The organism is Mesorhizobium sp. B1-1-1, assembly GCF_006442955.1.
Classification (GTDB): domain Bacteria; phylum Pseudomonadota; class Alphaproteobacteria; order Rhizobiales; family Rhizobiaceae; genus Mesorhizobium.
This window is the reverse complement of record NZ_VFWW01000014.1, coordinates 1-56,234: the sequence shown is the minus strand read 5'-3', so window position 1 is coordinate 56,234 and position 56,234 is coordinate 1. Positions and strand designations below refer to the sequence as shown.

General features: G+C 64.0%; 55 protein-coding genes and 1 tRNA gene (1 of these 56 running past the window's edge). 31 read left to right on the top strand and 25 right to left on the bottom strand.

The annotated features are described in order from the left end of the window. Positions 1–410: the beginning of an iron ABC transporter substrate-binding protein gene (locus tag FJ986_RS26165; protein WP_140676321.1), read on the bottom strand. It extends 598 nt beyond the left edge of the window; the window shows 410 of its 1,008 coding nt (coding positions 1–410); its start codon is at positions 408–410; its stop codon lies off the left edge, out of view. Positions 411–707: 297 nt separating this feature from the next. Here FJ986_RS26165 and FJ986_RS26160 point away from each other — a divergent pair, with 297 nt between their 5' ends. The 3 genes from FJ986_RS26160 (at position 708) to FJ986_RS26150 (ending at position 4,033) form a co-directional block, all read left to right on the top strand. Further along, positions 708–1,259 (top strand): sigma-70 family RNA polymerase sigma factor, encoded by a 552-nt coding sequence (locus FJ986_RS26160; RefSeq protein WP_140525438.1) that lies wholly within the window; start codon positions 708–710, stop codon positions 1,257–1,259. Position 1,260: 1 nt separating this feature from the next. After that, the gene (locus FJ986_RS26155) at positions 1,261–1,899 is read left to right on the top strand and encodes an NrsF family protein (RefSeq protein WP_140525439.1); all 639 of its coding nucleotides are present in this window, start codon (positions 1,261–1,263) and stop codon (positions 1,897–1,899) included. A gap of 238 nt (positions 1,900–2,137) precedes the next feature. Then, positions 2,138–4,033 carry a PAS domain S-box protein gene (locus tag FJ986_RS26150; protein ID WP_246681838.1) on the top strand — a complete coding sequence of 632 codons (1,896 nt, stop codon included), beginning with the start codon at positions 2,138–2,140 and terminating at the stop codon, positions 4,031–4,033. A gap of 22 nt (positions 4,034–4,055) precedes the next feature. On the opposite strand, the gene FJ986_RS26145 is transcribed toward FJ986_RS26150, so the two are convergent. From FJ986_RS26145 to FJ986_RS26115, 7 genes are all read right to left on the bottom strand, one after another. Beyond that, entirely contained in the window at positions 4,056–4,934 is an 879-nt protein-coding gene (locus FJ986_RS26145; RefSeq protein WP_140500869.1) for a 3-hydroxybutyryl-CoA dehydrogenase, read from the bottom strand. A 119-nt stretch (positions 4,935–5,053) separates the two neighbouring features. Further along, positions 5,054–5,983: an electron transfer flavoprotein subunit alpha/FixB family protein gene (locus tag FJ986_RS26140; protein ID WP_140558136.1), complete on the bottom strand. Its 930-nt coding sequence runs from the start codon at positions 5,981–5,983 to the stop codon at positions 5,054–5,056. A gap of 20 nt (positions 5,984–6,003) precedes the next feature. Beyond that, the gene (locus FJ986_RS26135; RefSeq protein WP_140500871.1) at positions 6,004–6,753 is read right to left on the bottom strand and encodes an electron transfer flavoprotein subunit beta/FixA family protein; all 750 of its coding nucleotides are present in this window, start codon (positions 6,751–6,753) and stop codon (positions 6,004–6,006) included. Between the two features lie 190 nt (positions 6,754–6,943). Next, positions 6,944–7,744, bottom strand: a complete 801-nt coding sequence (locus tag FJ986_RS26130) for a rhomboid family intramembrane serine protease (RefSeq protein ID WP_140500872.1) — start codon at positions 7,742–7,744, stop codon at positions 6,944–6,946. A 31-nt stretch (positions 7,745–7,775) separates the two neighbouring features. Then, positions 7,776–8,357, bottom strand: a complete 582-nt coding sequence (locus FJ986_RS26125) for a cob(I)yrinic acid a,c-diamide adenosyltransferase (RefSeq protein WP_140500873.1) — start codon at positions 8,355–8,357, stop codon at positions 7,776–7,778. Between the two features lie 25 nt (positions 8,358–8,382). Beyond that, complete coding sequence (locus tag FJ986_RS26120) at positions 8,383–8,574, bottom strand: twin transmembrane helix small protein (RefSeq protein WP_140500874.1); 192 nt, start codon at positions 8,572–8,574, stop codon at positions 8,383–8,385. A 25-nt stretch (positions 8,575–8,599) separates the two neighbouring features. Next, entirely contained in the window at positions 8,600–9,466 is an 867-nt protein-coding gene (locus tag FJ986_RS26115; RefSeq protein WP_140558138.1) for an SDR family oxidoreductase, read from the bottom strand. 58 nt (positions 9,467–9,524) lie between these two features. Here FJ986_RS26115 and FJ986_RS26110 point away from each other — a divergent pair, with 58 nt between their 5' ends. After that, positions 9,525–10,376, top strand: coding sequence for a YihY/virulence factor BrkB family protein (locus FJ986_RS26110; protein WP_140500876.1), 852 nt, complete (start codon positions 9,525–9,527; stop codon positions 10,374–10,376). 97 nt (positions 10,377–10,473) lie between these two features. Here FJ986_RS26110 and FJ986_RS26105 read toward each other — a convergent pair whose 3' ends face one another. After that, complete coding sequence (locus tag FJ986_RS26105; RefSeq protein WP_140676318.1) at positions 10,474–11,370, bottom strand: DMT family transporter; 897 nt, start codon at positions 11,368–11,370, stop codon at positions 10,474–10,476. A 150-nt stretch (positions 11,371–11,520) separates the two neighbouring features. Further along, positions 11,521–12,390: a tRNA glutamyl-Q(34) synthetase GluQRS gene (gene gluQRS, locus FJ986_RS26100; RefSeq protein ID WP_140676315.1), complete on the bottom strand. Its 870-nt coding sequence runs from the start codon at positions 12,388–12,390 to the stop codon at positions 11,521–11,523. Positions 12,391–12,464: 74 nt separating this feature from the next. Between gluQRS and FJ986_RS26095 the strand changes: the two genes are divergently transcribed. Together FJ986_RS26095 and FJ986_RS26090 are read left to right on the top strand one after the other, a co-directional pair. After that, positions 12,465–13,106 (top strand): DNA-3-methyladenine glycosylase, encoded by a 642-nt coding sequence (locus tag FJ986_RS26095; protein ID WP_140676312.1) that lies wholly within the window; start codon positions 12,465–12,467, stop codon positions 13,104–13,106. A 130-nt stretch (positions 13,107–13,236) separates the two neighbouring features. Continuing rightward, on the top strand, positions 13,237–13,794 hold the full coding sequence (locus FJ986_RS26090) for an HNH endonuclease (protein ID WP_023677956.1): 558 nt from the start codon (positions 13,237–13,239) through the stop codon (positions 13,792–13,794). Between the two features lie 159 nt (positions 13,795–13,953). On the opposite strand, the gene FJ986_RS26085 is transcribed toward FJ986_RS26090, so the two are convergent. Beyond that, complete coding sequence (locus FJ986_RS26085; RefSeq protein ID WP_140513858.1) at positions 13,954–14,472, bottom strand: disulfide bond formation protein B; 519 nt, start codon at positions 14,470–14,472, stop codon at positions 13,954–13,956. Between the two features lie 84 nt (positions 14,473–14,556). Beyond that, positions 14,557–15,144: a YqaA family protein gene (locus FJ986_RS26080; RefSeq protein ID WP_140500881.1), complete on the bottom strand. Its 588-nt coding sequence runs from the start codon at positions 15,142–15,144 to the stop codon at positions 14,557–14,559. Between the two features lie 327 nt (positions 15,145–15,471). Here FJ986_RS26080 and FJ986_RS26075 point away from each other — a divergent pair. Next, positions 15,472–15,556, top strand: a tRNA-Leu gene (locus FJ986_RS26075). 283 nt (positions 15,557–15,839) lie between these two features. Further along, positions 15,840–16,049 (top strand): hypothetical protein, encoded by a 210-nt coding sequence (locus FJ986_RS26070; protein ID WP_140500898.1) that lies wholly within the window; start codon positions 15,840–15,842, stop codon positions 16,047–16,049. 185 nt (positions 16,050–16,234) lie between these two features. On the opposite strand, the gene FJ986_RS26065 is transcribed toward FJ986_RS26070, so the two are convergent. Then, entirely contained in the window at positions 16,235–16,438 is a 204-nt protein-coding gene (locus tag FJ986_RS26065; RefSeq protein WP_140500899.1) for a hypothetical protein, read from the bottom strand. Positions 16,439–16,773: 335 nt separating this feature from the next. On the opposite strand from FJ986_RS26065, the gene FJ986_RS26060 reads away from it, so the two are divergent. Further along, on the top strand, positions 16,774–17,007 hold the full coding sequence (locus tag FJ986_RS26060; RefSeq protein ID WP_140560191.1) for a polymerase: 234 nt from the start codon (positions 16,774–16,776) through the stop codon (positions 17,005–17,007). Between the two features lie 577 nt (positions 17,008–17,584). On the opposite strand, the gene FJ986_RS26055 is transcribed toward FJ986_RS26060, so the two are convergent. The 5 genes from FJ986_RS26055 to FJ986_RS26030 all read right to left on the bottom strand — a co-directional run bounded on the left by FJ986_RS26055 (position 17,585) and on the right by FJ986_RS26030 (position 21,894). Further along, positions 17,585–18,865, bottom strand: coding sequence for a GNAT family N-acetyltransferase (locus tag FJ986_RS26055; protein ID WP_140676309.1), 1,281 nt, complete (start codon positions 18,863–18,865; stop codon positions 17,585–17,587). Beyond that, positions 18,865–20,265, bottom strand: coding sequence for a lipopolysaccharide biosynthesis protein (locus FJ986_RS26050; protein WP_140513849.1), 1,401 nt, complete (start codon positions 20,263–20,265; stop codon positions 18,865–18,867). The genes FJ986_RS26055 and FJ986_RS26050 overlap by 1 nt, the downstream gene beginning before the upstream one ends. Before the next feature lie 176 nt (positions 20,266–20,441). Beyond that, complete coding sequence (locus FJ986_RS26045; RefSeq protein WP_210239610.1) at positions 20,442–20,648, bottom strand: DUF1127 domain-containing protein; 207 nt, start codon at positions 20,646–20,648, stop codon at positions 20,442–20,444. Between the two features lie 57 nt (positions 20,649–20,705). Next, complete coding sequence (locus FJ986_RS26040) at positions 20,706–21,203, bottom strand: hypothetical protein (RefSeq protein ID WP_140500907.1); 498 nt, start codon at positions 21,201–21,203, stop codon at positions 20,706–20,708. Positions 21,204–21,621: 418 nt separating this feature from the next. Next, positions 21,622–21,894: a DUF4242 domain-containing protein gene (locus tag FJ986_RS26030; protein WP_140500909.1), complete on the bottom strand. Its 273-nt coding sequence runs from the start codon at positions 21,892–21,894 to the stop codon at positions 21,622–21,624. A 215-nt stretch (positions 21,895–22,109) separates the two neighbouring features. Between FJ986_RS26030 and FJ986_RS26025 the strand changes: the two genes are divergently transcribed. After that, on the top strand, positions 22,110–24,695 hold the full coding sequence (locus tag FJ986_RS26025) for an AAA family ATPase (protein ID WP_140676393.1): 2,586 nt from the start codon (positions 22,110–22,112) through the stop codon (positions 24,693–24,695). A gap of 58 nt (positions 24,696–24,753) precedes the next feature. Here FJ986_RS26025 and secA read toward each other — a convergent pair whose 3' ends face one another. Then, positions 24,754–27,486 (bottom strand): preprotein translocase subunit SecA, encoded by a 2,733-nt coding sequence (gene secA, locus FJ986_RS26020; RefSeq protein ID WP_140500910.1) that lies wholly within the window; start codon positions 27,484–27,486, stop codon positions 24,754–24,756. 259 nt (positions 27,487–27,745) lie between these two features. Here secA and FJ986_RS26015 point away from each other — a divergent pair, with 259 nt between their 5' ends. Beyond that, a complete protein-coding gene (locus FJ986_RS26015) occupies positions 27,746–28,663 on the top strand; it encodes a peptidylprolyl isomerase (RefSeq protein WP_140500911.1) in 918 nt (305 codons plus the stop codon). A gap of 63 nt (positions 28,664–28,726) precedes the next feature. Here the strand turns inward: FJ986_RS26015 and FJ986_RS26010 are convergent, their stop codons facing one another. Continuing rightward, positions 28,727–29,326 carry a TetR/AcrR family transcriptional regulator gene (locus FJ986_RS26010; protein WP_140513847.1) on the bottom strand — a complete coding sequence of 200 codons (600 nt, stop codon included), beginning with the start codon at positions 29,324–29,326 and terminating at the stop codon, positions 28,727–28,729. A gap of 392 nt (positions 29,327–29,718) precedes the next feature. Between FJ986_RS26010 and argJ the strand changes: the two genes are divergently transcribed. The 5 genes from argJ to FJ986_RS25985 all read left to right on the top strand — a co-directional run bounded on the left by argJ (position 29,719) and on the right by FJ986_RS25985 (position 32,922). Then, positions 29,719–30,960 (top strand): bifunctional glutamate N-acetyltransferase/amino-acid acetyltransferase ArgJ, encoded by a 1,242-nt coding sequence (gene argJ, locus FJ986_RS26005; RefSeq protein ID WP_140500913.1) that lies wholly within the window; start codon positions 29,719–29,721, stop codon positions 30,958–30,960. Between the two features lie 29 nt (positions 30,961–30,989). After that, positions 30,990–31,742, top strand: a complete 753-nt coding sequence (locus FJ986_RS26000) for a GNAT family N-acetyltransferase (protein WP_140500961.1) — start codon at positions 30,990–30,992, stop codon at positions 31,740–31,742. Between the two features lie 8 nt (positions 31,743–31,750). After that, positions 31,751–32,173 (top strand): (deoxy)nucleoside triphosphate pyrophosphohydrolase, encoded by a 423-nt coding sequence (locus tag FJ986_RS25995; RefSeq protein ID WP_140625586.1) that lies wholly within the window; start codon positions 31,751–31,753, stop codon positions 32,171–32,173. Between the two features lie 145 nt (positions 32,174–32,318). Further along, complete coding sequence (locus FJ986_RS25990; RefSeq protein WP_140658244.1) at positions 32,319–32,633, top strand: hypothetical protein; 315 nt, start codon at positions 32,319–32,321, stop codon at positions 32,631–32,633. 109 nt (positions 32,634–32,742) lie between these two features. Continuing rightward, a complete protein-coding gene (locus tag FJ986_RS25985; protein ID WP_140500916.1) occupies positions 32,743–32,922 on the top strand; it encodes a Flp family type IVb pilin in 180 nt (59 codons plus the stop codon). A gap of 27 nt (positions 32,923–32,949) precedes the next feature. On the opposite strand, the gene FJ986_RS25980 is transcribed toward FJ986_RS25985, so the two are convergent. After that, entirely contained in the window at positions 32,950–33,822 is an 873-nt protein-coding gene (locus FJ986_RS25980) for a methyltransferase domain-containing protein (RefSeq protein WP_140558160.1), read from the bottom strand. Between the two features lie 65 nt (positions 33,823–33,887). On the opposite strand from FJ986_RS25980, the gene FJ986_RS25975 reads away from it, so the two are divergent. From FJ986_RS25975 to FJ986_RS25960, 4 genes are read left to right on the top strand one after another with little or no spacing between them, the layout of a single operon-like run. Further along, positions 33,888–34,688: a ComF family protein gene (locus tag FJ986_RS25975; protein WP_140500963.1), complete on the top strand. Its 801-nt coding sequence runs from the start codon at positions 33,888–33,890 to the stop codon at positions 34,686–34,688. A gap of 27 nt (positions 34,689–34,715) precedes the next feature. Beyond that, positions 34,716–34,985: a glutaredoxin 3 gene (gene grxC, locus FJ986_RS25970; protein WP_140513844.1), complete on the top strand. Its 270-nt coding sequence runs from the start codon at positions 34,716–34,718 to the stop codon at positions 34,983–34,985. A 10-nt stretch (positions 34,986–34,995) separates the two neighbouring features. After that, positions 34,996–35,856, top strand: a complete 861-nt coding sequence (locus FJ986_RS25965; RefSeq protein ID WP_140500919.1) for a carbon-nitrogen hydrolase family protein — start codon at positions 34,996–34,998, stop codon at positions 35,854–35,856. Next, positions 35,853–36,278, top strand: coding sequence for a DUF1178 family protein (locus FJ986_RS25960; protein WP_140500920.1), 426 nt, complete (start codon positions 35,853–35,855; stop codon positions 36,276–36,278). The genes FJ986_RS25965 and FJ986_RS25960 overlap by 4 nt, the downstream gene beginning before the upstream one ends. Before the next feature lie 4 nt (positions 36,279–36,282). Here the strand turns inward: FJ986_RS25960 and FJ986_RS25955 are convergent, their stop codons facing one another. Further along, positions 36,283–36,768 carry a MarR family transcriptional regulator gene (locus FJ986_RS25955; protein ID WP_140558165.1) on the bottom strand — a complete coding sequence of 162 codons (486 nt, stop codon included), beginning with the start codon at positions 36,766–36,768 and terminating at the stop codon, positions 36,283–36,285. Between the two features lie 98 nt (positions 36,769–36,866). Between FJ986_RS25955 and FJ986_RS25950 the strand changes: the two genes are divergently transcribed. Further along, the gene (locus FJ986_RS25950; RefSeq protein ID WP_140676306.1) at positions 36,867–37,781 is read left to right on the top strand and encodes a DMT family transporter; all 915 of its coding nucleotides are present in this window, start codon (positions 36,867–36,869) and stop codon (positions 37,779–37,781) included. A gap of 6 nt (positions 37,782–37,787) precedes the next feature. On the opposite strand, the gene ubiG is transcribed toward FJ986_RS25950, so the two are convergent. Next, entirely contained in the window at positions 37,788–38,537 is a 750-nt protein-coding gene (gene ubiG / locus FJ986_RS25945; protein WP_140513840.1) for a bifunctional 2-polyprenyl-6-hydroxyphenol methylase/3-demethylubiquinol 3-O-methyltransferase UbiG, read from the bottom strand. A gap of 213 nt (positions 38,538–38,750) precedes the next feature. Between ubiG and FJ986_RS25940 the strand changes: the two genes are divergently transcribed. The 9 genes from FJ986_RS25940 (at position 38,751) to FJ986_RS25900 (ending at position 51,313) form a co-directional block, all read left to right on the top strand. Beyond that, on the top strand, positions 38,751–39,323 hold the full coding sequence (locus FJ986_RS25940; protein WP_140676303.1) for a putative glycolipid-binding domain-containing protein: 573 nt from the start codon (positions 38,751–38,753) through the stop codon (positions 39,321–39,323). Between the two features lie 210 nt (positions 39,324–39,533). Continuing rightward, positions 39,534–40,787, top strand: coding sequence for an aspartate kinase (locus FJ986_RS25935; RefSeq protein WP_140525454.1), 1,254 nt, complete (start codon positions 39,534–39,536; stop codon positions 40,785–40,787). A gap of 80 nt (positions 40,788–40,867) precedes the next feature. Then, positions 40,868–43,138 (top strand): phosphoenolpyruvate--protein phosphotransferase, encoded by a 2,271-nt coding sequence (gene ptsP / locus FJ986_RS25930; protein WP_140525455.1) that lies wholly within the window; start codon positions 40,868–40,870, stop codon positions 43,136–43,138. A 10-nt stretch (positions 43,139–43,148) separates the two neighbouring features. Next, the gene (gene prfA / locus FJ986_RS25925) at positions 43,149–44,228 is read left to right on the top strand and encodes a peptide chain release factor 1 (RefSeq protein ID WP_140500926.1); all 1,080 of its coding nucleotides are present in this window, start codon (positions 43,149–43,151) and stop codon (positions 44,226–44,228) included. Continuing rightward, on the top strand, positions 44,221–45,093 hold the full coding sequence (prmC, locus tag FJ986_RS25920; RefSeq protein ID WP_140676300.1) for a peptide chain release factor N(5)-glutamine methyltransferase: 873 nt from the start codon (positions 44,221–44,223) through the stop codon (positions 45,091–45,093). Before prfA ends, prmC begins: the two co-directional genes overlap by 8 nt. Positions 45,094–45,397: 304 nt before the next feature. Then, on the top strand, positions 45,398–46,324 hold the full coding sequence (locus tag FJ986_RS25915; protein WP_140525457.1) for a DUF4167 domain-containing protein: 927 nt from the start codon (positions 45,398–45,400) through the stop codon (positions 46,322–46,324). Between the two features lie 218 nt (positions 46,325–46,542). Further along, positions 46,543–49,149, top strand: a complete 2,607-nt coding sequence (gene clpB, locus FJ986_RS25910) for an ATP-dependent chaperone ClpB (protein WP_140500939.1) — start codon at positions 46,543–46,545, stop codon at positions 49,147–49,149. A 61-nt stretch (positions 49,150–49,210) separates the two neighbouring features. After that, a complete protein-coding gene (locus FJ986_RS25905; protein WP_140500941.1) occupies positions 49,211–49,570 on the top strand; it encodes an MmcQ/YjbR family DNA-binding protein in 360 nt (119 codons plus the stop codon). 255 nt (positions 49,571–49,825) lie between these two features. After that, the gene (locus tag FJ986_RS25900) at positions 49,826–51,313 is read left to right on the top strand and encodes a L,D-transpeptidase family protein (RefSeq protein ID WP_140676297.1); all 1,488 of its coding nucleotides are present in this window, start codon (positions 49,826–49,828) and stop codon (positions 51,311–51,313) included. 113 nt (positions 51,314–51,426) lie between these two features. On the opposite strand, the gene FJ986_RS25895 is transcribed toward FJ986_RS25900, so the two are convergent. Further along, complete coding sequence (locus FJ986_RS25895; protein WP_140513832.1) at positions 51,427–52,059, bottom strand: TMEM175 family protein; 633 nt, start codon at positions 52,057–52,059, stop codon at positions 51,427–51,429. Between the two features lie 184 nt (positions 52,060–52,243). Here FJ986_RS25895 and FJ986_RS25890 point away from each other — a divergent pair, with 184 nt between their 5' ends. Beyond that, positions 52,244–53,797, top strand: a complete 1,554-nt coding sequence (locus FJ986_RS25890) for an MFS transporter (RefSeq protein WP_140676294.1) — start codon at positions 52,244–52,246, stop codon at positions 53,795–53,797. Between the two features lie 17 nt (positions 53,798–53,814). On the opposite strand, the gene FJ986_RS25885 is transcribed toward FJ986_RS25890, so the two are convergent. Further along, positions 53,815–55,785, bottom strand: a complete 1,971-nt coding sequence (locus FJ986_RS25885) for a M23 family metallopeptidase (RefSeq protein WP_181181924.1) — start codon at positions 55,783–55,785, stop codon at positions 53,815–53,817. Between the last annotated feature and the right edge of the window lie 449 nt (positions 55,786–56,234).

The window sequence follows — 56,234 nt, the reverse complement described above, 5'->3', positions numbered from 1 at the left end:
TTGGTGGTATTGTAGGCAAAGACGGTGCTGCGGGCGGCAACGCCGACCCATTTGCCGCTCGCTGCCTGATAATCCTGCGGAACCTGCGCCAGTGTGTCGGCGTCGACCGGCGCGAACAGGCCGGCATTCTCGACCAGCACCATGGCCGGCGAATTCTCGGTCAGGAACACGTCGGCGGGCGAGGCGGTGCCCTCCGCAACGATCTGGTTGGAGAAATCGCTGTCGCCGCCATTGCGCAGCGTGACCTTGATGCCGGTTTCCTTGGTGAAGCCGTCGGCCCATTCCTTGGCGAGGCTCTCGTGCTGGGCATTGTAGACGATGATGCCTGTGTCCTCAGCCATCGCCTGGCCAGCGATCAGGCTGACCGCCACCGCCGCGGCGCCGGCAAGGGTGGAAAGAGCGTATTTCATGGGCGTCGTCCTCGATCTCGTTGAACTGGCACGCAGCACCTATCGATACATGACAGGTGTAGTCAACATTTTTGGCCTGCTTCAATCGGCCGCTGGCGGCATAGGCCCATGCCAGGCGGACAATTCCGCGTGATGGCCGCGCGCGACCGACGGTCCAGGACACAGTCGCCGTCGACGAGCCCAAGTTCGCGTTCGCCCGCAATCTTTCGTGACTTGCCGGTAGTTTGCCTTGGACATTATTTCGCCGGCCACGTAACAAATCAGCGCCGAGGCGCGAAGATCGGGGAGTGAACTCTTGTGAGCGGCAAGGACGAGGCCGAGCTTTCCCGGCTGATGCGAGCCGCGATCGCGGGAGATGAAAGGGCCTATGCCGACTTTCTGCACCGGACGGCCGCTCTGGTTCGCGGTTTTGCCAGGCGCAAGATCGTCAAAGGCGGGGTCGATCCCGAGGATGTCGTGCAGGAAACCTTGCTGGCCATTCATGTGAAACGGCACACCTGGCGGCAGGACGCACCTGTGCTGCCCTGGGTCTATGCCATCGCGCGCTTCAAGTTGATCGACGCGTTCCGGCGGCGCGGACGGCGCATCGAGATCGATGTCGACGGTATTGCCGAAACCTTCGCCGAGCCGGAAACGGAAACCGTCAGCGAACGCGACATCAACCGGGCGCTCGACGGCCTGCCGCCGGCACAGCGCTCCGTGGTGTCGTCAGTGTCGGTGGAGGGGCGCTCGATCGGCGACACGGCAGCCAAGTTCGGCATCAGCGAAACAGCGGTGCGGGTTTCCTTGCATCGCGGACTTGCAGCCATTGCCAAGCGGTTCCGGCAGGGGCGGTTTGGGCAGGAATGACATGAGGACCGAAGATCTCATCAAGGCGCTTGATGCCGACGCCCGCAGCAAGGCGATGCCGCTGCGCTCGGCCTGGTGGCTGGCTGCCGGTGTGGCCGCCGTGATCGCGGGCGCGGTTTTCATGATGACGATCGGTCCGCGCCCCGACTTCATGGCTGCCGCACATACGATGCGCTTTCTTTCGAAGTTCCTGTTCACCATCGTGCTCGCCGCCAGCGCCTTCGCCTTCGTCAGGACATTGTCGACACCGGGAGCATCGACAGGCAAGGCGGCGGCCTGGATGGCGGCTGCGCCCGTGCTCGTGGCAGTGGCCGTGGTGCTGGAGCTTTACGCCGTGCCCGAGGCCGACTGGGGCAGGCGTCTCGTCGGTTCCAACATGATGGTCTGCATGGGGCTCATCCCGCTGATCGGCATCGGCCCGCTTGCCATCTTCCTGTGGATGCTGCGCTATGGCGCGCCGACACGGCCGGTGCTGGCCGGCACGGCCGCGGGCCTGCTCGCCGGCGGGCTGGCGGCAACCTTCTATGCCGCGCATTGCTTTGATGATTCGCCGCTTTTCGTCGCCACCTGGTATACGATCGCGATCGCCGCGCTGGCGCTGCTCGGCGCGCTCGGCGGCCGGTTTTTCGTGCGCTGGTAGCGCGACGCCCGCTGCTGCATCCCGCGCATACCGATCCTTAATCATGCCGGCAAATGTTTGCCGGCCGGCGGCATCGCCGATACCCGACGCAACCTTTCCTTAAAATCGATCCGTCAGGATTTTCACGGGAAATGCGATTGCCCACGGGGTGGTACAAATCGTGGCAATGCGAAGGATCATCGGGCCGGCGCCGCACAGACGTGCGGGGTTGGCTCTGCTCGTGGGCGGGACAGCGGCGATGACGGCATCGATCCTGCTGTCGCGGCTGGATCCCGGCGCCGAGACGCTCGAATTATGTGTGCAGGCGTCGGTCGGTGTGGCAGCCGGCGCACTTCTCCTGGCCTGCATGTTCGCGCGCGTCATCCGCAAGGACCGCCGCCAGATCGCCGAGAGCGAGCAGCGCTTCCGCCGTGCCATGGAGGATTCCTCCATCGGCGTCGCCATCGTCGGCCTCGACGGGCGCATTCTTGAGGCCAACCCGGCTTTCGCTGCCATGCTCGACTACCGCCGCGACGAGATCGAGGCGTTGACCTTCTTCCAGCTCACGCATGCCGACGATCTGGAGATCGGGCGGGAGACGATGGAAGACCTGAAGGCCGGCAAGATCGATTCCTTTCATTTCGAGAAGCGCTATCTCAAGAAGGACGGCACGCCCGTCTGGGCCCGGCTGGCCGGCTCCGTCATTCGCGACGGGAATAGCGGCCGGCCGCTGTATCTCGTCTCGCAGATAGAGGACATCGATGCGCGCAAACAGGCCGAGGCGCGGATCGCCGAGGCCGAAACGCGCTGGAACTTTGCATTGGCCGGCGCCGGCCAGGGCGTCTGGGACTTCGACAAGCGCAGGGGCGGCACTAACTATTCCTCGACCTGGGTCAAGATGCTGGGTTATGCCGACGGGGAACTCGACGGTGACCCCGATCACTGGCTGGCGATGATACATCCCGACGATCGCGAAGCCGTGGCCGAGGCGGACCGCGCCCATCTCGAAGGCCGCACGCCGTTCTTCGAGGCCGAATTCAGGATGCGCCACAAGGATGGCCGCTGGCTCTGGTTCCTCGACCGCGGCAAGGCGATCGAGCGCGACGAAGAGGGGCGGCTGATCAGGGCGATAGGCAGCCTGACCGACATCACCCGGCGCAAGCAGGCGGAGGAGCGCCTCGCCGTGTCGGCGGCCATGCTGGCCGACGAAAAGGAGCGCCTCAAAGTGACGCTCCAGTCGATCGGCGATGCCGTCATCTGCACCGATGCCGCCAACCGCGTCACCTTCATGAATCCTGTCGCCGAAAAGCTGACCGGTGTCTCTTGCAATGATGCCCTCGGCAAGACGCTCGGCCATGTCTATTGGGCGGTCGACGAGGAGACCGGCCACAGGATCGGCGTGGCGCGGCCTGCGATCGGCGGCCAGGGAGCCGATGACCAGAACAGTCGCGCCGTCCTCATCCGGCGCGACGAGACGCGCTGCAGCATCCGGCAGGTCGTGTCGCCGATCATGAACGAACGCAACGAATTCTGCGGACTGGTCATCGTCTTTCAGGACTTCACCGATGCGCGGGCGCTGCAGCGCCAGCTTGCCCACGCCGCCGCGCATGATGCGCTGACCGGCCTTGCCAACCGCGCGAGTTTCATCCGCGCCATGGAAGAACTGGTCGATCAGGCCCGCAAGGAGGGGATCGGACATCAGTTCATGTTCATCGATCTGGATCATTTCAAACTGGTCAACGACACAGGCGGCCACGCGGCTGGAGATGCATTGCTCAAGCGCGTTGCCGAGGCCGTGCGTGGCGTGCTTGGTCCGCAGGACATGGTCGCGCGTCTGGGCGGCGACGAATTCGCGGTCATTCTGAAGTCGGGCTCGGCCGCCGGGGCCAGGATCGCGGCGCGATCCATCATCGATGCGATACAGGGCCTCGATTTCACCTGGGAAGGCCGTCCCCATTCGATCGGCGCCAGCATCGGACTGGCTCCTATCGACGCCGATTGCGGCGCTGTCGACGAGATCATCGCCAGGGCAGACGCCGCCTGCTACGTGGCCAAGGCTGCGGGTCGCGGATGCGTGTCCATGGCGCCCGAGAATGACGCCACGGACGACAGGATCGAAATCGAGACACCCAAGCCCCTGGCCGCAGCGTCGTAGCCCCGCGATCAACCCTGGCGGGTCAGCGTGTTGGAACCGGATGCTCGCCGCGATAATCGTAGAAGCCGCGGCCGGTCTTGCGGCCGAGCCAGCCGGCCTCGACATATTTGACCAGCAACGGGCAGGGGCGGTACTTCGAATCCGACAGGCCGTCATGCAGCACCTGCATGATCGACAGGCAGGTGTCCAGGCCGATGAAATCGGCCAGCTGCAGCGGCCCCATCGGATGGTTGGCGCCGAGCCGCATGGCGGTGTCGATGGCATCGACCGTGCCGACGCCCTCATAGAGCGTGTAGATCGCCTCGTTGATCATCGGCAAAAGGATGCGGTTGACGATGAAGGCCGGAAAATCCTCCGAGACCGTGATCGTCTTGTCGAGCTGCTTCACATAGGTCTTTGCCGCCTCGAAGGTCTGGTCCTCGGTGGCGATGCCGCGCACCAGTTCGACCAGCTTCATCAGGGGAACCGGGTTCATGAAATGGATGCCGATAAAGCGCTCGGGGCGGTCGGTCTGCGCGGCTAGCCGCGTGATCGAGATCGACGAGGTATTGGTCGCCAGTATGGCCTCGGGATTGAGCTGCGGACAAAGCTGGGCGTAGATCTTGCGCTTGACCGTCTCGTCCTCGGTCGCTGCCTCGATGACCAGGTCGGCACCGGCGAGATCGGCCATGGATGGCGCCGCCGCGATGCGCGCCATCGCCTGGTTGCGGAGCTTCTCGTCGAGCTTGCCGGACCCCACCTGGCGGGCCATGTTGCCGCTGACAGTGGCGATGCCCTTCTCGATACGGTCGGGCGATATATCGTAGATCAGCACCTTGTAGCCCGAAAGTGCGGAGACATGGGCGATGCCGCCGCCCATCTGGCCCGCGCCGATGATGCCGATCGTTTCGATCTTGCTCATTACACCGATCCCGTCGAAAAAGGCCTTTGCGGCCTGCTTTTTGTGCGGTGCAAACTAAAAGGGTGGGGCGACTTCGTCTACCCCACCCCTCACAATTTAATACGCTTTGCGGCAGGGCGTCAAAGCGCCTTCTGCAACTCCGGCAGGACAACGAACAGATCGCCGACGAGGCCATAGTCGGCAACCTGGAAGATCGGCGCTTCCTCGTCCTTGTTGATGGCGACGATGACCTTCGAATCCTTCATGCCGGCGAGGTGCTGGATGGCGCCGGAGATGCCGACGGCGATGTAGAGGTCGGGGGCGACGACCTTGCCGGTCTGGCCGACCTGCCAGTCATTCGGCGCATAACCGGCATCGACGGCGGCGCGGGATGCGCCGACGGCAGCGCCGAGCTTGTCGGCGACCGGCAGGATGACCTCCTGGAACTTCTCCGAGGAGCCGAGCGCGCGGCCGCCCGAGATGATGATCTTGGCCGAGGTCAGTTCCGGACGATCGGTCTCCGATAGCTTGTTCTCGACGAAGGAGGAGAGGCCAGGATTGGCCGCAGCGCTGACGGTTTCGACAGCGGCCGAACCGCCCTCGGGCGCCGCCTGGAAGGAGGCGGTGCGCACGGTAATGACCTTCTTGGCATCGGTCGACTGTACCGTCTGGATGGCGTTGCCGGCATAGATCGGCCGCTTGAAGGTGTCCGGCGAGACCACTTCGATGATCTCGGAGACCTGCGCCACGTCGAGCAAAGCGGCCACGCGCGGCGCGACGTTCTTGCCCGACGAGGTTGCCGGCGCGACGATGGTGTCATAGGAGCCGGCCAGCGACACGACGAGCGCCGCGGTCGGCTCGGCGAGACGCTCGGCAAGCTCGTCGGCTTCGGCCAGCAGCACCTTGCTCACGCCCTTCAGCTTGGCGGCGGCGTCGGCTGCGCCCTTGGCGCCCTTGCCGGCCACCAGCACATGCACGTCCGAGCCGATCTGCAGCGCGGCCGACAGCGCCTTGGCGGTCTGGTCGGAAAGGGTAGCGTTGTCGTGTTCGGCGATGAGGAGAATGGTCATTTTATCTGTTCCTTCCGATCTCAGAGCACGCCGGCTTCGTTCTTCAGCTTGTCGATGAGCTCGGCGACGCTCTTGACCTTGACACCCGCCTTGCGGCCGCCCGGCTCTTCGGTCTTGATGACCTTCAGCCGCGGCTTGACGTCGGCGCCGTAGTCGGCCGGGCTCTTCTCGTCGAGCGGCTTCTTCTTGGCCTTCATGATGTTGGGCAGCGATGCATAGCGCGGCTGGTTGAGGCGAAGGTCGGCAGTGACGATCGCCGGCATCTTCAGCTCAACCGTCTGCAAGCCGCCGTCGACCTCGCGCGTCACCCTGGCCTTGTCGCCGTCGAGCACCACCTTGGAAGCAAACGTGCCCTGCGCCCAGCCGAGAAGGGCTGCGAGCATCTGGCCGGTCTGGTTGGAATCATCGTCGATCGCCTGCTTGCCGAGGATGACCAGGCCGGGCTGCTCGGCCTCGACCACGCCCTTCAGCACCTTGGCGACGCCCAGTGGCTCTGTCTGCTCGTCGGTCTTGACCAGGATGGCGCGGTCGGCGCCCATGGCGAGCGCGGTGCGAAGCGTCTCCTGCGCCTGCTGTGGGCCGATCGACACGACGATGATCTCTTCGGCCTTGCCGGCTTCCTTGAGCCGGATCGCCTCTTCCACCGCGATCTCGTCGAATGGGTTCATCGCCATCTTGACGTTGGCCAATTCCACCGCCGAACCGTCAGCCTTGACGCGAACCTTCACATTCGCATCCACAACCCGCTTCACGGGCACAAGGATCTTCATTTTCCTGTCACCTCTCTTGAGATAGTTGGGGCGCGCTATACCAGCGTGAACCCTGTCAGAGTTGTCGAAAGCCGACATTCCGGATGGAAATTCTGCTCTTCAACCGCCAAAGGCGGGCGGAAACGCTTCCGTAGTTGCGGCGAACCCGCACGTCAATATGCCACGGCGTCGGGCAATTCACTCAACCGGTTCAGTCGGGGCCGGGGGCACTTCCCCGACCCCAGCGTGGCACGGGCTGCGCGGCAATCGGCTCGTTTACGGCCGGATCTACGGCGATGGCGGGCTGGTCGGCGGGTGCGGCCTCTTCGTCCGCGCCCGCAAAAAGCGGCACGCCGCGGCTGCGCAGCACGAGCACCAGCACGGCGCCGGCGATGATGCCGCCTATGTGGCAGGCCCAGGAAATCTGGTCCTCGCCACCGGCGGCGAACATGACGATCTGGAACAGCACCCACAGGAGGAGCGGGATGAAGGCCGGGATGCGCAGCGGAATGCGGGCAAAGGCCAGCACCCAGACCTTCACCCTGGGATAGAGGATCAGGTAGGCGACGACCACGCCGGCGATGGCGCCGGAGGCGCCGATCAGCGGCACCTGCGAGTCCCACGCGATGAGGCCCTGGAAGGCGGCTCCGGCGATGGCGCACAGGAGGTAGAAGATGAGATAGCGGATATGGCCGAGCGCGTCCTCGACATTGTCGCCGAACACCCACAGGAACAGCATGTTGCCGCCAAGGTGGAAAATGTCGGCATGCAGGAATGAGTAGGTGAGATAGCTCAGGCTTTCGGGAATGACGATAAAGCGCGGGTCGAGCTCTGCCGTGTCATGCACCACGGAGGGGATGAAGCCGAGGCCGAGCACGGCGGCATTGGTGAAATTCTCGCCCCCGAGCGCGGTGGCGCAATAGACCAGCGCGTTGGCCAGGATCAGGGCGATCGTCACATATTGCAGCCTGATGTGCCGCAGCCTGTTGGTGTCGTAGAGCGGGATGAACATAGGTGCGTGGCCTCTCCCGCCTTGGCATAGTTCAGCGGTTCTTGCCAGGAACCCATAACACGTCGGCATTTCCATTGTCATTGACCGCCCTGGCGGCGACGAACAGGAAATCGGAGACGCGGTTGATGTATTTCAGCCCGTCGCGGTTGACGTGCTCACCAGGATGCTGTGCGAGCGCCACCATCAGCCGCTCGGCCCGCCGCGCCACCGTGCGGGCGAGATGGAGCGCAGCGGCGGCCGGCGTGCCGCCGTTCAGCACGAAGGATTTGAGCGGCTGGAGGTCGTTGTTGAGGAGGTCGATGTCGTGTTCGACGCGCTCGGTCTGCGCGGCAATGATGCGCAGCGGTTCGTAGCCGAGCGGCTTGCCGTCGTCGGGCACAGCCAGATCGGCGCCGAGGTCGAAGAGATCGTTCTGGATGCGGGCAAGCATGGCGTCAATCGCGGGGTGGCTTGGGGCGGTGTGAACACGAGCCATGCCAATGCAGGCGTTGGCTTCGTCGACAGTGCCGTAGGCGTCTACCCTGAGATCGGACTTCAGCCGCCGCTCACCCGTGCCGAGCCCGGTGGTGCCGTTGTCGCCGGTGCGGGTGTAGATCTTGTTGAGCTTGACCACGTCGCCTCCCGAACGGCCGGTATCCTCATTTGCGCGTGAAATACACGGCCAGCAGGATCAGCGCCAGCGCCACGGCCTGCAGCACGACGCGCGTCTGCATCAGCTTGTTGGAGGTCATGCCGGAACCGCCGCGCATCATGTTGATCAGGCCCCGGACCAGCACGATCACCACGGCGACCATGACCAGGATGGCAAGGATGTTGAAGACGGATGCCATTTTGCGTTTCCAGTCCTTTTCTTGTTCAGGCGCGTTTGGCGAGCAGGCGGTAAAGCATCGATGCCGGCAGGATGCGTTTGAGCGTGGCGCCGACCTTGGCCGGCACTGTTACCACATAGTGCGGGCGCGGGCGCCGCGACAGAAGTGCATGGCGAAGCGCCTTGTGGACCACTTCCGGCCCGGGCTTCAGCGCCGATTGGCTGCCGCCGGTGCGCATCCGTTCCAACTGCGCCTCATAGTCCGCGCGGTGCACGGAATTCTCATGGTCGATATTCCTGAGAAACCAGGCGAGGCCATTGCTGGCGATCTTCGATTTCACCGGCCCCGGCTCGATCAGCGAGACATGCACGCCGCTGCCGGCCAATTCCTGGCGTTGACAGAGCATCAGCGCCTCCAAAGCGTGTTTGGATGCCGAATAGGCGCCGCGAAAACGTACCGGCACCAGGCCAAGGATCGACGAGCAATGAACGATCCGGCCACCGCCCTGGCGGCGCATCACAGGCACGAGCCGGCGGGTTAGGTCGTGCCAGCCGAAGAAATTGGCCTCGAACTGCTCGCGCAAGGCGGCCACCGGCAGATCCTCGACCGCGCCCGCTTGCGCATAGGCGCCATTGTTGAACAGAGCATCGATCCTGCCGCCGGTCCGCTCCAGCACTGAAGCCGCAAGCGCTTCGATGGAGGCAGGTTCGCGATAGTCCAGATAGAACGCCTCGATGCCCTCCTTTTCCAGGGCCGCGATGTCTTCGGGCTTGCGCGCCGTGGCGAACACCCGCCAGCCTTCCGCCTTGAGCGCCCGCGCGCAATAAGCGCCTATGCCGGACGACGCGCCGGTGACGATGATGACGCGCAACGCGCGTGCCGACGGATTCGCCTTATGACCAAGGGTTGCCATTTGCCGCATTCCCTTCCCATATTCGCGGCGTCGAGACAATCGAAGGGGAGCGCGGTTCTTGTTGCGGAATATCGTCGCCCTGCGCCGCGTGCTCTACGACGCGATCGGTCATTTCAACACCGATGACGGCTGGGCGATGGCCAGCCATCTGGCAATCACCTCGCTGATGGCGCTGTTTCCGTTCCTGATCTTCGCCACCACGCTGGCGAGCTTCCTCGGCGCGCAAGCCTTCGCCGACACGGCCGTGCACCTGGTCTTCGACACCTGGCCGGAACAAATCGCCAAACCGATCGCGCGAGAGGTGCTGAACGTGCTCACCGTGCGACGATCGGATCTGCTCACCTACGGCGTGCTGCTGGCCGCCTATTTCGCCTCGAACGGCATCGAGGCGCTGCGCACCTCGCTCAACCGGGCCTATCGCGTCACCGAGACGCGCGGCATCATCTATCGCCGCGTGCAGAGCATCTTCTTCGTGCTGATCGCCACGGCAGGCTTCCTGGCGATCAGCGTGCTCCTGGTCTTCGCGCCATTGCTGGCGCGGCTGGCCGAGGCGCATTTCGAGTGGATAAAACCCTATACGGGCACCATCACGCTGTGGCGCTACGTCATCGCCTCGACCGTCATCGTCGGCGGTCTGTTTTCAGTGCATTACTGGCTGCCGGCCGGCAAGCGCCGTTTCGTCTCGCTGATCCCCGGCATCGTCTTCACGCTCGCCGCATGGCTGATAGGCTCGACCATTTTCGCCACCTATCTCGACCATTTCTCGTCCTATGTGACGACCTATGCCGGGCTTGCCTCGATCATGATCGCGGTGGTCTTTCTCTACATCGTGTCCGCGATCTTCATTCTCGGCGGCGAACTCAACGCAGCAATCAGCCGCTATCTCGAGGCACGCGCGCGGGTGGGATGACCGGCTGAATTGAAGAACTGGAGAATTGGAGAATTGGAGAATTGAAGAAGAAGCCCCCAGCGCCAGATGGCACCATTTTCCTCAATTCCTCAATTCCTCAATTCCTCATTTCTACAATTCTTCCCTTGGTCTGCCGCGCCGTTGCCAGACCGACACCGAAGGTCGTGATCGCCATGCCGGCAATCTGAAGCGCGTTGAGCTGCTCGTCGAACAAGGCCCAGGCGATGACGGCCGTCACCGCCGGCACCAGATAGAACAGCGAAGCGACCTTCGACATCTCGCCGTCGCGGATCATCACCATCAGAAGGAAGATGGCGCCGATCGACAGCACCAGCACCAGCCAGGCCATGGCGAAGATCAATTCGCTGTTGATGACGACCGTGTGGGTCTCGAAGGCCAGTGAAGCCACGATCATCACCGAAGCGCCGCCGACATATTGCCACATGGTCGCGGCGACGAGGTCGCCGCCGGAAGCAAAACGCTTCTGCCATATCGTGCCGGCGCTCATGCCGAGCACCGAGACCAGCGAGGCGGTCAGCGTGGCTGACGTCACGCCGCCGCCGAGCGCGCCGAGCTTTGGCCAGAGCACGATGACGACGCCGGCCAGGCCGACCGCGAGGCCGGCCCAATGGCGCGGCAGGATCGCCTCGCCGAGAAACTTGCCGGCGAGCACCGCCGTGATCAGCGGCTGCAGGCCGACAATCAGCGCCGACAGCCCGGCGGGCATGCCCCTGTGGATAGCCCAGAAGACCGCGCCGAGATAGACGCCATGCATCAGAATGCCGGCCCCGGTGGCGTGCAATGCCTCTTCGCGGGAGGCTCTCTTGGAGCCAAGCACGACCACCAGGCCGGCGAACAACGCCGCCGCCAGGACGAAGCGCGCAGCCAGGAACGTAAACGGTTCGGCCCACGGCATGGCATAGCGGGCGCCGATGAAGCCGGTCGCCCACAGGACGACGAAAGTGGCGGGGATGAGCCGCTTGACGCTGTGCATTTTCCGGGGACCGCGCTTGATGAGAATTGAGCCGTGGCGAAGCTCTAGTCCGGTTCAAGCCGGCGCGCAAAACGAAACGATTGATCCATGCATCACCGGAATTCAACCGGCCGCCTTTTCTGCAAGCTGTCTCTTCGGCCTTCGCCTGCGTCAGAGACCGACCATCCGCCTGACATCGTGAGCCGACACGCCCGCTTCGCGCAAGACGGCAAGGCCGGTGTCCTTCAGGCTTTTCGACAGCTTGCGCCCGTCGGGTCCCAGGATCAGCCGGTGATGGAAATAGGCTGGCTGCGGCAGGCCAAGCAGTTCCTGAAGCAGCCGCTGTACCCCGGTGGCGGAATAAAGATCCTGGCCGCGCACGACATGGCTGACGCCCTGCAGCGCATCGTCGACGACGACGGCGAGATGATAGCTGGTCGGGATTTCGCGGCGCGCCACGATCACGTCGCCCCAATCGCGCGGGCGGGCCCCGACGACGCGCGTCGCGGAAAGCGATTCGTCTGAAAATTCGTTCCATGACAAATCCTTGCCGACGCGTGCCATCGCCGCATCGACATCCAGCCGCCAGGCGAAGGGAGCGCCTTCGGCAATGCGGCGCCGGCGTTCCTTCGCCGGCCGCGCCTTGTCGACGGCGGGATAGACCGGCACGCCATCGGGATCGCGCGGCCAGTCGCGCTTTTCGCTGTCGGCGATGAAAGCCCGGATTTCGCTTCTGCTCATGAAGGCGGGATAGACGAGGTCCTCCCGGATCAGCCGGCCAAGCACCGCCTCATAACAGGCGAAGTGCTCGGATTGCCGTCGTACAGGCTGTTCCCAGGCAAGTCCGAGCCATCTCAGATCGGTAAAAATGCCCGCCTCGAATTCCGGCGAGCAGCGCGTGGTGTCGATATCCTCGATGCGCAGCAGCAGGCGGCCGCCGACCGCTCGCGCCAGTTTCTGGTTGAGCAGCGCCGAAAAGGCATGGCCGAGATGCAGTTCGCCATTGGGACTGGGCGCGAAACGGAATGTCAGGAGTGTCATCTCTTGAGCGGCAATCGGGTTGTGCGGCGGTTTTGCCAATTGCTACCGTGCGGCCGGTTCAGGAACAAGAAAGCATGCAACGTATCGCCACATTGGACGACATCGCCCGGGGACTCGACGCGCTTTGCGCGATCGACCCAAGGCTGGAAAAGATCCGCGGCATGGCGGGCGAGGTGCCGCTACGGCTGTCCCAACCAGGATTCTCGAGCCTTGCCTCGATTATCGTCTCGCAGCAGGTGTCGCGCGCCAGCGCCGATGCGATCTTCGGCCGGCTGACGAAACTGGTCGACCCGTTGACGCCGCTGGCGATCCTTGCCGCCGGCGAGGACATGTTTCGCGAGGCGGGCCTGTCGCGACCCAAGCAACACGGCCTCCTCGCCGCCGCCCAGGCGGTGGCGGACGGCCTCGATCTTCATCATTTGTGTTCGCTTGACGCCGGCGAGGCAATCACGACCATGACGGCCGTGCCCGGTATCGGTCCGTGGACGGCGCAGGTGTATCTGCTGTTCGCCGCAGGCCATCCCGACATCTTCCCGGCGCGCGATGTCGCGCTCCAGACCGCCGTCGGCCATGCGCTCGGCATCGACCCGCGTCCGCAGGAGAAAACACTGATCCAACTCGCCGAATCATGGAGCCCATGGAGAGGTGTCGCATCGCGGCTTTTCTGGTCCTATTATCGCGAATTGAAGGGCAGGGATGCCGCACCCCCGGCCTGAAAGCGCGAAAAAGCATCAAAATCTCGTTTTTTTGTGCCTTCGGACGCGTGACAATCCGCTTCACATCCCTGTCATGTCGGGCTTACAGTATCCGCGCCATTCAGGTTAGAGAACCAAGGAGGCCAACGACGTGACGGTTGCCGTATCTCCGGATGGGCTTCCAGCGCTGGTGCTGAATGCGGATTACCGTCCGCTCAGCTATTACCCCCTGTCGCTCTGGTCGTGGCAGGACGCCATCAAGGCGGTGTTCCTCGAACGGGTGAACATCGTCGCCGAATACGAGCACGCGGTGTCCTCGCCGACCTTCTCGATGAAGCTGCCGAGCGTCGTCAGCCTGAAGGCCTATGTGAAGCCGTCGCGGCATCCCGCCTTCACACGCTTCAATGTCTTCCTGCGTGACCGCTTCCAGTGCCAATATTGCGGCACGCCCGACGATCTGACCTTCGATCACGTCATCCCCCGCCACCGCGGGGGTGCTACGACGTGGGAGAATGTCGTCGCCGCCTGTTCCCCCTGCAATCTCAGGAAAGGCGGCATGATGCCGGCGCATGCCAAGATGTGGCCGTTGCAGAAGCCCTACCAGCCGACGGTGCACGACCTGCACAATAATGGCCGTCTGTTCCCGCCCAACCATCTGCATGAAAGCTGGATGGATTATCTGTACTGGGATGTCGAACTCGAACCCTGAGAGCGTCCGACAATTCGGGACGCTGGCCGTCTGAAGCGATTGTCTGCGCTTCCGATGCTCACGGACCAATGTCCGCTCCGCTTCGGTTCTCGACAATCACTCCATGCGACTCAGCCTGCCGAATTCTTGAACGATCTCGCGTCGGCGCTTTCGCGCTACTCAGTCGCGCGAAAGAGCGCTGCGGAAGGCGACGGCCGCAAGGACAAGGCTGGCGATGGCGTTCCAGCCGGCGAGCGACAGGCCGAGAATGCGAAGCGCGGCCTTGTCGCAGGAGGGGGGCACGAATTTGTCGAGCGCGTCGAGCACGCCTTTGCCGCCGGTGTCGACCGGGCCTCCGCCCGCGGTGCAATCGGCCGGGCCCTGCCACCAGGCCCACTCCACGCCGGCGTGATAGATGCCGAGATACAGCCCATAGAGCATCAGCAGGCCGCCGATGGCCAGCAAGCCGCGCACCACCCATGCCGGCGCGTGCAGCGCCGATGCAAGCAGCGCCAGCAGCATCAGCGGCACGCCGATATAGTAGGGCGTGCGCTGTTCCAGGCAGAGATGGCAAGGGATGTAGCCGCCAATGTACTGGAAGGCGAGCGCGGAGCCGACAGTGGCGGCCATGGCTACGGCAAGGAACAGGGCCGTCATGGTCCGCTGGCGTCCGGTGTTGGCAGTCATGGTCGCAGTCATGGGGTCTTTCGTCCGTTATGTTCGCCGCTCGCCCGGTCTTGTGGTCCATGTCGCCACGCCGCCGCGCGGTTTGGGCGACATGAATCAGAAGGCGTATTTGACCAGGATATAGAGCAAAATCAGGGCGGCTGCCGCCGCACCCGCGATCAGGCCGAGGCGCTTTTCGATGAACTCGCGGATCGGCTCGCCATAGCGGCGCAGCAGCCAGGCCAGAAGCAGGAAGCGCCCGCCGCGCGCCACGATTGCCAGCGCGATGAACAGCAAAAGATTGACGCCGATGACCCCCGAAAGGATCGTCACCACCTTGATCGGCGGCAGATGGGCGGCGCCCGAGGTGATCAGCATCAAGATGATGAAGCCGATGCCCGAAGAGACGCGCAGCGCCTCGAACTCGTCATACTTGCCGTAGAATTCGAGGATGGGCCGCGCCAGCGCGTCGTAGGCGTAGTGGCCGATGAACCAGCCGGCGATGCCGCCCAGCACGGAGGCGACGGTGGCGATCAGCGCATAGCGATAGGCGCGATCAGGCCGCGACAGTGCCATCGGCAGATAGAGCACGTCGGCCGGCACCAGGAACACGGAACTCTCGACGAAGGCGATGAAGGCCAGCCACCATTCGGCGGATTTGCGCGCCGCCAGCGACAAGGTCCAGTCGTACAGTCCGCGAAGCATCGGCTCTCCTAATGTCGTAAATGCCTACCGCACGGCGCCCACATGCACGGCGTGGCCGGCATAAGGGCAGGCAGAAAACCAGGGGCATGGATGAAACAGGTGCATGCGTGAAACCAAGACCCGAAGCGCGCCGCGTTCCTTCTTCCGGACGCCAGGCGCTTCGACACGACGCCTGTCTAGAAAGATTTTCCGCGCCGCACAATGGCAGTGCCCGCAGGAAACCGAAAGGGGCGGTTTGGTCGCGGCTCCGCAGGCTATCGGCAACAGGCCAGTTGACGAACAGGCCTCCAACCGTATAGTCCGCGCCATCCAGGCCGCCCGGCCTGAGCCCCTATGGCGGAATTGGTAGACGCGCTCGACTCAAAATCGAGTTCCGCAAGGAGTGCTGGTTCGATCCCGGCTAGGGGCACCATTTCAGTCGCCGCTTCGATACGTCTGCCGCTAATTCCCGATCGGCGTTTCGGCAAATGCGGATATGGTGTTCGAGTTTGTCGTGCGCCGTTTAAAGCCGATATCGCAAGAGCGACATCCGGGAGCGGCTCGGCAGGGTGCAGGACGGCCTGTCCAATGCGGTAGCCGCTTTCACGCTTCAGGACCTATGTTGGCCGCCTGACCGTTCCTCGGTGTGGATATATCAGGCCTTGAGATTGCCCCTTGCATCAGTTGTTGCTTATTTATCTGAAAGGGAGGAACTCATGCCGATTCGTCAGAAAGCTCAGGAGGCTGGCGTCTTCGATTCCTCCGAAGTGGCCCTGCTTGGCCGCGTGTTCGACAGGCTGAAGCTCGACGCCCGATCGGCCCAGCAACGCGAAGCGATTTCATCCCGCATAATCGCGAATTACATGGCCGGGATCAGGGACGAAGACGAATTGGTTTCGGCATCCAGACAGCCGCTGGGACGCTAGCGCAATTCTGGTGCAAGTCGGGTCAAAACGGTTTCATCGACGAGCTTCGGAATCCACGTGAAAACAAACGGTTAGGGTGAGCCGGCGGTTCCATCAACGCCGAACCGCGCCAATGGGTCGGCGTAGACACCGGCCATAGTCGCAAGAAACGCCACTCGTGCCGTCCCATCCGACGACATCCGGGTTCAACAAGGAAATCCCGCGAAGCTGAATTCGGCGACCGTGCCGTCCTCCGATCTGGTGACCCGAACGAACAGCGCACCTGGAATGCGGGGTTGCATCGGATGACCGGTTGCCCGTCTGGCAGCCCCTGCGGGACTTGAAGCCGCCACCTCGTGCGTGCCGATAATTCTCTCGCCCAGGATTTCCTCCACCTTGTAGCTGGTCATTTTCCCCGTTGGGCGACGATCTTGACTATCGACAGAAGGAGCCCGGCCTGCTTTTGGCGGTAGGTTCGGCACTTGGCGAGCAGGCCGGGCTGTGCTCCCGGCTGTCAGGTACCTTGGTGGAGGGCTTAGCCGGTGCGAAAGGCAGACTGTCTCCTTCTCCTCGGACCCGCAATTGGGACTGAAGTCCGAAGCATCGACGCATTGGTCCTAAACCCTGAACATAAGCCGCCGTTCCTCATTGGCGTGGAAGCCGTCGAGTAAAGTCCCTTCATCGACGGTCCCTGGACGCCCGCCGTTGCTGCGAGCGGCGGGTGTCCGACTTCGGGGAGAAAGACATGCAGCTTGGCGAGATCATCGCGAACACCTTCGCCGTCCTGCTGCTGATTTGTTTTCTCGCGATCGTGTTCTTCCTGTTTGGAAAGCCGCTGTGGCCGGACCACTATGCTCGCATGTCGATTATTCTCCCGGTCGACGCGATGACCACGGCTTCGGTGAGACGGGCCGGCGCGCATCCTCACCTGCCGGACACTTTCGACATGGCGCTCGCTCGCCCAAGACCGTCCCCGTAGGGCTCCGTGGCGGGCTTTTATGCGTCCAGGATTCTGGCGCCGGCAGCTTTCCCATTGGCGGCTCCCCCGCTGGTTCCGGCAGGTGGATTTCTCGCGTCCAGCGCCTGTTCCTCGCAATCCGCGCGCCACCGCCGAAAGCGCCGTGGAAGAAAGAGGACGAGTGGCTCAAGTTGGATCTGGTCGGCCGTTTCAAGGTCCTGAAGAGCAATGAAGATTAGCCTCATGCTCGCTGCCGGATTTCGTGAAGGCGGACCAAAGTCCCAGGGACTGGTCCCAAAGGTCTTATGTTACCACTTAAGTTCCGTGAATGTCCTTTATATGTTCGAATGAATTAGCTAATTCTGATGTCCGCCACGAGGAAAAGCGCTGAAGAAAAACGGATGCGCCGCCGGCAAGCGACATGAATTATACCCAAAATCGTATCACCTTTGTCGCGCTTTGTTGAAAGACTGTGACTGTTGCTCAAGCAGGCGCTGGCGAATAAACGCTATCAATACAGTGACTGTTTATCCCATGAAGCAACCAAATGCTCAGGCTTGAAGCAAGCATCCACGCGCTCCAGAAGATGCGAGCGCGTCTATCGTCTCTTGAGCAGGCTCTTCATCCGGTTGCGCAGCAGGCGGGCCATGTTGCGGGTCTCCCGGTAGAGATGCAGTTGCGAGGCCGCCTGGCGGGCGAGACGGTCGGCGTCCGGCGTCAGGCCGATCACCAGCGTGCCCATCGGCTTGCGCTCGGTCCACAGCCTGCTCATCACCGGATGGTCGGGCACGGCACAGGAATCGGTCATCATGATGTTGGGGTCGTCGAGATGCTGCCTGGTCACCTCGATCATCAGCAGCGTGCCCGGCGAATAGCCGGCCAGAGTTTCGTCGTAGGCCGTCTTCCAGGTGTAGGCGACGCCGGCTTCGACGAAGACGATCAGGCACGCAATGGTGCGGCCGTCGAGCGTCAGCGAATGGATGCGGCACAGGTCCTGCTCGGCCAGCCTGTGCACGGCCTCGCGGGCGAAGGCGGCGCGGTAGCGGTCGATCGCCATGGCCGTGCGCTCGCGGCCCTTCCAGCCGGCCGCCTCCAGCGTCAGGAAGCTCTCGATGGCGTGACGGATCTCGTCGGGGCCGCGCGCCACGACATGTTCAAGCTTGCCGAGGTCGCCCAGCCGCCGCTTGAGGCGGCGGAACTCGCGATAATGGTGCGCGCGCAGCGAAGCCTTCAGATAGTCCTCGGCGTCGCGTTCGCTCTCGAGCAGCGGACGCTGGGCGTGACCGGTGGTGACCAACATCAGGCCACGCGTTTCGGCCACAGTGGCAACCAGGCTCGCCACCGCGCCGTCGAGCCTGATGTCGGGCAGGACGAACACTTTCGGCAGCTTCAGATGCGGGCGCGACAGCATGGAGAAGAAATCCTCGAGGACACCGACCGGATCGTCGCGGTCGACCAGCGGGGTGCCGAGCGGGCCGAACGGGCTCGACCATGTGCGCATGACCGGAACCCCGAGCGGCACCACCGGCCGCTCCACCGAGAACGGCATCAGAAGGCGTAGCCGGTTGCGGTATTCATCGCCGTCACGGATGACGGCCAGACGCACCTCGCGGTCTTCCAGCCGGGGCATTGCGGGCGCGAGGAAACGCGGGTTGAAGAAGACGTTGGGCTCGATGGTGCGGGCGCACAGATAATCCAGCTCCTCGACGAGGTCGAACCCGGCCGACGCCGTATAGATGGCCAGTTTCCGCTCGGGCCGGTTGTTGGCAAGGATCTCGATATGGGCCGGGTCGGTGTCGCGCCCCAGTCCGGCAAGGCCGGACACCATGGCGCCGGCGGGGCCGCCGCTGGTTTCCTCGAGCAAGGGGATGGCGGCCATCACGCGGCTCCTTTGGCTGGCACGAAGATCGCCATGACGATGCCGAGCTTGCGCCAGACCGTGAAGGACAGCGCGCCGGCCTCGAAGATCATGGCGAAGGCGGTGGCCATTGCGGCGCCCCACAGGCCGAAGAGCGGGATCAGCACCACGTTCAGGCCAATGTTGAAGGCCAGCGTCATGGCATAGACGGCGGCGCAGACATTCTGGTTGCCGCTCATGGTGAGCAGGCTTTCGCACGGGCCCACGGCGGCGCGCGCCACGACGCCGAAGACGAGCAGGAACAGAAGCGGATAACCCGATGTGAATTCGGGACCGAACAGCATCAGCATCGGTTTGCCAAGCGCCAGCACCAGCAGCGCCATGGCGAGCGATGGCCAGAAGGTCCACGACACCGTCTCGCGGGCGAAGGCGGCGAGCTTTTCCGGCTCGCCATGGGTGAACTGGGCATAGCGCTGAGCGACGCCTGCCTTGACGGCGAAGTAGACGAAATGCACCAGCGCCAGTGTCTTGACCGTGGCGAAATAGACGGCGACGTCGTTGGGGTCCATATAGGCGCCGACCATCAGCACGTCGGCATTGGTGAGCAGGAAAAAGAAGCTTTCGACCAGGAAGATCGGCAGCGAGACAATGAACCATTGTGCGAAATGCACCTTCATCGGCCCGGCCGGAATCTGCTTTTCCATGCGCCGGGTGACGCCGATAAGCTGGGCGAGCGTGGTGACGTAAGTGGCGGCGATCGAGGCGAAGATCGCGGTCTTCGCGTCGGGCGCGTAGCCGGCGAAAAGCATCAGCGCCATGAACAGCAGGATCAGCACGGGCCGTATCAGATAGGTCGGCGCCAGGGCGAACAGCGCCCAGCTGTTCGCCCTGGCCTGGCCTTGCAGCAGGTCCGACAGCGCTATCATCGGCAGGCAGATGACGCCGAGGATGAACGGCAGGACATAGTAGTTTTCAGTCCATGACGAAGCGAGCCACACGCCGAGCGCGCCGAGCCCGGCGATGACCGTCGAGGCGATCAGGACGAACAGGCGGCTGGCCACGACGATACCGCGCAACTCGTCGATGAGGCCGCGCTCGCGGTATTCGGGAATGAAGCGGATAACCGAGGTGTGGAAGCCGAGGCAGGCGAGATTGCCGACGATGACCATGGTCACCCAGACAAGGACGAAGATGCCGTATTCGAACGAGCCCATCCAGCGTGCCATCAACACCTGGCTGACGAAGGCGATGACGGCGCTGACGATGCGGATGGAAAAGGCAATGACCGACATGCGGCCGGCCTCGCCGCGCTCGTCGGCGGTGAACAGCACGGCGTCGACGCGGCCAAGCAACGGCTCCACGCGCAGCGCCAAACGCTGCGGCAAGAACCGCCCGGCTGTCGTGGCCGCGGAAAAGCGCACCCCGATTGTTCTCCGTTTTCCGCTTCTTTTCAGGCTTTGGTGTAGCGGAGACACCTTAAGAAAGGGTGGGTGGGAGAGGCATGCACAATGGCAGAGGGGCGAGCGAGGACGACCGGTGTGGGTTCCATGCCGCAAGTGGGAGACAGGCGCTCTGTCGTTCCAACTCCCAGCCAAGCCTAAGAGCGGCGCGCTTCGCCGTGAGTTGCGACATAGTCGATCTCGGAACGGCTGATGCCGATGTCTTTCAGCATGAAATCGGGCATCGCCTCCAGGTGACGCCGCTCATGTCGGAGGCGCTGTCCGCGCGCCAGCCAAGCGAGGATGGCCATCGGCCGCCATGGTGGGGCGCGCAGCCTTGCCAGGAAGATAGCTATCTCGGGCATGGTTTCTCCTCGCGACGCGTAAAAGGCCTGCCGGCACTGTTCCGGCAGGCGGTGCCGTCAGTCGGCCTTTTTCATGGCGTCGCATGAGACATTCGGGTTCATGTCGGCGAAGGCGCCGGTCGGGTTCTGCTTCCAGGCCCAGACATGAAGTTCGTAGAAGGGGCCGAGGCCATAGCGGTTGGGGGCGCTGTCGAAGTTGAACAGCTGGCCTTCGAGCGACGCGGGACCCTTCGCGGTGATATATTCGACGGCCACCAGCTTCAGCTTGCCATCGGCCATCGGCTCGTACATCACGGCCTCCGGCTTGGCGAGGTCGACGGCATCATCCTTGAGATAGGCGCCGTTGACGTAGTGAATGCCCATCGCGCCGCCGGTGATGCCGCTGGCGCAGGGAATCGGCGCATAGCCCTCGGCGGTGGCCGCCGCGACATTCACGAAGCGGCCGTTGGCCGCCCGCACCTCGGCGGCCAGCCGATTGCCACTCTCCGCAGATGCGGCAGTGGCGGTGATCGCCATGATGGACAGCGCGGCAAGGCGCCAGAAATTGACGTTCATTTTATTCTCCATTGGTTGTTGGTGACGCGCAGGCGGCAGGACCGGCCTGTATGGCCCTGCTGCCATGCCTGCGCGTTGGATCGTCAGTTGCGGGACGGGTCCGATCCGTTCCTCTCTAGCCGGGCGGCGGTCTCATTGATGCCACCACCAATATTCCCAGTAGTCCCGCCGCATCTCGTGCTCCGGCAGGCCGACGTCCCGCCTTAAATAATCGTCTTGCGGTGGCAGGCGCCTGCGCCGGCTTCGCAATGGCGCGAGCAGCGCGGAGACAATCCGCGATGCGAGACCACGCCGGGAGGGTGCATGGTCGAACGCCACGACGGCGGCTGCCGTTTCGGGAGGAAACAGCACGGAAAGCCGACACCCATCGCTGCCCAGGACGATCTCACGCTCATTGTTCCATCCTTGGTCCATAGGGTCAGCGATAAAAGTAAGGGTCCAGGACCCTCACCTCCGTGATCTTGTCCACCGGTAGCGAATTCTTCTGCGCCGTGCTGCGGATCGCCTCCGGCGAGGGGGCGTCGTAGATGCAGAAACTCTTGTTCCTGTCGGGCGACACGAAGGAGTGCAGCCAGGTGACCCCCTTCTCGGCGTTGCGCATGATGATGCCGCCGAGCGCCGTCGCGCCGACGTCGTTCGTCGGCACGTTGAGCCCGTCGGGGAATGTCCGTTCGATCAGATAGCGAGGCATGGAGTGGCTTCCTTTTGTGACTGATTCACGCTCGAAATGAGCGCGGTTGGAGAAAAATCACGATCGTCGAAAGCGCACATCGGAGCCTTTCCCCATATTGCGCGGGACGATTCCCTATGTTTTCGACGTTTGGTCTGGGAGCCACACTGCGGATACCGAAGCGGGGGTATTTTGGAGAAGGGTCGAGGGACGACGATACTTATGGGCCAGTGACGATGCTTCTGGAACGGCAGGCACAACTCGATCAGTTGGAGGAACTGCTCGCGGAGGCCGCGCGCGGTCGCGGCCGCGTGGCGGCATTGCTGGGCGAGGCCGGCACCGGCAAGACGGCACTCGTCGAGGCGTTCGTAACCCGTGCCGGGCAGCACGTTTCCATATTCCGCAGCGCTTGCGAGGACCTGTCGATTCCCGATCCGCTGGGACCGCTCTATGATCTGGCCCGGGACGCGCAGTGGGCACTGCCCCGGGCAATCGACGACCGCCAAGGTCAGCGGCTGCCCCTGTTTTCAGACGCTCTCGAGGTTTTCGAGGCGAGGTCTCGGCCGGGTTTGCTGGTCATCGAGGATATGCACTGGGCCGACGACGCGACCCTGGATTTCGTCCGTTTCCTGGGCCGGCGCATCACCAACACGCATATGCTGGTGCTGTTTACGGCACGCACCGACCGCAGCGAAGGGCAGATGCGTGCGCGCCGGGTGCTCGGCGAAATTCCAGCCGGCAACGTCCAGCGCATCGAAGTGCCACTGCTCAGCGAGGCGGCGGTGTTGTCGCTTGCCGAAGCAGCCAACCGCGACGGCAGCGCAATATATCGCGCCACCGCGGGCAACGCCTTCTTCGTCACCGAATTGCTGGCTGCCGAAAGCGAGATGATCCCGCCGGCCAGCGTCCGCGACGCCGTGCTGGCGCGTGCCGAGCGCCTGTCGCAGGGAGCGCGCTCGATGCTCGACGCGGTGTCTGTGTTTCCACGCCGCGCCGATGCCTGGGCGCTGCGCGGCCTCTGTGGCGTCGCCAGCGCCGGCCAGTTGGCGGAATGTGTCTCGAATGGCTTGCTCGACGATCTCGGCGATGGCTACGCCTTCCGGCACGAGATCGCCCGTCGCGCCATCGAGATGGCGCTGACCTCGAGCCGTCGGCGCGAATTCAACCAACGCGCGCTTTCCGCACTGCAGGAAAACGCCGAGGTGACTACCGCAAGGCTCGTGCACCATGCGGTGGAGGCCCAGAATCTTGAGGCGGTGCGCGAGCTTGCCCCGCTCGCAGCGCGCGAGGCTTCCCGCGTCGGCGCGCATCGCGATGCCGCCGGCTACTACGAGGTCGCCTTGCGGCATGCCGACAGCCTGCCGATGAGCGACCGGGCGAGGCTTTACGAAGGATATGCGTTTGAATGCCATCTGATCGGCCGCATCGATGCGGCCATCGAGGCGCAGAGCCAGGCGCGCCGGCTACAGCAGGCGCTGGGCGACACGCTCAGGGAGGGCGACAGCCTCAGATGCCTGTCGCGCTTCGCCTATCTGGTGGGTGACCGCGAACAGGCGGACCTGTTCGGGGCCCAGGCAGTGGAACTGCTGGAACAGGCGCCTGCCAGTCCGGAGCTTGCCATGGCCTATTCCAATCTCTCGCAGCTGGCGATGCTGGCCGAGAAGCTCGATGAGACGTTGCTGCTTGGCGGCAAGGCAGTCGCTCTGGCCGAACGGTTGAACAAGCCGGAGATAATCTGCCACGCGCTCAACAATCTTGGCTCGGCCGAGCAGTGGCTTGACCTGGCCAAAGGCCGGTTTCACCTCGCCCGCAGCCTTGAAATCGCGCTCGTGCAGAATTTCCAGGAGCACGCGGCACGCGGCTTCACCAATTGCGCCTGCGCCGAAATGAACCAGCTCGATCTTGTGCGCGCGCAATCCTTTCTCGACCGCGGCATTGCCTATTGCGTTGAGAACGACCTCGCGACCTGGCGCGACTATATGCGGGGCGTGCAGGCGCAGCTGCTTTTGCGACGCGGCCTTTGGGACGATGCGGCGGCCATGGCTCTCGACGTCATCGACGATGCTGCAACGACAGCCCTGGTGCGTTACCCATCCTTGGTCGCGCTGGCGAAACTGCGCATAAGGCGAGGCGATCCGGCTGGGCCGGTGCTGGAGGAAATGAAGCGGTTCCTGGACAGGGGAATGGAGCTGCAGCGGCTGGTGCCTTACACGGCGTCGATGGCCGAACTGGCATGGCTTGGGCAAGGCGACGCCAGTGAGGCGCTTCGCCTGATCGAGCTGGCAGAAAGCCTGTCGCCGACGAGGGCGATGTTCGCCGAACTGGCCGTCTGGCGGCTGCTCTTGTCGCCTGAAAGCGACCCTGGCGATACAACCGGCATGGCGGAGCCCAATCGCCTGCTGCTCGCCGGCGATTGGCACGGTGCCGCGACGCTGTGGGCCCGGCTGGGTGCTCCGTTCGAGCAGGCGCTCGCCCTGCTGCGCGGCGACGAGCCGGCCCTGCGCCTGGCCCTGGATATATTCGAGGGGCTCGGTGCCCGGCCGGTCGCCCAGCACGTCCGCGCCGTCATGCGGCAGAATGGCGTCAATAACATTGCAAGGGGACCGCGGCAGAGCACGCGCGCCAATCAAGCTGGCCTGACGCTGCGCCAGATGCAGGTCCTGCAACTGATCGAACGCGGTTTTTCCAACAAGAGAATAGCCGAGCACCTGACCATCTCACCGAAGACCGTCGATCATCATGTCTCGGCGGTGCTGGGCAAGCTGGACGCCATTTCGCGTGGCGAGGCGACCGCCGCCGCGCGCGATTCCGGGCTGATCTGAGCACGTAGGAATCTCGCCCGGATCAGAAATCCGGGAATGTGAGCCCTGCAGGTTTTCCTTACGCGAAAGCGCCGTGGCAGTGCTTGTATTTCTTGCCGGAGCCGCAGGGGCACGCTTCGTTGCGGCCGACCTTGCCCCAGGTGGCGGGGTTGTTGGGGTCGCGGTCTTCGGGGGCGACGATGGCGTTGCTTTCCTGGCGCACCAGAAGGGCGGTTTCGCCGCCTTCGAAATCGTTCTCGCCGGTGGTACCGTCAATATGCGTGCCGAACATGTCGGGGGCTTCCGGCGGCGGGGCCTCGGCAGCCTGGCGGACCAGTTCGACGCGCATCAGCTGCGCGGTGACGGCCTGGCGCAGATTGCCCAGCATCGCCTGGAACAGCTCGAACGCCTCGCTCTTGTATTCCTGCAAAGGATCGCGCTGGGCGTAGCCGCGGAAGCCGACAACCGAACGCAGATGGTCGAGATTAACGATGTGCTCGCGCCACAGATGGTCGAGCGTCTGCAGCACCACGGAGCGCTCGACATAGGTCATCACCTCGGGCCCGAAGCGCTCGGCGCGCTCCTTGGCGGCGGCGTCGGCGGCTTGCGTGATGCGCTCGCGAATGTCGTCCTCGGCGATGCCTTCTTCCTTGACCCATTCCTCAATCGGCAGGTCGAGATTGAGGAACTCGGCGACCTCGGCCTTCAACCCGGCGACATCCCACTGCTCGGCATAGGCGTTCTCGGGAATGGCCTTGGCGACGATCTCGTCGATAACGCCTTCGCGCATCTCGGCAATGGTCTCCGACAGGCCTTCGCCGTCCATCAGCTCGATGCGCTGTTCGAACACGACCTTGCGCTGGTCGTTGGAAACGTCGTCATATTTCAGAAGATTCTTGCGGATGTCGAAGTTGCGCGCCTCGACCTTCTTCTGCGCCTTTTCCAGCGCCTTGTTGATCCAGGGATGGATGATGGCCTCGTCTTCCTTGAGGCCGAGCTTCTGCAACATGCCGTCCATGCGCTCGGAGCCGAAGATGCGCATCAGATCGTCCTGCAGCGACAGGAAGAATTTCGAGCGGCCGGGGTCGCCCTGGCGGCCGGAGCGGCCACGAAGCTGGTTGTCGATGCGGCGTGACTCGTGGCGTTCGGTGGCGAGCACGTAGAGGCCGCCGGCAGCCAGCGCCTTTTCCTTCAGGCGCTCGACGTCGGCATAGATTTCCTTTTCCCGCGCCTCGCGCTCGGGCCCTTCGGGCATGTCGCCCAGTTCCTCGGCGATGCGCATCTCGGCATTGCCGCCGAGCTTGATGTCGGTGCCGCGGCCGGCCATGTTGGTGGCGATGGTGATGGCGCCGGGCTTGCCCGCCTGGGCGACGATCGCCGCCTCGCGCTCGTGATGGCGGGCGTTCAGCACCTCGAAATCCTTAAAACCTTCCTTGCGCAGCCGCTCGGCCAGTTGCTCGGACTTCTCGATCGAGGTGGTGCCGACCAGCGTCGGCTGGCCCTTGGCGCTGGCTTCGCGGATCTCCTTGACGATCGCCTTGTATTTCTCCTCGACCGTCCGGTAGACCTCGTCGTCCTCGTCCTTGCGGATGACCGGCAGGTTGGTCGGGATCTCGGTGACTTCGAGGCCGTAGATGTTGCCGAATTCCTCGGCCTCGGTCAGCGCCGTGCCGGTCATGCCGGAAAGCTTCTTGTAGAGGCGGAAATAGTTCTGGAAGGTAACGGAGGCGAGCGTCTGGTTCTCCGGCTGGATCGCCACATGCTCCTTGGCTTCAAGCGCCTGGTGCAGGCCTTCCGAATAGCGGCGGCCGGGCATCATGCGGCCGGTGAACTCGTCGATAATGACGATCTCACCATTGCGCACGATATAGTCCTTGTCGCGCTGGAACAGGCGGTGCGCCTTCAGCGCATTGTTGACGTGATGGACGATGGCGACGTTCTCGACGTCATAGAGCGACTCGCCCTTCAAGAGGCCGGCGTCGCGCAGCAGGTTCTCGAGCTTCTCGGTGCCTTCCTCGGTGAAGATGGAGGTCTTCTGCTTCTCGTCGATCTCATAATCCTGCGGCTGCAGCTGGATGATGAAAGTGTCGATGGTGTTGTACATTTCCGAACGGTCCTCGAGGGGACCGGAAATGATCAGCGGGGTGCGCGCCTCGTCGACCAGGATGGAATCGACTTCGTCGACGATCGCGTAGTTGTGACCGCGCTGCACCATCTGGGCGCGCTCGTACTTCATGTTGTCGCGCAGATAGTCGAAGCCGAGTTCGTTGTTGGTGGCATAGGTGACGTCGGCGGCGTAGGCGACGCGGCGCTCCTCGTCGGACAGGCCATGGACGATGACGCCGACCGAGAGGCCGAGGAACTTGTAGACACGGCCCATCCATTCGGAGTCGCGGGTGGCGAGATAATCGTTGACGGTGACGACGTGGACGCCATTGCCGGCCAGTGCATTGAGATAAACGGGCAAGGTCGCGACCAGCGTCTTGCCCTCACCGGTGCGCATCTCGGCGATGCCGCCATTGTGCAGCACCATGCCGCCGATCAGCTGGACGTCGAAGGGGCGCATGCCGAGCACGCGGCGCGCCGCCTCGCGGGCGGTGGCGAAGGCCGGGATCAGCAGGTCCTCGAGGCTGGCGCCGTTGGCGATGTCTTGGCGGAACTTTTCCGTGCGGCCGGCGAGCTCTGCATCGGAGAGCGCCCGCATCTCGTTTTCCATGGCGTTGATCGCCTCGACACGGGGCCGGGTCGACTTGACCCTGCGGTCGTTGGAGGAGCCGAAAACCTTACGGGCGAGACCGCCGAGACTGACCATCCAATGGTCCTTTCGATAGAATTCTCAAACTGAGACGAGCGCCGGCCGGCCCCATCAAATCCACGTGAATGCGCCGCCTGTATACGGGCAACGCAAAAAGCGCCCGGAAAACGGTTCTGGACGCAAAGTCGTTGGACAGATAAGAGGGGGCTCAACTGATGTCAACGCCGCGCTGGCCCTGCCGGTCGCGCCAAATTCGGCCACAATCTGGCTGATCTGGAAGCCTCCCGTCCTTCACATCCTCATCGGAGTCATCTTAATGTCCTTGTTGTTCCGCCGTGCGTCGCTCGCCAGCCTCGGCCTGGCCGTCGGCCTGTCGGCTCTTTGCCTGTCGCCGCTGATGGCGCAGGAAACCGCACCAGCCCAGCCGGCACCACCAGCGGCACCGGCCGCACCGGTCGATCCGAATACAGTGGTTGCCACCGTCAACGGCCAACCCCTCACCGAAGCAGATCTCGTGCTTGCCGAAGGCGAGCTGTCGCAGCAGTTCGCGCAACTCCCGGCCGAGCAACGCCGCGCCGCGGCGCTTTCGGCCGCAATCGAGATCCGCGTCATGGCCGCCCAGGCCGTCTCGACCGGTCTCGACAAGGATCCCGATTTCCAGCGCCGCATGGCCTTCCTGCAGCAGCGCGCGCTGCATGGCGAGATGGTCGAGAAGGGCGTCGTTGACAAGGTCACCGACGCCGAGATCCGCGCCCGCTACGACCAGGAGATCGCCAACACGCCGCCGGTCAACGAGGTGCATGCCCGTCACATCCTCGTGAAGACGAAGGAAGAGGCCGAGGCGATTATCAAGCAACTCGACGGCGGCGCCGATTTCCAGAAGCTCGCCAACGAGCACACCTCGGATCCGAGCGGCAAGACCAGTGGCGGCGATCTCGGCTGGTTCGGACCTGGCCAGATGGTGCCGGAATTCGACAAGGCCGCTTTCGCGCTCGAGGTCGGCAAATACACCGAGCAGCCGGTGCAGTCGCAGTTCGGCTGGCATGTGATCAAGCTCGAGGACAAGCGCACCAAGCAGCCGCCGGCCTTCGACGACGTCAAGGACCAGGCCAAGCAGGCGGTCATCCGCGACAAGTATTTCGCGCTGGTCAAGTCGCTGCGCGCCGATGCCAAGGTCGAAATTCCCGACGCCAATTTGAAGAAGGCCGTCGATACGCTGGAAAGCGCCAAGTAAACCAGAACGGTTTCGAAAAAGGGGCGCGGTGGCCAAAGGGCGCCGCGCCCTTTTTGCGTCAGTTCAGCCGTCGGGCCCCTCTATGCCTCGCAGGAGATAGCGGACCACCTTGCGTATCGTCGCCTCGTCTTCGTCGAGCCGGTTGGTCAGGAGCTGCCGCCACGCATAGGAAGCCACCAGGTCAGCCGCCACAGCCGGATCGACATCGGCCGCGACCTCGCCCCTTGCCTTGGCGCGCTCGATGATCTGGCCGGTGTGGGCCCGGCGCCCGCCTGTATAGCCGGCAAGGGCCGCGGCCGCCGTTTCGTCCGACTGCGCCTCGGCGATCAGCGACCTGAACACGCTGCCCGACGACGTCTCGCGCCAGTGCGCGAACAGGTTCTTGAGGAAGCCGACGAGATCCTCTTCCAGTCTTCCCGTATCGGGAACATCGACGCGTTTCTGGCGCTGGTAGACCTCCAGCAGCAGCGAGGCCTTGCTCGGCCACCAGCGATAGATGGTCGGCTTTCCGGCACGCGCCCGCCGCGCCACGGCCTCGATCGAGAAGCCGGCATAGCCGGCCTCGACCAACACCGCCTCGGCGGCATCGAGAATGGCTTCCGCGCTGTCGGGATTGCGCCGCGCACCGATGGATTTACGCGCCGTATCCGCCTCTTCGGCCATCCTGTCGCCCTCGCCGTCGGTTTAGGCCGGCAATATAAGTGATCCGGCGATGAAACGAAACGGCCCGTTCTTGGCGGCTGAGGCAGGAGACATTTTGCCTGCCATGTCCCCCCGCACGATGCGCAGGCCGCCATCGGTGCTGACCAACTCTGCCCGCGCTCCCGCGCCGAGTCGCAACGGCTCCCAGAAATACCAGGGCCAGGGTCAGAAGCTGCCCTCGGGAGAGATCGCAACCTGGGCAGGGCGGGCGGTGCCAGCGAACTGCAACGGAGCCGGCTGCGAACCGGTCAAGGCCAATTCCGGTTCTCACGCCGCCACCAAAACGCCTTGCGCGGGCGCGCCGTATCGGGCAAACCGGCGTTTCTCCGCCGATTTTTCCCGTCCGAGGTTCCATGTCCACGACGATTTCGCCGCTCGCGCCGAAGAAATACCCCAAGATGCCTGAGATCGAGGGGGTGCGCATCGCCACCGCCGAAGCGGGGATAAAATACAAGAACCGCACCGATCTCCTGGCCATGGTCTTCGAGCCCGGCACGGCGGTCGCCGGCGTGTTCACAAAGTCGAAATGCCCCTCGGCGCCAGTCGATTTCTGCCGGCAGAACCTTGCCGCGGGCAAGGCCCGGGTGCTCGTCGTCAATTCCGGCAACGCCAATGCCTTCACCGGCAAGAAGGGCCGGGACTCCACCGCGCTGACGGGCGAAGCGGCAGCCAAGGCTGCCGGCTGCACGCCAGGCGAGGTGTTTCTGGCCTCGACCGGCGTCATCGGCGAGCCGCTTGACACAACCAAGTTCAGCCACCTGCTGGCTGGTCTGGTCAGCAACGGCAAGCCCGACCTGTGGACCGAGGCGGCCAAGGCCATCATGACCACGGACACTTATCCGAAGGTGGCGACGCAGACCGTCAAGCTCGGCGAGACCGATGTCACCATCAACGGTATTTCCAAGGGCGCCGGCATGATCGCACCCGACATGGCCACGATGCTGTCCTTCGTCGCCACCGATGCGCCGATCGCCGCCCCCGTGCTGCAGGATCTGCTGTCGCGCGGCACGGCCAAGACCTTCAACGCGGTGACCGTCGACAGCGACACCTCGACCAGCGACACGCTGCTGCTCTTCGCCACCGGAAAGGCCGCCAAACGCGGCGCGCCGGAGATAACCGATCCCAAGGATGCCCGTCTGGGGGCGTTCCGCCGTGCGCTCGGCAAAGTGCTGAAGTCGCTGGCGCTGCAAGTGGTGCGCGACGGTGAGGGCGCCCGCAAGCAGGTCGAAGTCACCGTTACCGGCGCGAAATCGGCGCGTTCGGCCAAGCGCATCGCACTCTCGATCGCCAATTCGCCGCTGGTCAAGACCGCGGTCGCCGGCGAGGACGCCAATTGGGGCCGCGTCGTCATGGCCGTCGGCAAGGCCGGCGAGCCGGCTGACCGCGACCGCCTGTCGATCTGGTTCGGCGACAACAGGCTGGCGCATGAGGGCGAGCGCGATCCGGCCTATTCGGAGGAAGCGACCTCGGCGTATATGAAGCGCGACGACATCCGCATCCGCGCCGATATCGGCATCGGCCGCGGCAAGGCGACGGTGTGGACCTGCGACCTCACCAAGGAATACGTCGCCATCAATGGCGACTACCGGAGCTGACGGACTTGGTTTCCAAACATCCGGCCAGCATGCTGGCGACAGTGCGCCGCTATGAGGCGGCCGGGTTCCGCGCCTGGCCCGCGGCGGCAGTCCATTATGACGGCACCTGGGTGGTGCGGCTGACGGCCGGACATCCGGCCAAGCGGCTGAATTCGGTCAATCCGCTCGATCCCGGCGACACCCAGCACATCGCCGACCGCATCGGCCGCGCCAGCCGTCGTTTCGATGCCTATGGCAGGCCGCTGACCTTCCGCATGTCGCCGCTATCGGGTCCGGATCTCGCCAGCCATCTCGACCGCGAGGGTTGGAGCCGGTTCGACGAATCGCTGGTGATGCGGCTGCCGCTGGCCGATGCCCAGCTCGATGCCGCCATGGACCAGATCCCGTTGAAGGACATCAGCCGCTTCATCGGCGCGTCGCTCAAGGTCAGCGGCTCGGACGCGTCGCTGCGGCCAGGCCTGTCGGAGATCATCGGCGCCATCCAGCCCGAGGCCGGGCTGTTCGCGCTCGAGGCTGGAGCGGAACCACTGGCCACGCTGATCTGCGTCCATGACGGCGATCTCGCCGGCCTGTTCGAGGTCGCCACCGACAAGTCGGCACGCAACAAGGGCCACGGCCGCAACCTGATCCTGTCGGCGCTGAAATGGGCGCGGCTGCGCGGCGCGCGGGAAGCCTGGCTGCAGGTCGAGGCCGGCAATGTGCCGGCGCTGGCGCTCTATCATTCGCTCGGCTTCGACGAGGTCTATCGCTACCACTACCGCCGGCCGCCTGTTCATGGGTGAAATCGGGCATGAATGATGTGACGATCGCCGGCAAGCGCCTGCTCCTGGTCGCCGCCTGCGCCCTGGTCGACGCCGACGGGCGCGTGCTCCTGGCGCAGCGGCCCGAGGGCAAGCAGCTTGCCGGGCTCTGGGAGTTTCCCGGCGGCAAGGTCGAGCCCGGCGAGACGCCGGAGCAATGCCTTATCCGCGAACTCTATGAGGAGATCGCGATCGAGACCGACATCCCGTGCCTGGCACCGCTCACCTTCGCCAGCCATAGCTACGACGATTTCCATCTTTTGATGCCGCTTTTCATCTGCCGCCGCTTTCGCGGCATCGCCCAGCCGAAGGAGGGGCAGGCGCTGAAATGGGTGCGGCCCAGGCAGATGCGCGACTACCCGATGCCGCCGGCCGACGCTCCGCTGATCCCGTTCCTGATCGACCTCCTGTAGGCGAACAGAACCGCTAGCGGCCTGTGGCTGAGCGGAGCTGCGGGGCGCATAAGCCAGCATTAATGGAAGATTTATCTCATCATGAAAAATTGATGCAAGGCTGCCTCGTCGCGGCCGTGCCGGCGATTTTCTGGGGAGCGACAGCATGAGCCTAGACAGGGATTGGGATTCGATCCGGCCCGACCGCAGTTTTCGCGCCGCGGATGCGGGCATGGGCGTGCTGCGCGTCACGCTGCTGTTCGGGTCGGCCGCGGTGGCGCTGGCCCTGATCGCAACGCCCTTCCTCGAGAGCCAGGCGCGCTCGCAATCGGCTCGGAATTTTGCCAGCGGTCTCGACATGACTGCCACTGGTTCGATTACTCGTCGCGATACCTATACGGTGCGCCGCAGCGTGCTTCAGCCGCAGCCCGATTCGGTCTGCATCATCCGATCCGACGGCCGGACCAGCGGCGACTGCTGATCGGGTCCAAGACATTTTCAGAGGCGGCGGTTTCATCGCCTATTAAGCCTGTGCCGTTAACCTTTCTTAACAGGTCGGCGGTATGGTTCCGGCAAGAGGGATCGACGTGATGAAAACAGTGCTGCTGCGTTTCCTGAACGATGAAAAGGGCGCCACGGCCGTCGAATACGGCTTGATCGTCGCCGTACTGTCGCTGACGATCGTCGGCGGCATCAGCCAGGTCTTCAACGCGATCACCTGGCTGTTCAGCGACAATGGCAGCAGGCTTGCCAACGCTTTCGCACCCTGATCTGGCTGTCCGCGTCCGCGGACACTGTCATTGCCCCTTGGGCTGCTCCAACACAGTCTTCAGCGAGATCTTGGCCGAACCCGGCTTGAGCGGCTTTTGCTGCGATGCATCGGGCGCCCAGCCGGACATCCAGACCATCGAAAAGCTTGCGCGGATGCGGCCGTCGGGATCCGAAAACCGCTCGGCGTAGATTTGCGCGGCGCGGGCGAACAGCTGGCGTGTGCCCGGCCGCCGGCTGCGATCGGCAAGCGCGCTGGTTTCGCCCATGGCGCGCAAATCGGCCATCAGGTTGAAAAGACTGTCATAGCGCACCGTCACCGTCTCGACATCGGCGACCGGCAGAGCCAGGCCGGCGCGCTGCAGCAGCGCTCCCGCGTCGCGAACGTCGGTGAACGGAATGACGCGCGGGCTGGCGCCGCCGTGAAGCTCGGTCTCGGCCGCCAGCAGGCTTTCACGCAATTCGCCGAGCGTGCCGGCGCCGGCGAAGGCGCCGAGGAAAAGCCCGTCCGGACGCAGCGCACGGCGGATCTGCACCAGCATGCCGGGAATGTCGTTCATGGCCTGCAGCGACAGGAGCGACACCGCCAGGTCGAGGCTTTGCGGCTCGAAGGGCACGGTTTCCAGCGGCGCGACCATGCCGGCGGAATCGCCCAGGAAAGCCGCATCCGCCTCGACACGGACGATGTCCGCCACCTTGCCGCTCGCGGCGAGGATGTCGGCTGCGGCCGACGTCTGGCAAAACAGCACCGCTGCCCTGCTAAACCTGCGCTCCACGGCACCCAGCCGGTCGGCAAGGTCGTCGGCACTGCGCCGCATCAGGAAATCCGCGCCGCCGACCGGATGATCGAGCGCGCGCCGCTTGTGCGCCAGCCACAGTGAGGTGTCCATTATCGGCAGCAAACGGGCAGATCCTTGTTTGTCCATTCCCCGATGGAGTTGATATAGTGGCGCACAGCACCCACCACGTGGCCGATCCCATGCCCAAGATCAAGCCTCTGGACATCAGGAACCTTGCACGGTCGGCGGCGAACTGGCCGGCGCGCATCCTGTTCCCGCCTGTCTGCGCCGGCTGCCGCAGGCATGTCTCGCAGCCCGGCGTTCTGTGCGGCGCCTGCTGGCCGAAACTGCGCCTCCTGGAGCGGCCCTGGTGCCCGGTGATGGGCACGCCGTTCACCCACCATATGGGTGAGGGCTTTCTGTCGGCCGAGGCGATCGCCGATCCGCCGCCCTTCGAGCGGGCGCGGGCGGCCGTCGCCTATTCCGGCGTCGCCCGCCAGATGGTGCAGGGGCTGAAATACCAGGATCGCACCGACCTGGCGCCGTGGATGGCGCGTTGGATGCTGCGCGCCGGCGCCGACCTCATTGCCGAGGCGGATGTGGTGGTGCCGGTCCCGCTGCACTGGCGTCGCTTCTTCAGGCGGCGGTTCAACCAGTCGGCGGAATTGGCGAGGGCGGTCTGCGAGCTCAGCGGCCTGTCTTTTGCACCCTCGGCCATGCGGCGTGTCAAGCTCACGCGCCAGCAGGTCGGGCTGGAGCGCAAGGACCGCGAGGAGAATGTGCGGGCCGCCTTTCGCGTGCCTGCCGAAGCGGAAATCGAGATCGCCGGCCGCCGCGTGCTTTTGATCGACGACGTCTACACCACGGGCGCCACGGTTCGCGCCGCCAGCAAGGCGCTGAAAAAAGCAGGGGCCGGCGCGGTCGACGTGCTGACCTTCGCACGCGTGCTGCCGGGGGACTTTCGGGCCGACGAGTCCACGACTATATAAGTCGGCAACAAACAGTGGAAATTCGTCATGGTCGACGTCACCATCTATACACGCATGATGTGCGGCTACTGCACGGCCGCCAAGCGGCTGCTCGAGCGCAAGGGCGTCGCCTATACGGAGCATGACGCGTCGTTTTCGCCGGAACTGCGCCAGGAGATGATTTCCCGCGCCCATGGCCGCACGACCTTTCCGCAGATTTTCGTCGGCGACACGCATGTCGGCGGCTGCGACGACCTCCACGAGCTGGAGGCGCAAGGCCGGCTGGACAAGTTGCTCGCCAATGGTTCGACGAATTGAGGATATGACGATGGGTGTTTTCAAGGCGGCCGCGATCCAGATGCGTTCGGGCGAGAGGCCAGAGCGCAACGCAATCGAGCTCGAGCGGCTGGTGCGCGAAGCAGCCGGCCAGGGGGCCACCTACATTCAGACACCGGAAATGACCGGAGCGCTGGTGCGTGACAAGAAGGCCGCGTCTTTCACCTCAGAGGACAAGGACATCATCGTCGGGACCGCCCGCCGACTGGCCCGCGAACTTGGCGTCCACCTGCATATCGGCTCGACCGCCATCCTGCGCGCCGACGGCAAGCTCGCCAACCGGGCGCTGCTGTTCGGTCCGGACGGCGCCACGCTCGCCTCCTATGACAAGATCCATATGTTCGACGTCGATCTCGACAATGGCGAGAGCTGGCGCGAATCCGCGACCTACGAGCCCGGCACGGAGGCGGTCGTCACGACCATCGAAGGCGCCAAGCTGGGCTTTGCCGTCTGTTATGACCTGCGGTTTCCGCAACTGTTCCGCGCCGAGGCGCTAGCCGGCGCCGACCTGCTTTCCGTGCCCGCCGCCTTCACCCGCCAAACCGGCGAGGCGCATTGGCACGTGCTGCTCAGGGCCCGCGCCATCGAGAACGGCGCCTATGTCGTGGCCGCTGCGCAAGGCGGCCTTCACGAGGACGGCCGCGAAACCTATGGCCATTCGCTGATCGTCGATCCGTGGGGCCGCGTCATCGCGGAGGCGGCGCACAATGAGCCGGCGGTGATCGTCGCCGAGATCGACCCGGCGCAGTCGCTGGCGGCGCGCAAGAAGATCCCCAATCTGAAAAATGCGCGGGATTTCGCTGTCAATGCCGGTTCGTCCGAGACATCGCGTCTCAGGGGAGCGGCCTCTTGATCCGCTTCTCCCTGATCTGCGAAAACGAGCACGAGTTCGAGGGCTGGTTCCGCAGCAATGACGATTTCGACACGCAAAAGAAGCGTGGCTTCGTCGATTGCCCGAGCTGCGGCTCGCACAAGGTGGAGAAAGCCCTGATGGCGCCGGCCGTGTCGACGGCGCGCAAGCAGGAAACGATAGCGCTCGCCATGGGCGAGGCGCAGAAGCAGGCGCTGGCGCAACTGAAGGCAATGGCCGAGAAGGTTCGCGAGAATGCCGATTACGTCGGCGACAAATTCGCCGAGGAAGCGCGCAAGATCCATTTCGGCGAGACCGACCCGCGCGGCATCTATGGCGAGGCGACGCTGGAGGAGGCCAAGAGCCTGGCCGAGGACGGCGTCGAGTTCATGCCGATCCCAGTGTTTCCGGAGGATCGGAACTGAGCGGTCAGCTTACGCTGCCGATCAATTTTTCAAGCAGGCGCGAAAGCGTTTCCCGTTCGGCTTGCGTCAGGCCGGAAAGAATCTCGTGCTCGTTGGCGACGTGGGCCGTAACGGCCTCGTCGATCAAAGCGAGACCTTTTTCAGTCAACCGCACGACGATGCCGCGCCGGTCATTGGGGTGCGGACCGCGCACGATCAACCCTGAGGTTTCGAGCCGGTCGAGCCGGTTGGTCATGGCGCCCGAGGTCACCATCGTCGCCTCGTAAAGGGCGGTCGGGGTCAGCGCGTAGGGCGCGCCCGAGCGGCGCAACGTCGCCAGCACGTCGAATTCGCCGGCCTGCAATCCATAGCGCGCAAACAACGGCGCGAGGCGCTCGCGGGCAATCAGCGAGGATGCTTCATTCAACCGCCCGATCACGCCCATCGGCGAGACGTCAAGGTCCGGCCGCTCCCTGTTCCATTGTTCGATCGCCTTTGCCGCCCTGTCCATCTATTCTGCCATGTATCTTGACGTTAAGAATCTTTTCGTTATCTTATCGGAAAATGAAGTGGCGGCCAAGTGCCGGCGACGATGACGAGGACCATCAGATGAAATTTCTCTGGGATTCGGCGCTTGGCCTGCTGGTCGTGACGGGCGCCCTGCTTGGCCTGACGCTGCCGTTCGGCAAGCTTGCGACCGCCGCCGGCGTTCCGGCCATGGTCTGGGCCTTCGTCATCTCGCTCGGTGCCGGCGGCGTGCTGTTGCTGGCTCTCCTGTGGCGTGGCGAGCGCATCAAGCTTACGGCGCGCAAGCTGCGCTATTTCTTCGTCACGGCGGCGGTGTCCTATGCCTTTCCCAACCTCTTGATGTTTTCGGCCATCCCGCATCTCGGCGCGGGATATACGGGCATCATGTTCACGCTATCGCCGGTGATCACGCTCGTGTTCTCGATCTTGCTTGGCGTTCGGCGCCCCAACCTGCTCGGCGTCATCGGCATTGCGGTCGGCTTCATCGGTGCGGTCATGGTCGCGCTTACCCGCGGCGAAGCTGGCCAACCGGCCGATTATTTCTGGGTAACGATCGGATTGCTGATCCCGGTCAGCCTTGCCGCGGGCAACATCTACCGCACCGTCGACTGGCCCGAAGGAACCGGCCCGATCGAGCTTGCCGTGGGCAGCCATCTGGCGTCGGCGACCTTGCTTCTCCTCGGCATCCTGACGCTTTTCGGCTGGCAAGCGTTTGTTCCGCTGGGCGCGGTACCGCCTGTGGTCGTCGCGCAGATGGCGTCGGCTTCGGCAATGTTTGCCTTCTTCTTCCGGCTGCAGGCGGTGGGCGGCCCGGTCTATCTCAGCCAGATCGGCTATGTGGCGGCGGCCGTCGGGCTGTTCGCGGGCACGATCTTCCTCGGCGAGCACTATCAGCTGCTGACCTGGGCAGGCGCTGTCATCATCACGGCCGGCGTGTTTATCACCACCAAGGCGCAAAGCGGGACCAGCGCGAGGGCGCAGAGTCAGGCGGCGTGAGCCGGTTCAGACCGTGCCCTTTTCCGCCAGCACCATATAGTTGACGTCCATGTCTTTCGACCGCTGCCAGCGGTCGGCGAGCGGGTGGTAGACGACGCCGGTGCGGTCGATGACGGTCAGGCCGGCGCCGCCGAGCGCCTTTTCCAGCTCTTCCGGGCGCACCAGCTTGCCGAACTGATGAGTGCCGCGCGGCAGCCAGCGCAGCACATATTCGGCACCGATGATGGCCAGCCCTAGCGCCTTCAGCGTGCGGTTGATCGTGGCCACGAACATGATGCCGCCGGGCTTGACCATCTCGCCGCATTTGGCGACGAACAGGTCGATGTCGGCGACATGCTCGACCACTTCCATATTGAGGATAACGTCGAATTTTTCGCCGGCGTCGGCCAGGTCCTCGGCCGTGGTGGCGCGGTAGTCGATCGTCACGCCAACTTCGGCGGCGTGCAATTTGGCCACTTCGATATTGGTGGCGGAAGCATCGGCGCCGACCACTTCGGCGCCAAGCCGCGCCATCGGCTCGCACAGCAGGCCGCCGCCGCAACCGATGTCGAGAAAGCGCAGGCCCTCGAATGGCCGTGCCGCGCGCGGATCGCGGCCGAAGCGCGTTGCCACCTGGTCGCGTATGTAGGCAAGCCGGATGGGGTTGAACTTGTGCAGCGGCCGGAACTTGCCGTTCGGGTTCCACCATTCGGCGGCAAGGGCGGAAAAGCGCTCCACTTCTCCGGCATCGATCGTCGATCGTCGGGGCTCTGGCATCGATTGGTCTCCTCGGACGCTAGCAAGTCGGGCGTGGGGGAGGGAAAGTCAAGGCTGCATTTTCGCCTGCTGACAGTGCGAGGCCGGCACCGCCGACAAGCGCCCTCTATTGCCGGCGGCGCCCTGTCAGGACGTGTCAGCTCAGGGAGCACCTCGGCCGAAACAAAAAAGCGGCGGCGTGCGAAAAAGGGAAGATCGTGTTGAGAAAAGGAGATGGCCGTGATTCAGACCGCATCGATCCTTTGGCGCAGGCTCGACCTTGAAGGTCACGATTCCTGCATGCTCTCGCAGCGGCCCGGCGGGCACCGCCTGAAGGGGCAGGCCATCTTCCTGCAAGACGACAAGCCGTGTTGCATCGCCTACGAGGTGGATTGCGATGCCGGCTGGCACACGCGCTCGGCACGGGTCGAGGGCTTTCTCGGCCCGCAAGAGCTTTCCCTGGGGATCGAACGCCGCGCCGACGGCTCCTGGGCGCTGAATGGCGAGCCGCAGCCGGAGGTGGCCGGCCTGATAGACGTCGATCTCGGCTTCACGCCGGCTTCGAACCTCCTGGCGATCCGCCGGTTCGCGCTCGCCGTCGGCGAAGCGACGCCCGCGCCGGCCGCCTATCTGGCCTTTCCCGAGCTCAGAATGATGCGGATCGAGCAGACCTATCGGCGCCTCGACGCGGCCCGCTACGCCTATGCCGCGCCGGCATTCGGCTATGAGGCGGTGCTGGAGGTCTCTCCACTCGGCTTCGTGCTCGACTATCCGGATTTGTGGAAGAGCGTCGCCCGCCCGGGCTGAGGTCCGCCGCTCTGAGAGCCTTGCCGGTAGCGGCGCTGCGCAAAATGGAGTTCCAGTCCAGCAGGCACGTGGCGCCCTTCTTGTGCGCCATCGCTTGCGAAGCCTGGATGTTTTGGCTAAGGAGGCCGCGCATTCAGCGGCCGGCGCCAGCCGGGCGCTTTCCTCGGTTTTCGGCGCAGAGCCGGCTTCAGTCAAAGGCATTTCGCTTCCATGGCGCGCATCGTGATGAAATTCGGCGGAACCTCCGTCGCCGACATCGCCCGCATCCGCAATGTGGCGCGTCACGTCAAACGGGAGGTCGATGCCGGTCACGAGGTGGCGGTGGTGGTCTCGGCGATGGCCGGCAAGACCAACGAACTGGTCGGCTGGACGCGCGAGGCCTCGCCGATGCACGACGCGCGCGAATATGATGCCGTGGTTGCGTCCGGCGAGCAGGTGACGGCAGGCCTTTTGGCGATCACCTTGCAGAACATGGGCGTGCACGCCCGCTCCTGGCAGGGCTGGCAGATCCCGATCAAGACCGACAACGCGCATGGCGCGGCACGCATCCTCGATATCGACGGCGCTTTCCTGATCAAGCGCTTCGGCGAGGGCCAGGTGGCCGTCATCGCAGGTTTCCAGGGCATCGGACCGGACAACCGCATCGCAACGCTTGGTCGTGGCGGCTCCGACACCAGCGCGGTGGCGATCGCGGCCGCCGTCAAGGCCGACCGTTGCGACATCTATACCGACGTCGACGGCGTCTACACCACCGATCCGCGCATCGAGCCGAAGGCGCGGCGGCTGGCCAAGATATCGTTCGAGGAAATGCTTGAAATGGCCTCGCTCGGCGCCAAGGTTCTGCAGGTGCGTTCGGTCGAGCTTGCCATGGTGCACAGGGTGCGTACCTTCGTGCGGTCGTCCTTCGACGATCCCGACGCGCCCGGAATGGGGGATTTGCTCAATCCGCCCGGAACGCTTATTTGCGACGAGGAAGAGATCGTGGAACAGCAGGTCGTCACCGGAATTGCCTATGCCAAGGACGAGGCGCAGATTTCGCTGCGGCGTGTCGGCGACCGGCCGGGCGTCGCCGCCGGCATTTTCGGGCCGCTGGCCGAGGCCAACATCAACGTAGACATGATCGTCCAGAACATTTCCGAGGACGGCAAGCTTACCGACATGACCTTCACGGTGCCCTCCGGAGACGTGGACAAAGCGCTGGCCGTGCTCGACCGGCTGAAGGCCGATGTCGGCTACGACGTCGTGCAGTCGGAAGCCGGCATGTCGAAGGTCTCGGTCATCGGCATCGGCATGAGAAGCCATGCCGGCGTTGCCGCCACCGCCTTCAAGGCGCTGGCCGAGAAGGCAATCAACATCCGCGCCATCACCACCTCCGAGATCAAGATTTCGATACTGATCGACGGTCCGTACACGGAACTCGCGGTTCGCACTTTGCATTCCGTCTACGGTCTGGATAAGCAGTAGCAGACTGAATCAGTTGTTGCGTGCGTGCCGGCGGCGGCCGAAACTGCGCCGGCAGGAAGCCTATTGGAGAAGAAGCCGCGATGCGTGACCCGGCCAGTGGCCCGCGCGTTCTGCTGAAACGGCTCCGCGAGCTCATGCAGGAGCCGCTGGAGCCGCAGGAGCGGCTCGATCGCATCGTGCGCGACATCGCCTCCAACATGGTCGCCGAAGTGTGCTCGCTCTATGTGCTGCGCGCCGATTCCGTGCTCGAACTCTACGCCACCGAAGGCCTGAACCCCAACGCGGTGCACCTGGCGCAGCTCAGGCTGGGGCAAGGCCTGGTCGGCACGATCGCCGCCAGCGCGCGGCCGCTCAATCTATCCAATGCGCAGGAACATCCGGCTTTCGCCTACCTGCCGGAAACCGGGGAAGAGATCTACAATTCCTTCCTCGGCGTGCCGGTGCTCAGGGCAGGGCGCACGCTGGGCGTGCTGGTGGTGCAGAACAAGACCATGCGCCACTATCGCGACGACGAGGTCGAGGCGCTGGAAACCACCGCCATGGTTATCGCCGAGATGATCGCCACCGGCGATCTGGCGCGGCTGACGCGGCCCGGCCTCGAGCTCGACCTGCGCCGCCCGGTCAGCTTCACCGGCCTGTCGTTCAACGAGGGCGTCGGGCTCGGTCATGTCGTGCTGCACGAACCGCGGATCGTCGTCACCAACCTGTTCAACGAGGACAGCGAAGAGGAAGTCCGCCGGCTCGAGGCATCGCTCGGCTCGCTCAGGCTTTCCATCGACGACATGCTCGAGCGCCGCGACGTCGCCTTCGAGGGCGAGCATCGCCAGGTGCTGGAAGCCTACCGCATGTTCGCCAACGACCGCGGCTGGGTCCGGCGGCTGGAAGAGGCGATCCGCAACGGCCTGACGGCGGAAGCTGCGGTCGAAAAGGTGCAGAGCGACATGCGCGCGCGCATGCTGCACATGACCGATCCTTATCTGCGCGAGCGGATGAGCGATTTCGACGACCTCGCCAACCGGCTTCTGCGCCAGCTGATGGGACGCGGGCCTGACGATGTCGCGGCCTCGCTGCCGAAGGATGCCATCATCGTCGCCCGCTCGATGGGCGCCGCCGAACTGCTCGACTATCCCCGGGACAAATTGCGCGGGCTGGTGCTCGAGGATGGCGCGGCCACCAGCCACGTCGTCATCGTCGCGCGCGCCATGGGCATTCCCGTCGCCGGGCAGATGAAGGGCGCCGTTTCCATGGCGGAAAACGGCGATGCCATCATCGTCGACGGCGAGGAAGGCGCGATCCATCTTCGTCCGCAGTCGGATCTCGAAGCCGCCTATGCCGAAAAGGTGCGGTTCCGGGCGCGCCGGCAGGAAGTCTACCGCGAACTGCGCAAGAAGCCGTCGGTGACCAAGGATGGCGTTGCGGTCGACCTTTTGATGAATGCCGGGCTTGCCGTCGACCTGCCGCAACTGGCCGAGTCGGGTGCCGCCGGGATCGGCCTGTTCCGCACCGAATTGCAGTTCATGGTCGCCTCGACCTTTCCCCGTGCCGAGGCGCAGGAGCGGCTCTACCGCGACGTGCTCGATGCCGCGCGCGGCAAGCCGGTGACCTTCCGCACCATCGACATCGGCGGCGACAAGGTGCTGCCCTATTTCAAAGGCGCCATCCAGGAAGAGAACCCGGCGCTCGGCTGGCGGGCGATCCGCCTGACGCTGGACCGTCCGGGATTGCTGCGCACCCAGATCCGCGCCCTGCTGAAAGCCTGCGGCGGGCGGGAGCTCAAGCTGATGCTGCCGATGGTCACCGAGCTCGGCGAGATCGCCCAGGCGCGCGAAATCATCGACCGCGAGGTGCGGCATCTGTCGCGCTTTGCCCATCATTTGCCGACCAGCCTCAAGCTCGGGGCAATGTTGGAGGTGCCGTCCCTCCTGTTCCAGCTTGACGAGTTGATGAAGGCGGTCGACTTCGTCTCGGTCGGCTCGAACGACCTGTTCCAGTTCGTGATGGCGGTCGACCGCGGCAACACGCAGCTTTCCGATCGCTTCGACACGTTGTCGACGCCGTTCCTGCGGGTGCTCAAGACCATCGCCGATGCCGGCGCCCGCAACCACACGCCCGTCACACTCTGCGGCGAACTCGCCGGCAAGCCGATCTCGGCAATGGCGCTGGTCGGCCTCGGTTTCCGTTCTATCTCGATGTCGCCCGCTTCGATCGGTCCGGTCAAGGCGATGCTGACCGAATTGCCGCTGGAGGCGTTGAAAGCGTTCTTCGACGACAATCTGATGGCGCCGGCCCAGGGGCTGCCGATGCGGGCGCTGCTGCAGGCCTTCGCCGACGACCGCTCAATTCCGTTATAGCACCTTTGCAATGATCTCCCTTCCCCGCGACCGCATGGATCAAGTCGTCAAGCGTTTCGAAATGCTCGAAGCGCAGATGTCGGCCGGCCCGGCGCCGGATGCCTATGTTAAGATGGCATCGGAATATGCCGAGCTCCAGGAGATGGTTGCCAAGGTCAGAGCCTTGCGCTCGGCCGAGCAGGAGCAGGCCGATCTCGAGGCGATGCTCGCCGACAAGGGCACCGATGCCGAGATGCGGGCTCTCGCCGAGGCCGACCTGCCAGAGGTCGATGAGCGCATCGAAGCGTTGCAGAAGGACATCCAGATCCTGCTCTTGCCCAGGGATGCGGCCGATGACAAGAACGCCATCCTGGAAATCCGCGCCGGCACCGGCGGCGACGAGGCAGCATTGTTCGCCGGCGACCTGTTTCGCATGTATGAGCGCTACGCCGCTTCGCGTGGCTGGCGGTTCGAGACGGTATCGGCCAGCGAGGGCGATGCCGGCGGCTATAAGGAAATCATCGCCACGGTTTCCGGCAAGGGGGTTTTCGCGCATCTGAAATTCGAGTCCGGCGTCCACCGGGTGCAGCGCGTGCCCGCGACCGAGGCCAGCGGACGCATTCACACCTCGGCGGCGACGGTAGCCGTGCTGCCGGAGGCGGAGGAAGTCGACATCGACATCCGGGCCGAAGACATCCGCATCGACACGATGCGCGCGTCGGGCTCGGGCGGCCAGCACGTCAACACCACCGATTCGGCAGTGCGCATCACCCATTTGCCGACCGGCATCATGGTGGTGCAGGCGGAGAAATCGCAGCACCAGAACCGGGCCAAGGCCATGCAGATCCTGCGGGCCCGGCTCTACGACCTGGAACGCAGCAAGGCCGATGAGGAGCGCTCGGAATCGCGCAAGTCGCAGGTCGGCTCCGGCGACCGCTCGGAACGCATCCGCACCTACAATTTTCCGCAAGGCCGCGTCACCGATCATCGCATCAACCTGACGCTCTACAAGCTCGACCGGGTGATGATGGGCGAACTCGACGAAGTCATCGACGCTCTGATCGCCGATCACCAGTCGAAGCTGCTCGCCGATATCGGTCTTGATGGCTGATCCTTTGCCCCAGGCGCTGGGGCCGCTGCTGCGGGCAGCGCGAGCGCGCTTGGCGGCGGTCGATAATCCGGCGCTCGATGCAAGACTGATCGTGGAGCACTTTTCAGGTACGACCCGCACGCAGGCCATTGCCGATCCCGAACATGCGGTCGATGCCGCCGCTCTTGTCCAGATCGACCGCGCCTTGAGGCGCTGCGCGGGCGGCGAGCCCGTGCACCGCATCCTGGGCTATCGGGAGTTCTACGGGTTGCGGCTGTCGCTGTCGCCGGAAACGCTGGAGCCGCGGCCCGACACCGAAACGCTGGTCGAGGCCATACTGCCCTTTGTCAGGGCAACCGTCATGCGCGAGGGCGAGTGCCGCATCCTCGATCTGGGAACCGGCAGCGGAGCCATCGCGCTGGCGCTGCTCAGCGCCGTGCCGGCAGCGATTGCCACCGGGGTCGACTTCTCGGAAGGGGCGTTGAGGACGGCAACGCGCAATGCCGCGCAATTGGGGCTTGGCGACCGGTTCACGGCGCTGCTGTCCGACTGGTTTGAAAAAGTTTCTGGTCGATACCATGTAATTGTCGCAAACCCTCCCTATATACGATCGGAGGACATCGGAAATCTGCAGGATGAAGTCCGGGATTTCGACCCGCGCCTGGCCCTGGATGGCGGCGCGGATGGGTTGGCCCCTTACAGGGTCATCGCCGCTGAGGCGGCTAAGTTTCTAGAAGCCGGAAGCAGGATTGCGGTCGAGATCGGCTACACACAGCACATCGAGGTCACCGCTATATTTCGCTCGTCCGGCTATGCGGTCTCTGGTGCGTTCGGCGACCTCGGCGGAAACGACAGGGTTCTTGTCTTTCAACGGGGAAAGCCTTGACGCAGTGCGAAAAAAACCGCTTGGCAATGCCGGGGAATGCGGCTAGGGTCGCGTTAACCGGATGAGACGAAGCAGGCAGTGCTCTTAGCGATTCGGTTTTCCTTGGAAATAGCTGCCTTCTTGCGCAAACGACGCCCAAGCTTCGTGCGGGAATCGTCCGGCAAGTGATGTAACCGGAACAGGATGGCACGTGGCGCCAACGCAATTGATGCGGGCGAACGCCGGTGAAGAAACGAAACGGCTGGCTGCATGAGCGCCACCGTTCGTGAAGAGTTTTCGAAAATTTCAATATGAAGAGAGTCGAATGAGGCCACAACAGCAGAACAGGCGCATGCGCGGTCGCAACAACAATGGCGGCGGCGGCAACAACAACAATAACAACAACCGCAAGGGGCCAAATCCCCTGACGCGCAACTACGAGAGCAACGGCCCGGACGTGAAGATCCGTGGGTCTGCTCAGCAGATCGCTGAAAAGTACGCCACCCTTGCCCGTGATGCGCAAAGCTCCGGCGACCGGGTGATGGCGGAGAACTATCTCCAGCACGCCGAGCACTATAATCGCATCATTGCCGCCGCGCAGGCGCAGATGCCGATCCAGAACGTCCAGCAGAATCGCGACGAATTCGACGATGATGGCGATGAGGATCGCGACGAGTTCGACAATGCCGGCAACGCCGGCAACAACGTTGCGGATGCGCCGGTTCCGGTGATCAACCACGGCGCGGGTCCGCAGCCGGTTATCGAAGGCATGCCGGCCGAAGTCGCGCTGAACCGGGAAAACGGCCGCGATCGTGATAATAATGGCGGGCGCAACAGTGGCGGCCGCGACAATAATGGCGGACGCCATCGCGACCGCCGCCCCAATGGCGGCTATGGCCAGAACAGCCAGCGCGGCGATTATGGTTCGTCCGCCGAGCAGGGTGCCCAGCAGCAGCGCAACGAGACGGCCGAACAGGCCGAGGCCGTCACGCCAGCCGAATCCGTCGCGCCGGTCGAGCAGGCGGCGCCGCTGTTCGAGAACCTGTCGCCGGCCGGGCTCGCTGCCCAGGCCGAACTCAATGAGACGGCCGCGGAGACTAGTCCCAGCCGTCGTCCGAGGCGTCCGCGCCGCCCGCGCGGCAATGCCGACCAGATCACCAGCGGCAACGACAATGCCGACGCTGGCGAGGTGGCGGCGGCCCCGGTCGACAATGGCAACGCCGACCCCGCGATCGCCGACATCGACAACTGAGCGGCGACGCCTCGATACATTGAACGGCGGAGAGAAATCTCCGCCGTTTTCGTTTGCGCGGCCGTCGAATATTATGCCTTCGCAGACATCAAGACGTCTTGAGGGTTCGCGGATAGCGCACCATATCAGCCTCAACTGGACCCGGCTCTCACGGGCGGGTCCGTCACCGCAATCTGATCCGGTGCCGCAAAGCGGGCCGGTGATGGAAGGAGACAGGTATGAATCTTGAGAAATACTCGGAGCGCGTGCGCGGCTTCATCCAATCCGCGCAGACGATGGCGCTCTCGCGCAACCACCAGCAATTCACCCCCGAACATATCCTGAAAGTGCTCGTCGATGACGACGAGGGTCTGGCTGCGTCGCTCATCGAGCGCGCCGGCGGCAGCGTCCGTGACGTCAAGCTCGGCATCGAGACGGCACTCGAAGCGATGCCCAAGGTGGAGGGCGGCAACGGCCAGCTCTATCTGGCACAGCCGTTGGCCAAGGTGTTTTCGACAGCCGAGGAACTGGCCAAGAAGGCCGGTGACAGCTTCGTCACGGTCGAAAGGCTACTGACGGCGCTTGCAGTCGAGAAATCAGCCAAGACATCAGACATACTGGCCAAGGCCGGCGTCACCGCGCAGGCGCTCAACCAGGTGATCAACGACGTCCGCAAGGGCCGCACCGCCGATTCGGCGAATGCCGAACAGGGCTATGACGCGCTGAAGAAATACGCGCGCGATCTCACCGCCGATGCCCGCGCCGGCAAGCTCGATCCGGTCATCGGCCGCGACGACGAGATCCGCCGCACCATCCAGGTGCTGTCGCGCCGCACCAAGAACAATCCGGTGCTGATCGGCGAGCCGGGCGTCGGCAAGACGGCGATCGCCGAAGGCCTGGCGCTGCGTATCGTCAATGGCGACGTGCCGGAATCGCTGAAGGACAAGCAGCTGATGGCGCTCGACATGGGCGCGCTGATCGCCGGCGCCAAATATCGCGGTGAGTTCGAGGAGCGGCTGAAGGCCGTGCTTTCCGAGGTCACTGCCGCTGCTGGCGGCATCATCCTGTTCATCGACGAGATGCACACCCTGGTCGGCGCCGGCAAGGCGGACGGCGCCATGGATGCGTCCAACCTTCTGAAGCCGGCGCTGGCGCGCGGCGAACTGCACTGCGTCGGCGCCACCACGCTCGACGAATACCGCAAGCATGTGGAGAAGGATGCCGCACTCGCCCGCCGCTTCCAGCCAGTCTTCGTCGAGGAGCCGACGGTGGAGGACACGGTCTCGATCCTGCGCGGCCTGAAGGAGAAATACGAACAGCACCACAAGGTGCGCATTTCCGATTCGGCGCTGGTCGCGGCGGCGACGCTGTCCAACCGCTACATCGCCGACCGGTTCCTGCCGGACAAGGCGATCGACCTCGTCGACGAAGCCGCTTCGAGGCTTCGCATGCAGGTCGATTCCAAGCCCGAAGCGCTGGACGAGATCGACCGCCGCATCATGCAGCTCAAGATCGAGCGCGAAGCGCTGAAGGTCGAGAAGGACGAGGCTTCGAAAGACAGGCTTGCCCGGCTCGAGAAGGACCTCGCCAGCCTTGAGGAGGAATCGACCGAGATGACCTCGAAATGGCAGGCAGAGAAGCAGAAGCTCGGGCTCGCCGCCGATCTCAAGAAGCAGCTTGACGAGGCGCGCAACGAACTGGCCATCGCCCAGCGCAAGGGCGAGTTCCAGCGCGCCGGCGAGCTTGCCTATGGCAAGATCCCGGAACTGGAAAAGAAGCTGAAGGAAGCCGAGGCCCAGGACGGCAAGGCTGGCATGGTCGAGGAAGTGGTCACGCCCGATCATGTCGCCCACATCGTCTCGCGCTGGACCGGAATTCCGGTCGACAAGATGCTGGAAGGCGAGCGCGACAAGCTGTTGCGCATGGAAGACGAGATCGGCAAGCGCGTCGTCGGCCAGGGCGAGGCGGTGCAAGCGGTTTCCAAGGCAGTGCGGCGCGCTCGCGCCGGCCTGCAGGATCCGAACCGGCCGATCGGCTCGTTCATGTTCCTCGGCCCGACCGGCGTTGGCAAGACCGAACTGACCAAGGCGCTGGCGAACTTTCTGTTCGATGACGAGAGCGCGATGGTGCGCATCGACATGTCGGAGTTCATGGAGAAGCATTCGGTTGCCCGATTGATCGGCGCGCCTCCCGGCTATGTCGGTTATGAGGAAGGCGGCGCGCTGACCGAAGCGGTGCGGCGCCGGCCCTATCAGGTCGTGCTGTTCGACGAGATCGAGAAAGCGCATCCCGACGTGTTCAACGTGCTCCTGCAGGTGCTCGACGACGGCCGGCTCACCGATGGGCAGGGCCGCACGGTTGACTTCCGCAACACGCTGATCATCATGACGTCGAACCTCGGCGCCGAATACCTGGTCAATCTCGGCGAGGACCAAGATGTCGACCAGGTTCGCGACGAGGTGATGAACGTCGTCAAGGCGTCGTTCCGGCCGGAGTTCCTCAACCGCGTCGACGAGGTGATCCTGTTCCATCGGCTGCGCCGGCAGGATATGGGCCGCATCGTCGAAATCCAGCTCAAGCGGCTGGAAAACCTGCTGGTCGACCGCAAGATCACGCTGTCGCTGGACCAGGAGGCGATCGACTGGCTGGCATCCAAGGGTTACGACCCTGCCTATGGCGCGCGGCCGTTAAAGCGGGTGATGCAGAAAGACCTGCAGGATCCGCTGGCTGAGAAGATCCTGCTCGGCGAGATCCTCGACGGCTCGACCGTCAAGGTGACCGCTGGCTCCGACCGGTTGAATTTCCGTTCGAAGCCGACGGTCGTCGCGACCGAAGCGGCAGCCTGATTGAACGCCGCGCGCCCAGGACGGGCGCGCGGCTTTTCCGCGTCTTTCGGCAGGAGCACGCATGACGCTGGACGACTATAACGGCTTCTGCGCCTCGCTGCCCGCCACATCGCATGTCGTCCAGTGGGGCGGCGCCCATGTCTGGAAGGTCGGCGCCAAGGTCTTTGCCATCGGCGGCTGGAGCGAGGGCCGCGATCCTTTCATCACCTTCAAATGCTCCGACATTGCCTATGATGTGCTGAAGGAGCAGCCGGGCTTGCGGCCCGCACCCTATCTTGCCTCGCGCGGCATGAAATGGATCCAGCGCCAGACAAGCCAGAGCATGGATGATGGCGCGCTGAAGGATTACCTGCGCGAGAGCCATCGTCTTGTCGCCCTGAAGTTGACGAAGCAGGCGCGAAAGGAACTGGGACTTGCCTGAGGCTAAAGCGCGTCACGCTCGACGGATTCAGGCGACGCGCTTTAGCTTTTGTTCTATGCATATCTTTCGCCCCAAACCGGGCCGCTTTTGGATGATATGCTTTTAGCTGATATTCGTCGAGGCGCCGGAAAACTGCCATCTTCATGCCCGGTTCATATTGGAACCTTATGGTTGGGCGGTGGTTCGCTGGCGAAGGACTCGCTACGCGCGAAAGCCGCCGGCGACGGCAATTACGGACCGGAGAGTTTGCCCACGATGTTGCGGACGATCTTCACCCTTTCGGCACTTGCGGCCGGACTGGCGTTTTCAAGCGCGTTCGCCGCGCCGACCGAGGACGCTTCGCCGCGGGTCGTCCGCCCCGCTGACGGCGGCATCCTGCTGGCCCAGGACGGCAATCTCGACATCTATTACGACGCCAGGGGCAACCGCCTCATCGTCGATGCGGACACGGGCAAGGTCATCGCCATCCAACCGCCGCAGACCAGGCTCGACCGACGCGCGCTGCGCCGCGAGACACGGCTGCGCGAACTCGGCCGCGTTCCCGCCGACGACGACCGCTACTATCTCGACGATCCGGAAGACATGGCACGCTTCCGCCGCAGGCAGATGGAAGACGAAGGCCGGGTCATCGCGCCGCCCGTCCAGGAATATGATCCCTATGGCGACAATTCCGTCGAGGCCTACCCGCCGGCCCCCGGCGGCGACGGCGTCTACGACAACTATCCGGAAGCGCCCCAGCCGGCAACGCCGCCCTCCATCAAGCGCCAGCCGCTGAACGAGGCCTCGATAGAGCCGGTCGAGCCCACGGCTCCCGCCGCGCAGCCGGCGCCCGCAGACGAGGCGGGATTACCGCCGAAAGCAGGCGGCAAGACTGTGGTCGACCCGTCGCTTTCGCTCGGAGCACGCCAGGATGTCGCGGCTCTGCAGGTGCTGCTTGATCGCGGCGGCGCTTCGCCTGGCGTCATCGACGGGCGCTTCGGTTCGAATGTCGACAAGGCGCTGGCTGCCTACAACCAGATCACCGGCAGCAATCTGCGATCGACCGACGCCGTCGGCATCCAGGCGGCCCTTGCACAAACGGGCGGCGATGCCTTGGCCAACTACACGATCACGCCGGAGGATGCGGCCGGTCCCTATGTTGCGTCGATCCCGGAAGATTACAGCCAGAAGGCGCAGCTCGACCGCATGGGCTATACGTCCGTCACGGAAGCGCTTGCCGAGCGCTTCCACATGGACGAGAACTATCTCAAGGCGCTCAACCCGGAGGCCAATTTCAACCGTCCCGGAACGATCATCAAGGTTGCCAATTTCGGCAGACTGGTGTCGTCGCCGGTGGCTCGCATCGTCGCCGACAAGGGCAAGAAAGAGGTCTTTGCCTATGATACGGCGGGCAAGCTGGTCGCGGCCTATCCCGCCACCATCGGCTCGTCCGACACGCCGTCGCCGTCCGGCATTCATGCCGTGTCCCGTGTCGCGCTTGATCCGAACTACACCTACAACCCCAACATCAATTTCAAACAGGGCGAGAACAATAAGGTCCTGACCATTCCGCCCGGCCCGAACGGCCCTGTCGGCTCGGTGTGGATCGCGTTGGACAAGCCGACCTACGGCATCCATGGCACGCCGGATCCCTCGAAGATCGGCAAGACCGAAAGCCATGGTTGCGTGCGACTAACCAATTGGGATGCCCGCGAGCTGGCCAAGCTGGTTTCGCCCGGCGTGACGGTGGAATTCGTCGACTGAGACGATGCGGCGTTCGTCGCTGGTTAGAGCGGTTCAGTGTTCGATGGACTTCCGAGCCGCTCCAGCGCTGCGCGCTTTTCCCGGGAAACCGCCACGTTTTTCCTGGAATTGCTCTACCCGATTATCCTGCGCAACCATTTCGCGCTCGGTGTCGCGGCATAAATCAGCTGCACCATGAGAATGAAGCCGACGCTGAGCAGCGGGGTGACCAGACAGAGCAGGGCGCCGACCGCCCACAGAAGCTGCGCCTTGACGATGCGCAGGTAGACCGTGCGTTTCGTTTCGACGTCGACATCATCCGCCAGAAGGCCATTTTTCTCCGCATAGCGCCAGCTGGCGATCAGGGTGACGCCGAGCATCAGCAGATTGAGCCAATAGACGGCGACCGCGGTTCTGAATTCGAGGAAGTCGGCCAGAAGATCGGTCGAGAACGGCAGCAGGGCGATAAAGGCGAGAAAGCACAAATTGAGTGTTGCCAGCCGCCTGTCGGATCTGGTGATCAACCCATGCTGCGCCTGCTGGCCGAACCAGAAGATGGTCAGCGTCAGGAAGGAAAGCGCATAGGTCAGGAAGCGCGGCGCCAACGCCAGGACGGCGTCGAGGAGATCGCCTTCGGAATGGATCGCCTCGTGCGTCGGTACACGAATCTCCAGAACGATCAGGGTCAGCGCGATGGCGAAGACGCCGTCGGTCAGCCCGACGACGCGGTGGAGCCCGGACTGGGATGGTTCGAGCGGTCGCTTCATCGATTTTCTCCCCCTGTCTGATCGGCTCCCGTCCGATGCCGCGTGAAAGCTTAGCATGCCGGCGCTTGTTTGCATCTGCGTGGGCCGGCACCTGCCAATGCGGCCAGGTGGCTGCGCAGCTGGTTTCAACGACCGGGACCGCTGGCTGGTTGTTGCAGGCGCGCCGCGGGTTTATGCAGGTTGCATGCATTCACCGAGCAAAGCCGCTGCCGTCCCGCCGCCGACCGCCAACGGTACGTTCTGCCCGCAGTCGCAGCGGCGCTATGTGCTGATCGCCGCGATCCTGGCTTCAGCGCTTGGTTTCATCGACGGTTCGATCCTTGCCATCGCCACGCCGGCAATCCGCGTCGATCTCGGCGCCAGCCTGGCGCAAGCGCAGTGGATATCCAATGCCTATGCGCTGACGCTTTCGGCGCTCATCCTTGCCGGCGGTGCTGCGGGCGACCGCTTCGGCCTGCGCCGCGCCTTCGTCGTCGGCATCGCGCTGTTCATTGCCGCTTCGCTGGCCTGCGCGCTGGCGCCCAATCCGGCGGTGCTGATCGCGTTTCGTGCAATCCAGGGCGTCGGCGCTGCGATCATGGTGCCGGGCAGCCTTGCCATCATCGCCAAGGCCCATCCGAAAAAGGAGCGCGGCCGCGCAATCGGCATCTGGGCCGCCGCTTCGGCGCTGACCACGGCACTCGGTCCGGTGCTGGGCGGTTTCGTGCTGTCGACCCTCGGCAATGGAATCTGGCGTGCGATATTTGCCATCAACCTGCCGCTTGGGCTGGTTTCGATCTACCTGCTGCTCGCCAAGATCCCGGCGGATCGGCCGACCGAAAAGCGCAGCCTCGATCTTGGCGGCGCGGCGCTGGCGACACTGGCCTTCGGGTTGCTGGCCTACGGGCTGACGGCGATGAACGCGGAGGCTGCCGGATTCATGTCGGGTTCGGCGATCGTTGCCGGCGTGGTCCTGCTTTTCGTCTTCATTTTCTACGAGCGCCGGCAGCGCGAGCCGATGATCGATCTCAATCTGTTTCGCATCGGCGCCTTCGCCGGCGCCAATCTCGCGACCTTCTTCCTCTATTTCGCGCTGTCGGCCAATCTTTTCTACCTGCCCATGCTTTTGATCGCCGGCTGGGGGCTGAGCACGGCCGAGGTCGGCTTCATCTTCCTGCCGCTGTCTGCATTGATCGCACTGCTGTCTGGGCCTGTCGGCCAGTGGTCCGACCGGATCGGACCGCGTTTTCCGATCGCCAGCGGCAGTCTGGTGGTTGCCTTCGCCTTCGCCGGGCTTGGCTTGTTGACGCATGCCGGTATCCACAATTTCTGGACCGGAACATTTCCGCTGATGGCGCTGATGGGGTTCGGCATGGCGCTGGTGGTGTCGCCGCTGTCGACCGCGATCATGACGGCGGTGGAAGACAAGGATACGGGCGCGGCCTCCGGTATCAACAATGCCGTCTCGCGCATAGGCGGCCTGATTGCGGTTGCGGCTATGGGGTCGCTTGCCGCCTGGGTCTACGCGAAGGCCCTGGATGGCAGCGCCTTGCCCGGCGTGCCGGGGTTCGGTGAACCGGCGACGACCGGACTGGCCCCGGCTGTCGACGCCGCACGGCTTGCCGCCAGCGACGCCGCATTCTCGGCTGTTTCCTTTGTAACGGCGCTGCTTTGCCTGCTTTCGGCTGTCATCGCCTGGATGACGATTTCAGGCGAATCATTGCCATGGCGCCGGCCCGCCGAAAACCCTCGCGACTGACGGGTGGATCGAAGGAACTATCCTTCGATCTTGGCGCTCGCGACCTTCAGCGAATCACTCTCTTCCTGCTTCAGCAGGTCGTCGATGCGCTCGCGTTCACGCTTGAAGGCGACAAGGTCCTCGCCCTTCAACACCTTGCCGACCGGCAGGCGGACGCGCATCGGATCGACCTTGGTGCCATTGACGATCAGCTCGTAGTGAAGATGCGGGCCGGTGGCGAGGCCGGTCTGGCCGAGATAGCCGATGGTCTGGCCTTGGCGGACGTGAACGCCCGGTTCGATGCCTTTGGCAAAAGCGCTCTGGTGATTGTAGGAGGTCTCATAGCCGTTGGCATGGCGAATGATGATCTGCTTGCCATAGCCGCCGGCCCAGCCGACCTTCTCGATGACGCCATTGCCCGCGGCGATGATCGGCGTGCCGATGGGGGCTGCCCAGTCGACGCCGGTATGCATGCGGACATAGCCGAGGATCGGGTGCCTGCGCGCGCCAAAGCCGGAGCGGAACTTTCCGGCCGGCAACGGATTGCGCAGCAGGAACTGCTGGGCGCTCGAGCCGTCCTCGTCGAAATAATCCGTGCTGCCGTCCTGCATCTGAAAACGGTAGAAATTGCGCGTCTGCCCGCCGAAGGTCGCCGAGACGTAAAGCAGTTCGGAATTGTCCGAGGTCTGGTCGTCGCCGTCGGGCTGCGAGAACAGCACTTCGAGACGGTCGGCCGGATTGAGGCGGGACTGGAAGTCGACATCGGAAGCCAACAGCTTGATGAGCCGCTGCGTCATGGCCTTGGACATGCCGTAGGAATAGGCGGCGCGGTAGATGCCGTCATAGACGTTGGGCAGGTTGCCGCGCACCACCACTGGCGCCGACGAATCATCGAACGCCGTCAGCAACTCCGGATTGGGCTCCGGTTCCTGCGCCGGCACATACTGGCCGCGATCGTCGAGCGCGATGGTGACGATATGCTGGGTCCGATCGTAGACGCTGGTGCGCACGACCTTGGCGGCGTCGCCATGGACCTCGAGACCAACACGCAGCACGGTTCCAGCCTTGAGCGCCGGGGCGTTCAAGAGCTTGGTGATCGCCTCGGCCATGCCGGCGGCGTCCTCGCCCGTATAGCCCGAATCTGCGAAGGCTTCCGTGATGGCGAGATCCTTGGTGAAAGGGATGATTTCCTCGGCGAAGGCCGGTGCCTGGTCATCGGCGTTGGCACGTGGCGCGACCGAAACGTTCTCCGGCACGATCCTGACGTCGTAGGAGCCGGCCATGCTCTCGGCAAAGGCCTCGCCAAATCGCTGCGGGTCGACATAGTGGAGCGAAGCGACCTGGACGGCGCCGTCGCTGAGATCGGTGCCGGCCTCGCGCACTACCTTTTCCACCTCATCGGCGGAAAGGTCGCTCTTTTCATCGAAGGAAGCCGTTTCAATGGGGAAGTCGACGGTCTTCAGGCTCATTTCGCTTTCGACCTTGGTGCCGTAGATCTGGCCCGGCGTAGCGGCGGCCGTCGCCGGTTGCGCCGATGCGTCGTCACCGTCGTCGCCGAACACCTGCATCGGATCGAAGGGCGGGTAGGGCCGGTTGGTGGTATGGCCGGCCGCCAGCGCCATCTTGATCTGCACGAAAGGCATGGTGTGGATGACATCGCGGTCGCCGACCTTGGTGACCATCGACACTTCCATGCGTCGACGGTCCTTGGCCTTGGCGATCTGGCGCGGCGCCACCAGCCTGGTGGTCTTGGCCATCTCGCCCGAATCGCCATTGCCGGCAAGGCCGATCAATTCGGCGATCTCGGGTGGCGTCGCCAGTTGCTGGCGCCCGTCGAGGGCGGCGAACAGCGCCACGCCCATCAGCACGCTTGAGGTCACGCCGGTCAAAAATGTCCCCGACAGCCAGCGCGCGGAAACCTCGCGCCGGTCGGGGGGACCACTGCGGCCGTCCGCAATAAGCGGCGGCTCGTTGCCGAGTTCGGCTATGACATCTTCCGTATCTGGCATCCAGAAAGGCTGCTTTTTCCCCGGGCGGAACGGCTTGTCGCTTTTGTTGTGGCCATGACATTTGCCTGTCACGGCAGGTTAAGTCAACGAAGCCTCGGGCCCCGGTCGAATTCCCCTCGCGCGCTTCTCTTATAGAGCGCTCTGCAATGAGGGCGGCGTTTCCCTCTCTCGAGGGCTCATCGCACACCTCTATATGAGGCTCTCAAAAGAGGCACCGCGCCGCTGCGCTGCGCCCGCTTTGTTGGTTCTGGTGTCGAACGGCAATGCGGCGGCAATAGGGCTCCTTCGTGGCTGGATACTCCTTAGCGTCCTGTTCCCCAACGGCAGCCGGCTATCGACAAATCGGGCCTGAAATTTCTGTCGCAAAAATTCAAAAACTTCTTGGATCGGTGTTGACAGTTTGTCGGGGTGGCGACTATATACGCCTCACGAACGAGGGCGGTGCGCCG

Bases quoted from the DNA above. Each gene is read 5' to 3' on its own strand.
- FJ986_RS25955 (WP_140558165.1), bottom strand. From the start codon at position 36,768: ATGGACAGGGCGGCAAAGGCGATCGAACAATGGAACAGGGAGCGGCCG.
- FJ986_RS26040 (WP_140500907.1), bottom strand. From the start codon at position 21,203: ATGAACGTCAATTTCTGGCGCCTTGCCGCGCTGTCCATCATGGCGATC.
- ubiG (WP_140513840.1), bottom strand. From the start codon at position 38,537: ATGCCAGAGCCCCGACGATCGACGATCGATGCCGGAGAAGTGGAGCGC.
- FJ986_RS25940 (WP_140676303.1), top strand. From the start codon at position 38,751: ATGGCCGTGATTCAGACCGCATCGATCCTTTGGCGCAGGCTCGACCTT.
- FJ986_RS25900 (WP_140676297.1), top strand. From the start codon at position 49,826: ATGTTGCGGACGATCTTCACCCTTTCGGCACTTGCGGCCGGACTGGCG.
- FJ986_RS25915 (WP_140525457.1), top strand. From the start codon at position 45,398: ATGAGGCCACAACAGCAGAACAGGCGCATGCGCGGTCGCAACAACAAT.
- FJ986_RS26095 (WP_140676312.1), top strand. From the start codon at position 12,465: ATGCAACGTATCGCCACATTGGACGACATCGCCCGGGGACTCGACGCG.
- FJ986_RS25905 (WP_140500941.1), top strand. From the start codon at position 49,211: ATGACGCTGGACGACTATAACGGCTTCTGCGCCTCGCTGCCCGCCACA.
- FJ986_RS26135 (WP_140500871.1), bottom strand. From the start codon at position 6,753: ATGAAGATCCTTGTGCCCGTGAAGCGGGTTGTGGATGCGAATGTGAAG.
- ptsP (WP_140525455.1), top strand. From the start codon at position 40,868: ATGCGTGACCCGGCCAGTGGCCCGCGCGTTCTGCTGAAACGGCTCCGC.
- FJ986_RS26080 (WP_140500881.1), bottom strand. From the start codon at position 15,144: ATGCTTCGCGGACTGTACGACTGGACCTTGTCGCTGGCGGCGCGCAAA.
- FJ986_RS26010 (WP_140513847.1), bottom strand. From the start codon at position 29,326: ATGGCCGAAGAGGCGGATACGGCGCGTAAATCCATCGGTGCGCGGCGC.
- FJ986_RS26065 (WP_140500899.1), bottom strand. From the start codon at position 16,438: ATGACCAGCTACAAGGTGGAGGAAATCCTGGGCGAGAGAATTATCGGC.
- secA (WP_140500910.1), bottom strand. From the start codon at position 27,486: ATGGTCAGTCTCGGCGGTCTCGCCCGTAAGGTTTTCGGCTCCTCCAAC.
- FJ986_RS26130 (WP_140500872.1), bottom strand. From the start codon at position 7,744: ATGTTCATCCCGCTCTACGACACCAACAGGCTGCGGCACATCAGGCTG.
- FJ986_RS25995 (WP_140625586.1), top strand. From the start codon at position 31,751: ATGAATGATGTGACGATCGCCGGCAAGCGCCTGCTCCTGGTCGCCGCC.
- FJ986_RS26105 (WP_140676318.1), bottom strand. From the start codon at position 11,370: ATGCACAGCGTCAAGCGGCTCATCCCCGCCACTTTCGTCGTCCTGTGG.
- FJ986_RS26030 (WP_140500909.1), bottom strand. From the start codon at position 21,894: ATGCCTCGCTATCTGATCGAACGGACATTCCCCGACGGGCTCAACGTG.
- FJ986_RS26120 (WP_140500874.1), bottom strand. From the start codon at position 8,574: ATGGCATCCGTCTTCAACATCCTTGCCATCCTGGTCATGGTCGCCGTG.
- FJ986_RS26060 (WP_140560191.1), top strand. From the start codon at position 16,774: ATGCAGCTTGGCGAGATCATCGCGAACACCTTCGCCGTCCTGCTGCTG.
- FJ986_RS26155 (WP_140525439.1), top strand. From the start codon at position 1,261: ATGAGGACCGAAGATCTCATCAAGGCGCTTGATGCCGACGCCCGCAGC.
- FJ986_RS26015 (WP_140500911.1), top strand. From the start codon at position 27,746: ATGTCCTTGTTGTTCCGCCGTGCGTCGCTCGCCAGCCTCGGCCTGGCC.
- grxC (WP_140513844.1), top strand. From the start codon at position 34,716: ATGGTCGACGTCACCATCTATACACGCATGATGTGCGGCTACTGCACG.
- FJ986_RS26150 (WP_246681838.1), top strand. From the start codon at position 2,138: ATGACGGCATCGATCCTGCTGTCGCGGCTGGATCCCGGCGCCGAGACG.
- FJ986_RS25985 (WP_140500916.1), top strand. From the start codon at position 32,743: ATGAAAACAGTGCTGCTGCGTTTCCTGAACGATGAAAAGGGCGCCACG.
- FJ986_RS26045 (WP_210239610.1), bottom strand. From the start codon at position 20,648: ATGCCCGAGATAGCTATCTTCCTGGCAAGGCTGCGCGCCCCACCATGG.
- FJ986_RS25890 (WP_140676294.1), top strand. From the start codon at position 52,244: ATGCATTCACCGAGCAAAGCCGCTGCCGTCCCGCCGCCGACCGCCAAC.
- FJ986_RS25895 (WP_140513832.1), bottom strand. From the start codon at position 52,059: ATGAAGCGACCGCTCGAACCATCCCAGTCCGGGCTCCACCGCGTCGTC.
- FJ986_RS26115 (WP_140558138.1), bottom strand. From the start codon at position 9,466: ATGGCAACCCTTGGTCATAAGGCGAATCCGTCGGCACGCGCGTTGCGC.
- FJ986_RS26140 (WP_140558136.1), bottom strand. From the start codon at position 5,983: ATGACCATTCTCCTCATCGCCGAACACGACAACGCTACCCTTTCCGAC.
- FJ986_RS25965 (WP_140500919.1), top strand. From the start codon at position 34,996: ATGGGTGTTTTCAAGGCGGCCGCGATCCAGATGCGTTCGGGCGAGAGG.
- FJ986_RS26000 (WP_140500961.1), top strand. From the start codon at position 30,990: ATGCTGGCGACAGTGCGCCGCTATGAGGCGGCCGGGTTCCGCGCCTGG.
- clpB (WP_140500939.1), top strand. From the start codon at position 46,543: ATGAATCTTGAGAAATACTCGGAGCGCGTGCGCGGCTTCATCCAATCC.
- FJ986_RS26085 (WP_140513858.1), bottom strand. From the start codon at position 14,472: ATGACTGCGACCATGACTGCCAACACCGGACGCCAGCGGACCATGACG.
- FJ986_RS25990 (WP_140658244.1), top strand. From the start codon at position 32,319: ATGAGCCTAGACAGGGATTGGGATTCGATCCGGCCCGACCGCAGTTTT.
- gluQRS (WP_140676315.1), bottom strand. From the start codon at position 12,390: ATGACACTCCTGACATTCCGTTTCGCGCCCAGTCCCAATGGCGAACTG.
- FJ986_RS25885 (WP_181181924.1), bottom strand. From the start codon at position 55,785: ATGCCAGATACGGAAGATGTCATAGCCGAACTCGGCAACGAGCCGCCG.
- FJ986_RS26070 (WP_140500898.1), top strand. From the start codon at position 15,840: ATGCCGATTCGTCAGAAAGCTCAGGAGGCTGGCGTCTTCGATTCCTCC.
- argJ (WP_140500913.1), top strand. From the start codon at position 29,719: ATGTCCACGACGATTTCGCCGCTCGCGCCGAAGAAATACCCCAAGATG.
- FJ986_RS26145 (WP_140500869.1), bottom strand. From the start codon at position 4,934: ATGAGCAAGATCGAAACGATCGGCATCATCGGCGCGGGCCAGATGGGC.
- FJ986_RS26055 (WP_140676309.1), bottom strand. From the start codon at position 18,865: ATGGCCGCCATCCCCTTGCTCGAGGAAACCAGCGGCGGCCCCGCCGGC.
- FJ986_RS25950 (WP_140676306.1), top strand. From the start codon at position 36,867: ATGAAATTTCTCTGGGATTCGGCGCTTGGCCTGCTGGTCGTGACGGGC.
- prfA (WP_140500926.1), top strand. From the start codon at position 43,149: ATGATCTCCCTTCCCCGCGACCGCATGGATCAAGTCGTCAAGCGTTTC.
- prmC (WP_140676300.1), top strand. From the start codon at position 44,221: ATGGCTGATCCTTTGCCCCAGGCGCTGGGGCCGCTGCTGCGGGCAGCG.
- FJ986_RS26025 (WP_140676393.1), top strand. From the start codon at position 22,110: ATGCTTCTGGAACGGCAGGCACAACTCGATCAGTTGGAGGAACTGCTC.
- FJ986_RS25935 (WP_140525454.1), top strand. From the start codon at position 39,534: ATGGCGCGCATCGTGATGAAATTCGGCGGAACCTCCGTCGCCGACATC.